Annotated in this window: 48 protein-coding genes, 1 tRNA gene and 2 pseudogenes (1 of these 51 running past the window's edge); 14 read left to right on the forward strand and 37 right to left on the reverse strand. The window is 64.0% G+C overall.

Annotated features, from left to right (window positions below):
• Both ACP7EY_RS19800 and ACP7EY_RS19805 read left to right on the forward strand, forming a co-directional pair.
• The coding region (locus ACP7EY_RS19800) for a hypothetical protein (protein ID WP_426196664.1) at positions 1-184 on the forward strand (184 nt) is incomplete at its 5' end.
• Positions 185-479: 295 nt separating this feature from the next.
• The gene (locus tag ACP7EY_RS19805; RefSeq protein WP_426196666.1) at positions 480-662 is read left to right on the forward strand and encodes a hypothetical protein; all 183 of its coding nucleotides are present in this window, start codon (positions 480-482) and stop codon (positions 660-662) included.
• 273 nt (positions 663-935) lie between these two features.
• On the opposite strand, the gene ACP7EY_RS19810 is transcribed toward ACP7EY_RS19805, so the two are convergent.
• Genes ACP7EY_RS19810 through gcl form a run of 5 tightly spaced genes read right to left on the reverse strand, consistent with a single transcriptional unit; the run spans position 936 to position 6,625 of the window.
• Positions 936-1,865, reverse strand: coding sequence for a histone deacetylase family protein (locus ACP7EY_RS19810; RefSeq protein ID WP_426196667.1), 930 nt, complete (start codon positions 1,863-1,865; stop codon positions 936-938).
• 25 nt (positions 1,866-1,890) lie between these two features.
• Positions 1,891-3,165 carry a glycerate kinase type-2 family protein gene (locus ACP7EY_RS19815; RefSeq protein WP_426196668.1) on the reverse strand — a complete coding sequence of 425 codons (1,275 nt, stop codon included), beginning with the start codon at positions 3,163-3,165 and terminating at the stop codon, positions 1,891-1,893.
• A gap of 1 nt (position 3,166) precedes the next feature.
• Positions 3,167-4,066 (reverse strand): 2-hydroxy-3-oxopropionate reductase, encoded by a 900-nt coding sequence (gene glxR / locus ACP7EY_RS19820; protein ID WP_426196669.1) that lies wholly within the window; start codon positions 4,064-4,066, stop codon positions 3,167-3,169.
• A gap of 15 nt (positions 4,067-4,081) precedes the next feature.
• Positions 4,082-4,867 (reverse strand): hydroxypyruvate isomerase, encoded by a 786-nt coding sequence (gene hyi, locus ACP7EY_RS19825; protein ID WP_426196671.1) that lies wholly within the window; start codon positions 4,865-4,867, stop codon positions 4,082-4,084.
• Between the two features lie 9 nt (positions 4,868-4,876).
• The gene (gene gcl / locus ACP7EY_RS19830) at positions 4,877-6,625 is read right to left on the reverse strand and encodes a glyoxylate carboligase (RefSeq protein WP_426196673.1); all 1,749 of its coding nucleotides are present in this window, start codon (positions 6,623-6,625) and stop codon (positions 4,877-4,879) included.
• Positions 6,626-6,758: 133 nt separating this feature from the next.
• Between gcl and ACP7EY_RS19835 the strand changes: the two genes are divergently transcribed.
• Positions 6,759-7,697: a LysR substrate-binding domain-containing protein gene (locus ACP7EY_RS19835; RefSeq protein ID WP_426196675.1), complete on the forward strand. Its 939-nt coding sequence runs from the start codon at positions 6,759-6,761 to the stop codon at positions 7,695-7,697.
• Positions 7,698-7,750: 53 nt separating this feature from the next.
• Here ACP7EY_RS19835 and ACP7EY_RS19840 read toward each other — a convergent pair whose 3' ends face one another.
• The 18 genes from ACP7EY_RS19840 to frc all read right to left on the reverse strand — a co-directional run bounded on the left by ACP7EY_RS19840 (position 7,751) and on the right by frc (position 29,172).
• Positions 7,751-8,452, reverse strand: a complete 702-nt coding sequence (locus tag ACP7EY_RS19840) for an ABC transporter ATP-binding protein (RefSeq protein ID WP_426196677.1) — start codon at positions 8,450-8,452, stop codon at positions 7,751-7,753.
• A gap of 24 nt (positions 8,453-8,476) precedes the next feature.
• Complete coding sequence (locus ACP7EY_RS19845) at positions 8,477-9,526, reverse strand: efflux RND transporter periplasmic adaptor subunit (protein ID WP_426196679.1); 1,050 nt, start codon at positions 9,524-9,526, stop codon at positions 8,477-8,479.
• Positions 9,519-10,736 carry a YcaO-like family protein gene (locus tag ACP7EY_RS19850; protein WP_426196681.1) on the reverse strand — a complete coding sequence of 406 codons (1,218 nt, stop codon included), beginning with the start codon at positions 10,734-10,736 and terminating at the stop codon, positions 9,519-9,521. The genes ACP7EY_RS19845 and ACP7EY_RS19850 overlap by 8 nt, the downstream gene beginning before the upstream one ends.
• A 14-nt stretch (positions 10,737-10,750) precedes the next feature.
• A complete protein-coding gene (locus ACP7EY_RS19855; RefSeq protein WP_426196683.1) occupies positions 10,751-11,941 on the reverse strand; it encodes an ABC transporter permease in 1,191 nt (396 codons plus the stop codon).
• On the reverse strand, positions 11,938-13,107 hold the full coding sequence (locus tag ACP7EY_RS19860) for an ABC transporter permease (protein WP_426196684.1): 1,170 nt from the start codon (positions 13,105-13,107) through the stop codon (positions 11,938-11,940). Before ACP7EY_RS19860 ends, ACP7EY_RS19855 begins: the two co-directional genes overlap by 4 nt.
• Positions 13,104-13,868, reverse strand: a complete 765-nt coding sequence (locus tag ACP7EY_RS19865; RefSeq protein ID WP_426196686.1) for an ABC transporter permease — start codon at positions 13,866-13,868, stop codon at positions 13,104-13,106. The genes ACP7EY_RS19860 and ACP7EY_RS19865 overlap by 4 nt, the downstream gene beginning before the upstream one ends.
• A complete protein-coding gene (locus ACP7EY_RS19870) occupies positions 13,865-14,764 on the reverse strand; it encodes an ABC transporter ATP-binding protein (protein ID WP_426196688.1) in 900 nt (299 codons plus the stop codon). Before ACP7EY_RS19870 ends, ACP7EY_RS19865 begins: the two co-directional genes overlap by 4 nt.
• Positions 14,765-14,774: 10 nt before the next feature.
• A complete protein-coding gene (locus ACP7EY_RS19875; RefSeq protein WP_426196690.1) occupies positions 14,775-15,365 on the reverse strand; it encodes a CIA30 family protein in 591 nt (196 codons plus the stop codon).
• Between the two features lie 10 nt (positions 15,366-15,375).
• Complete coding sequence (locus tag ACP7EY_RS19880; RefSeq protein ID WP_426196692.1) at positions 15,376-16,686, reverse strand: TfuA-like protein; 1,311 nt, start codon at positions 16,684-16,686, stop codon at positions 15,376-15,378.
• Positions 16,680-17,885, reverse strand: a complete 1,206-nt coding sequence (locus ACP7EY_RS19885) for a site-2 protease family protein (protein ID WP_426196694.1) — start codon at positions 17,883-17,885, stop codon at positions 16,680-16,682. Before ACP7EY_RS19885 ends, ACP7EY_RS19880 begins: the two co-directional genes overlap by 7 nt.
• A gap of 10 nt (positions 17,886-17,895) precedes the next feature.
• Positions 17,896-19,203 carry a YcaO-like family protein gene (locus ACP7EY_RS19890; RefSeq protein ID WP_426196696.1) on the reverse strand — a complete coding sequence of 436 codons (1,308 nt, stop codon included), beginning with the start codon at positions 19,201-19,203 and terminating at the stop codon, positions 17,896-17,898.
• A 7-nt stretch (positions 19,204-19,210) separates the two neighbouring features.
• On the reverse strand, positions 19,211-20,038 hold the full coding sequence (locus ACP7EY_RS19895; RefSeq protein ID WP_426196698.1) for a SagB/ThcOx family dehydrogenase: 828 nt from the start codon (positions 20,036-20,038) through the stop codon (positions 19,211-19,213).
• Between the two features lie 8 nt (positions 20,039-20,046).
• Positions 20,047-21,387 carry a YcaO-like family protein gene (locus tag ACP7EY_RS19900; protein ID WP_426196700.1) on the reverse strand — a complete coding sequence of 447 codons (1,341 nt, stop codon included), beginning with the start codon at positions 21,385-21,387 and terminating at the stop codon, positions 20,047-20,049.
• Positions 21,378-22,508 (reverse strand): TOMM precursor leader peptide-binding protein, encoded by a 1,131-nt coding sequence (locus ACP7EY_RS19905; protein ID WP_426196702.1) that lies wholly within the window; start codon positions 22,506-22,508, stop codon positions 21,378-21,380. The genes ACP7EY_RS19900 and ACP7EY_RS19905 overlap by 10 nt, the downstream gene beginning before the upstream one ends.
• A gap of 97 nt (positions 22,509-22,605) precedes the next feature.
• Positions 22,606-22,770 (reverse strand): hypothetical protein, encoded by a 165-nt coding sequence (locus ACP7EY_RS19910; protein WP_426196704.1) that lies wholly within the window; start codon positions 22,768-22,770, stop codon positions 22,606-22,608.
• A 380-nt stretch (positions 22,771-23,150) separates the two neighbouring features.
• A complete protein-coding gene (gene fdhF, locus ACP7EY_RS19915; RefSeq protein WP_426196706.1) occupies positions 23,151-25,991 on the reverse strand; it encodes a formate dehydrogenase subunit alpha in 2,841 nt (946 codons plus the stop codon).
• Complete coding sequence (locus tag ACP7EY_RS19920) at positions 25,988-27,706, reverse strand: NADH-ubiquinone oxidoreductase-F iron-sulfur binding region domain-containing protein (RefSeq protein ID WP_426196707.1); 1,719 nt, start codon at positions 27,704-27,706, stop codon at positions 25,988-25,990. The genes fdhF and ACP7EY_RS19920 overlap by 4 nt, the downstream gene beginning before the upstream one ends.
• 218 nt (positions 27,707-27,924) lie before the next feature.
• On the reverse strand, positions 27,925-29,172 hold the full coding sequence (gene frc / locus ACP7EY_RS19925; protein ID WP_426196709.1) for a formyl-CoA transferase: 1,248 nt from the start codon (positions 29,170-29,172) through the stop codon (positions 27,925-27,927).
• 294 nt (positions 29,173-29,466) lie between these two features.
• On the opposite strand from frc, the gene ACP7EY_RS19930 reads away from it, so the two are divergent.
• Entirely contained in the window at positions 29,467-30,456 is a 990-nt protein-coding gene (locus ACP7EY_RS19930; RefSeq protein ID WP_426196710.1) for an NAD(P)H-quinone oxidoreductase, read from the forward strand.
• A gap of 24 nt (positions 30,457-30,480) precedes the next feature.
• Here the strand turns inward: ACP7EY_RS19930 and prsT are convergent, their stop codons facing one another.
• On the reverse strand, positions 30,481-33,261 hold the full coding sequence (prsT, locus tag ACP7EY_RS19935; protein ID WP_426196712.1) for an XrtA/PEP-CTERM system TPR-repeat protein PrsT: 2,781 nt from the start codon (positions 33,259-33,261) through the stop codon (positions 30,481-30,483).
• Positions 33,262-33,516: 255 nt separating this feature from the next.
• Here prsT and ACP7EY_RS19940 point away from each other — a divergent pair, with 255 nt between their 5' ends.
• Together ACP7EY_RS19940 and ACP7EY_RS19945 are read left to right on the forward strand one after the other, a co-directional pair.
• On the forward strand, positions 33,517-34,326 hold the full coding sequence (locus ACP7EY_RS19940) for a PEP-CTERM sorting domain-containing protein (protein ID WP_426196713.1): 810 nt from the start codon (positions 33,517-33,519) through the stop codon (positions 34,324-34,326).
• 314 nt (positions 34,327-34,640) lie between these two features.
• Entirely contained in the window at positions 34,641-36,278 is a 1,638-nt protein-coding gene (locus ACP7EY_RS19945) for a methyl-accepting chemotaxis protein (protein ID WP_426196714.1), read from the forward strand.
• Between the two features lie 114 nt (positions 36,279-36,392).
• Here ACP7EY_RS19945 and ACP7EY_RS19950 read toward each other — a convergent pair whose 3' ends face one another.
• Positions 36,393-38,069 (reverse strand): methyl-accepting chemotaxis protein, encoded by a 1,677-nt coding sequence (locus ACP7EY_RS19950; protein ID WP_426196716.1) that lies wholly within the window; start codon positions 38,067-38,069, stop codon positions 36,393-36,395.
• Between the two features lie 844 nt (positions 38,070-38,913).
• Complete coding sequence (locus ACP7EY_RS19955) at positions 38,914-39,072, reverse strand: hypothetical protein (protein ID WP_426196717.1); 159 nt, start codon at positions 39,070-39,072, stop codon at positions 38,914-38,916.
• A 226-nt stretch (positions 39,073-39,298) separates the two neighbouring features.
• On the opposite strand from ACP7EY_RS19955, the gene ACP7EY_RS19960 reads away from it, so the two are divergent.
• The 4 genes from ACP7EY_RS19960 (at position 39,299) to ACP7EY_RS19975 (ending at position 40,999) form a co-directional block, all read left to right on the forward strand.
• Positions 39,299-39,466 (forward strand): hypothetical protein, encoded by a 168-nt coding sequence (locus ACP7EY_RS19960; protein ID WP_426196718.1) that lies wholly within the window; start codon positions 39,299-39,301, stop codon positions 39,464-39,466.
• 467 nt (positions 39,467-39,933) lie between these two features.
• Positions 39,934-40,059, forward strand: a complete 126-nt coding sequence (locus ACP7EY_RS19965) for a hypothetical protein (protein ID WP_426196719.1) — start codon at positions 39,934-39,936, stop codon at positions 40,057-40,059.
• A 137-nt stretch (positions 40,060-40,196) separates the two neighbouring features.
• A complete protein-coding gene (locus tag ACP7EY_RS19970; RefSeq protein WP_426196721.1) occupies positions 40,197-40,622 on the forward strand; it encodes a BPSL0067 family protein in 426 nt (141 codons plus the stop codon).
• Positions 40,619-40,999 (forward strand): STY0301 family protein, encoded by a 381-nt coding sequence (locus ACP7EY_RS19975; RefSeq protein WP_426196722.1) that lies wholly within the window; start codon positions 40,619-40,621, stop codon positions 40,997-40,999. The genes ACP7EY_RS19970 and ACP7EY_RS19975 overlap by 4 nt, the downstream gene beginning before the upstream one ends.
• A 541-nt stretch (positions 41,000-41,540) precedes the next feature.
• On the opposite strand, the gene ACP7EY_RS19980 is transcribed toward ACP7EY_RS19975, so the two are convergent.
• Both ACP7EY_RS19980 and ACP7EY_RS19985 read right to left on the reverse strand, forming a co-directional pair.
• A tRNA-Pro gene (locus ACP7EY_RS19980) sits at positions 41,541-41,617 on the reverse strand.
• 89 nt (positions 41,618-41,706) lie between these two features.
• Positions 41,707-42,204, reverse strand: a pseudogene (locus tag ACP7EY_RS19985) (1-acyl-sn-glycerol-3-phosphate acyltransferase); the annotation flags it as partial.
• A 747-nt stretch (positions 42,205-42,951) separates the two neighbouring features.
• Here ACP7EY_RS19985 and ACP7EY_RS19990 point away from each other — a divergent pair.
• Complete coding sequence (locus ACP7EY_RS19990) at positions 42,952-43,869, forward strand: hypothetical protein (protein ID WP_426196723.1); 918 nt, start codon at positions 42,952-42,954, stop codon at positions 43,867-43,869.
• A gap of 37 nt (positions 43,870-43,906) precedes the next feature.
• Positions 43,907-44,107 carry a hypothetical protein gene (locus ACP7EY_RS19995; protein ID WP_426196725.1) on the forward strand — a complete coding sequence of 67 codons (201 nt, stop codon included), beginning with the start codon at positions 43,907-43,909 and terminating at the stop codon, positions 44,105-44,107.
• Positions 44,108-44,349: 242 nt separating this feature from the next.
• Here ACP7EY_RS19995 and ACP7EY_RS20000 read toward each other — a convergent pair whose 3' ends face one another.
• The 7 genes and pseudogenes from ACP7EY_RS20000 to ACP7EY_RS20030 all read right to left on the reverse strand — a co-directional run.
• Entirely contained in the window at positions 44,350-46,590 is a 2,241-nt protein-coding gene (locus tag ACP7EY_RS20000) for an ATP-dependent DNA helicase (RefSeq protein ID WP_426196727.1), read from the reverse strand.
• Complete coding sequence (locus tag ACP7EY_RS20005) at positions 46,587-47,024, reverse strand: VPA1267 family protein (protein ID WP_426196729.1); 438 nt, start codon at positions 47,022-47,024, stop codon at positions 46,587-46,589. The genes ACP7EY_RS20000 and ACP7EY_RS20005 overlap by 4 nt, the downstream gene beginning before the upstream one ends.
• Complete coding sequence (locus ACP7EY_RS20010; protein WP_426196730.1) at positions 47,017-47,481, reverse strand: hypothetical protein; 465 nt, start codon at positions 47,479-47,481, stop codon at positions 47,017-47,019. Before ACP7EY_RS20010 ends, ACP7EY_RS20005 begins: the two co-directional genes overlap by 8 nt.
• Positions 47,478-49,589: an integrase gene (locus tag ACP7EY_RS20015; protein ID WP_426196732.1), complete on the reverse strand. Its 2,112-nt coding sequence runs from the start codon at positions 49,587-49,589 to the stop codon at positions 47,478-47,480. Before ACP7EY_RS20015 ends, ACP7EY_RS20010 begins: the two co-directional genes overlap by 4 nt.
• Complete coding sequence (locus ACP7EY_RS20020) at positions 49,582-51,135, reverse strand: site-specific integrase (protein ID WP_426196733.1); 1,554 nt, start codon at positions 51,133-51,135, stop codon at positions 49,582-49,584. Before ACP7EY_RS20020 ends, ACP7EY_RS20015 begins: the two co-directional genes overlap by 8 nt.
• A complete protein-coding gene (locus tag ACP7EY_RS20025) occupies positions 51,132-52,406 on the reverse strand; it encodes a tyrosine-type recombinase/integrase (protein ID WP_426196734.1) in 1,275 nt (424 codons plus the stop codon). Before ACP7EY_RS20025 ends, ACP7EY_RS20020 begins: the two co-directional genes overlap by 4 nt.
• 135 nt (positions 52,407-52,541) lie before the next feature.
• Positions 52,542-53,981, reverse strand: a pseudogene (locus tag ACP7EY_RS20030) (MFS transporter); the annotation flags it as partial.
• Positions 53,982-54,203: 222 nt separating this feature from the next.
• Between ACP7EY_RS20030 and ACP7EY_RS20035 the strand changes: the two are divergent.
• Positions 54,204-54,656, forward strand: coding sequence for a hypothetical protein (locus ACP7EY_RS20035; protein ID WP_426196736.1), 453 nt, complete (start codon positions 54,204-54,206; stop codon positions 54,654-54,656).
• Between the two features lie 8 nt (positions 54,657-54,664).
• On the forward strand, positions 54,665-55,477 hold the full coding sequence (locus ACP7EY_RS20040) for a DUF2145 domain-containing protein (protein WP_426196738.1): 813 nt from the start codon (positions 54,665-54,667) through the stop codon (positions 55,475-55,477).
• 9 nt (positions 55,478-55,486) lie between these two features.
• Here ACP7EY_RS20040 and ACP7EY_RS20045 read toward each other — a convergent pair whose 3' ends face one another.
• Positions 55,487-56,566, reverse strand: coding sequence for an AbrB family transcriptional regulator (locus ACP7EY_RS20045; RefSeq protein ID WP_426196740.1), 1,080 nt, complete (start codon positions 56,564-56,566; stop codon positions 55,487-55,489).
• 21 nt (positions 56,567-56,587) lie between these two features.
• A protein-coding gene (locus tag ACP7EY_RS20050) for an ABC transporter ATP-binding protein (RefSeq protein ID WP_426196741.1) crosses the window boundary here: on the reverse strand, positions 56,588-57,347 show its 3' portion. 317 nt of this gene lie beyond the right edge of the window; only the last 760 of its 1,077 coding nucleotides appear in the window; its start codon lies off the right edge, out of view — the gene reads right to left on this strand; it ends in the stop codon at positions 56,588-56,590.

Genomic DNA, 57,347 nt, shown 5'->3' on the forward strand with positions numbered 1-57,347 from the left:
TCAGGGACCGCAGCAGTTCCAGCTGCAAGAAAGTCCGGATGTACGGGTGCAATCTTACCTCCAGCTCATCAATGAATGTATGCTTGGCAAACCGGGGGCGTCCATGTACGGCCAAAAGCAGACGGTTGCATTTTTTATAGTTTACCCAGTTTTCACTCTAAACAACAGGAGAATGAAACGATGAGCAAGCCGTGGTTTGGTCCAAGAAAATTCGGTTTCGGTTTTACTCCATTAAGTTGGGAAGGCTGGGTTTGCACGATTCTCAGCGTCTTTGCCTTTACCGGATTAATCGTGTTTTTTTCATAAAAACATGATGGCTTTGAATGGCCGCAATGGGTCGAAACAGTGAACGGGCGCCACGGATCGAAACCAGCCGGCAGCGTTTTTTCGCGTTGGTAAAATACTATGCTTGTCGAAGAACGGATCTCGGCCAGAAGCGGACTCTGACGTTTTTCAGAAATAACGCATTCAAAAATACGATGAGCAAGCTCTCCGCGTTAATGGATGATGCAAAAGTAGATCTTTCGGTCCAGGAACGCATTCCAGAAACCAGCTGGAATGCGATAGCAGACCAAGGTGGCCCACTTGAAGTCCCAGAACGACATTCACTTGGCGATTTCGAGGTTCTCTTGCCTATTCGTGCTGACAGGCACAGCGCCTGATGTAGTTGGCCAAGCGTCCCGGTGAAGGTCCGCAATGGGTCGCCTGCTTCGCGTAGCGATGGCCGCGAGATTTTCATCTCGGCAACCGGTTTCCCACGCCTAAAAAGGCAATGAAAAATGCGCAGGACAGGCCCGGCTTTGGCGGCTCTGTAAGATGGAAATAAACCAAGGCATTCCCACCAGCGCGCCCGGCTGACCGGCATCGCCTGGCAATACCGGCCGCGTGAACCCGGCTGCGGCGGCGGCATGGCGTGCCGGCGTCGCCCCCGCCCGTTAGCGCATCAGCGCCTTGACGTGGGCCGCCATGCCGCCGGCCAGCCCTTCCCCGCTGTAGCCGCCCTCGAGCACCGAGACGATGCGACCCGCGCACAGTTCGTCGGCCACCGCCATCAGTTCCTGCGTCACCCAGCGGTAGTCGTCGTCTTCCAGGTTCATGCCCGCCAGCGGATCGAGCCGGTGGGCGTCGAAGCCGGCCGAAATAATCAGGAAATCGGGCCGGAAGGCGCGCAGCTTCGGCAGCAGTTCGGCGGCGATACGCTCGCGGAACATGGCAGAGGCGCAGCCCGGTGGCAGCGGCACGTTGACGATGTTGTCGGCCACCCCGTGCTCGGAGGCGGCGCCGGTGCCTGGGTACAGGGGTGACTGGTGGCTCGAGCCATAAAACAGCTCCGGACGGGCATAGAAGGCCGCCTGGGTGCCATTGCCATGGTGGACGTCGAAGTCGACCACGGCGACCCGCTCGAGGTCGTGGTGCTGCAGCGCGTGGACGGCGGCGATGGCGGCCTGGTTGAAGATGCAAAAGCCCATCGCCCGGTCCGGCTCGGCATGGTGGCCGCAGGGGCGCGTGGCACAAAACACATTGTCGTACTCGCCCGCCATGACGGCATCGACGCCGGCGCAGGCGGCGCCAATGCAGCGCATGACGGCATTCCAAGAGCCGGGCGACATCACCGTGTCGCCGCCGTCGAGGGCGACCCTGCCGCTGGCCGGGGCGAGGTCGGCGACGGCGTCGACGAAGGCCTCGTCGTGTACCAGCGCGGCCTGGCGGCGCGTGCCCAGCGGGGCGTCGCGCCATGCCAGCGCTTCAAAGGCGGGCCCTTGCAGCACCTCGAGCACCGCCTGCAGGCGGGCCGGCGACTCCGGGTGGCTGCTGCCGGGATCGTGCCGGAAGCAGTCCTGGTGGGTATAAACGAGTGTGCTCATGGCGCTCCTCTGGTCGGCGCCCCCGTCACAGGATCAGGATGGCGCGCAGGTCGTTGACATTGGTGAGCGTCGGTCCGCATACGACCAGGTCGCCCAGCGCTTGGAAAAAGCTGTAGCCGTCATTATTGTCCAGCATTGCACGGGCGCGCAAACCGCAGGCGTCGGCGCGTGCCAGGCTGTCCGGCGCCAGCACGGCGCCCGCATTGTCCTCGGAGCCGTCGATGCCGTCGGTGTCGCAGGCGAGCGCATACACGCCCGACTGGCCATCGAGCGCCAGCGCCAGGGCCAGCAGGAATTCCGTGTTGCGCCCGCCCCGCCCGCCCCCCTTGACCGTCACCGTGGTCTCGCCGCCCGACAGGATCACGCAGGGCCGCTGGAACGGCGCGCCGTGGCGCAGCACCGCGCGCGCCAGGCTGGCGTGCATGAGGGCGATATCGCGCGCCTCTCCCTCGATGTCGTCGGCGAGGATGTGGGCAGTCAAGCCGGCGGCGTGCGCGCGCGCAGCGGCAGCCTCAAGCGCGATGCGGGCCGAGGCGATCACGTGCACGCTGTTGCCCGCAAAACGGGGATCGTCCCCCTTCGGCGTTTCGCCGCGGCCGGAGGTGAGCACGGCGCGCACGTGCTCGGGCACGGCGATGGCATAGCGCGCCAGGATCGCCAGCGCCTCGGCGCAGCTGCCGTCATCGGGCAGGCTGGGGCCGCTGGCGACGACGGCGGGGTCGTCGCCCGGCACGTCCGAAATGAGCAGCGTCACCACGCGTGCGGGCGCGCAGGCCAGCGCCAGCCGGCCACCCTTGATGGCCGAGAGGTGCTTGCGCACGCAGTTCATCTCGCCGATGGTGGCGCCGCTGTGCAGCAAGGCGCTGTTGAGGGCCTGCTTGTCCTGCAGGGTGACGCCGTCGGCGGGCAGCGCCAGCAGCGCCGAGCCGCCGCCCGAGATCAGGCACAGCACCAGGTCGTGTTCGCTCAGGCCGGCCACGCTGTCGAGGATGCGGCGGGCGGCTGCCGCCCCCGCTGCATCGGGCACCGGGTGGGCCGCTTCAAGCACCTCGATGCGCTGGCACGGCACCGCGTGGCCGTAACGGGTGACGACGATGCCCGTCAGCGGCCCCGGATAGTGTCCCTCCACCACGCGCGCCATCTCGGCGGCGCCCTTGCCGGCGCCGATCACGATCAGGCGCCCGTTGGGCGGCGCCGGCGGCAGGAAAGCAGGCAGGCAGCCGGCGCTGGTGACGGCGCCCACCGCGGCGTCGAACAGCGCGCGCAGGAGTTGGCGCGGCTGGTCGGTCTGCGGCGCCACCTCAGGCCTTGGCGATCTGGTGGTTCGACATGCGCTCGATCGCCTGGCACAGGGCCGAGTGGTCGAGCGCGCTGCCGCCGTGGGCGGCGCAGGAATTCATCAGCTCCTGCACGGTGGCGGTGTTGGGCAGCGACACCCCCATCGCCTTGGCCCCTTGCAGCGCCAGGTTCAGGTCCTTCTGGTGCAGTTCGATGCGAAAGCCGGGCGCGAAGGTGCGCTTGACCATGCGCTCGCCGTGCACCTCGAGAATGCGCGACGCGGCAAAGCCGCCCATCAGCGCCTGCCGCACCTTGGCCGGATCGGCGCCCGCCTTGGAGGCGAACAGCAGCGCTTCCGACACCGCCTGGATGTTGAGCGCGACGATGATCTGGTTGGCCACCTTGGTGGTCTGGCCGTCGCCATTGGCGCCCACCAGGGTGATGTTCTTGCCCATCAGGTCGAACAGGGGCTTGACCCTGGCGAAGGCTTCCTCGCTGCCGCCCACCATGATGGTGAGGGAGGCGGCGCGCGCGCCCACTTCGCCGCCGGAGACGGGGGCGTCGAGATAGTCGCAACCGAGCTTGTTGATTTTTTTGGCGAAGGTCTTGGTCGCCATCGGCGAGATCGAACTCATGTCGACGACCACCTTGCCGCCCGAGAGGCCGGCGGCGACGCCGTCGGCGTCGAACAGCACCGCCTCCACGTGCGGCGTGTCGGGCACCATGATGATAATGATGTCGGCGCGCTTGGCCACTTCGGCGCTCGAGGTGCAGACGGTGGCGCCGCCATCGATCAGGGGCGCCGGCGGGTTTTTCTGGTCATGCAGGTACAGCTTGCAGCCGCCCGCCTGCAGGTTGGCCGCCATCGGCGCGCCCATGATGCCAAGGCCGATAAAGCCCACTTTCAATCCGTTGGTGCTCATTGCATGTCTCCTTGATTATTCGGTGATGCCATGTTCGGCGATCCAGCGCAGCCCCTTGGCGGTGCCGTCCTTCGGCTTGTATTCGCAGCCCACCCAGCCCGTGTAGCCGATCTCGTCGAGCATCGGCAGCAGGTAGCGGTAATTGATCTCGCCCGTGCCCGGCTCGAAGCGGCCCGGATTGTCGGCCAGCTGGATGTGACCGATCTGCGCCAGGTTGCGCCGGATGGTGGCGGCCAGCTCGCCCTCCATGCGCTGCATGTGATAAATGTCGTACTGGACCTTGATGTTGGCCGACCCCGTCTCGGCGATGATGCCCAGCGCCTGCGCGGTGCTGCTCAGGTAGAAGCCGGGAATATCGAAGGTGTTGATCGGCTCGATCAACAGGCCGATGCCGTGCGCCTGCAGCGACCTGGCGGCAAAGCGCAGGTTGTCGACCACGCTGGCGTAGGCCTTGTCCTCGTCGACGTGGGCCGGCTTGATGCCGACCAGGCAGTTCAGCTGCGTCACGCCCAGCGCGCGCGCGTAGTTGACGGCCTTGCCCACGCCGTCCTGGAATTCGCCGCTGCGGGCGGGGTCGCAGGCGATGCCCCGTTCGCCCGCGTCCCAGTTGCCGGCAGGGAGATTGTGCAGCACCAGTTGCAGGCGGTGTTGATCGAGCTGCTCGGCGATGCGGCCGGCCTCGAAGGCGTACGGGAACAGAAATTCGACGCCCTTGAAGCCGGCCCTGGCCGCTTCGCCGAAGCGGTCGAGGAAATCGACTTCATTGAACAGCATGGTGAGATTGGCGGCGAGCTTGGTCATGGCGCTTCCTTATTGGACGTTGAGGACGTCGTTAAATTCATTGATGGCGTCGATCTCCATCCCCATCGCGATATTGGTGACGCGCTCGAGGATGACCTCGACCACCACCGGCACGCTGTATTTGGCCATCAGCACGCGGGCCTGCTCGAAGGCGGGGATGATGTCGTCGGGCTTGAACACGCGGATCGCCTTGCAGCCAAGGCCCTCGACGACGGCGACGTGGTCAACCCCGCGCCCTTCCATTTCCGGCAGCGCGTTGTTGATGTTCTCGAACGACAGCTGGACGCAGTAATCCATCTCGAAGTTGCGTTGGGCCTGGCGGATCAGGCCCAGGTAGGAATTATTGACCAGCACGTGGATGTAAGGCAGCTTGAACTGCGCGCCCACGGCCAGCTCCTCGATCATGAACTGGAAATCGTAGTCGCCCGAGATGGCGACGATGTCGCCGGTCGGGTCGGCCGCGCGCACGCCCAGCGCGGCCGAGATGGTCCAGCCCAGCGGGCCGGCCTGGCCGCAGTTGATCCAGTGGCGCGGGTGGTTCACGTGCAGGAACTGGGCGGCGGCGATCTGCGACAGGCCGATGCTGGCGACGTAGCGCACGTCGCGCCCAAAATAGGCGTTCATCTCGTGGTACACGCGCAGCGGCTTGACCGGCACGTCGTCGAAATCGGACTTGCGCAGCATGGTGCGCTTTCTCTCCTGGCACTCGGCCAGCCAGTCGCTGCGGTCATTGAGCTTGCCGGCCGCGCGCCATTCTTTGGCCACTTCGATGAGCAGTTCGAGCGCCACCTTCGCGTCCGAGACGATGCCGAAATCGGGGCCGAACACGCGGCCGATCTGGGTCGGTTCGATATCGATGTGGACGAAGGTGCGGTCCTTGGTGAACACCTCGATGGAGCCGGTGTGGCGGTTGGCCCAGCGGTTGCCGATGCCGATCATGAAGTCCGACGCCAGCACCGTCGCATTGCCGTAGCGGTGGCTCGTCTGCAGGCCTGCCATGCCGGCCATTTGCGGATGGTCGTCCGGGATGCAGCCCCAGCCCATCAGGGTGGGAATGACCGGCACGCCGGTGATCTCGGCGAACTCCACCAGCAGCTTCGAGGCGTCGGCGTTGATGATGCCGCCGCCGGCGGTGATCAGGGGACGGCGCGCGTCGTTCAACATGCCGAGCGCCTTTTCCACCTGGGCGCGGGTCGCCTTCGGCTTGTACAGCTCCATCGGCTCGTAGGTGTCGGGATCGAATTCGATCACCGCCATCTGCACGTCGAACGGCAGGTCGATCAGCACCGGACCGGGGCGGCCCGAGCGCATCAGGTGAAACGCCTGCTGGAACACGCGCGGCACCAGCGCCGGCTCGCGCACGGTGACGGCCCACTTGGTGACGGGCTTGGCGATCGACTCGATGTCGACCGCCTGGAAGTCTTCCTTGTAGATGCGGGCGCGGGGCGCCTGGCCGGTAATGCAAAGAATAGGTATCGAATCGGCCTGGGCCGAATACAGGCCCGTGATCATGTCGGTGCCGGCCGGACCGGACGTGCCGATGCACACGCCCAGGTTGCCCGCCTTGGCGCGGGTGTAGCCCTCGGCCATGTGCGAGGCGCCCTCGACGTGGCGCGCCAGGATGTGGCGAATGCTGTCGCGCTTCCTCAGCGCCGAATACAAGGGGTTAATGGCGGCGCCGGGCACGCCGAAGGCGACGCTGACGCCCTCTTTTTCCATCACCCACACTGCCGCTTCCGCTGCCGTCATCTTTGCCATGTCAATCTCCGATATTAGAATGGTATTGTTCGATAGCGCTATGCTAGGGCTTACGGGCGCGCCTGATAAGATGACAAAATATCGGTGTATTCGATACTCCAGGTATGGAATGTGATCAACCCCACGAGAACCCATGGACAAGCTCAAACAGATGGAAGCCTTCGTCGACGCCGTCGAAAAGGGCAGTCTCGCGCGCGCCGCGCTCGAGCAGAACATCACGCCGGTGATGCTGGGCCGGCGCATCGACGCCCTCGAAAAACGGCTGGGCGTCAAGCTGCTGCACCGCACCACGCGGCACCTGACGCTGACTGAACAGGGCCAGGTCTTCCTCGACCATTGCCGCAAGCTGCTGCAGGACGTCGAACTGGCCGAGACCATCGTCTCCGAGGGGCGCTACAAGGCCAGCGGCCACCTGATCGTGTCGGCGCCGGCGGCGTTCGGGCGCCTGCACGTGGCGCCGCACGCGCCCGCCTTCGTCGCCGCCAACCCGAAAGTGCAGATCTCGTTCAACCTGACCGACCAGGTGGTCGACCTGGTGCGCGAGGGGTACGACGTGGGCATCCGTATCGGCGGCGTGATCGATCCGAATTTCGTCGCCGTCAAGCTGGCGACCAACCGCCGCGTGGTGTGCGCCACCCCCGAGTACTTCGAGCGCTACGGCATTCCCCGCAAGCTCGACGACCTGGCCCACCACAACTGCCTGGCGTTCAATCTGCAGGGCGGCCAGCAGCGGGGCTGGTATTTTCAGAAGGAGGGCAAGGCCGTCACCGTGCGGGTGCAGGGCAACCTCGACTGCAACGACGGCGAACTGCTGCACCGCTGGGCCAGCGAGTCACTGGGCCTGGCCTGGCGCTCGACCTGGGAGATCCAGGCGCAGCTGGCCGCCGGCCAACTCATCACGGTGCTCGACGAATACGCCCTGCCCGACTACGACATCGTCGCCGTCTATGTGCAGCAACGGCACCTGCCGGCCAAGGTGCGCTTTTTTATCGATGCCCTCAAGGCCACCTATGCGCAGGCCGGCTACTGGCAGCGGCCGATGCCGTCGAATCTGGACGGCATCGGCCGCTAGACCAGGCCGGTGCGGGATACCGGCAGCGGCGCGCATCTGGCGGCGATGGCCGCTCAGGCGATTTCCCCGTGCCGGCGCGGAGACGGCGCGGCGACCAGTTTGCCGCCGTCGAGCACCATGATGCGGTCGACGCTGTGCGCCACCTGCGGGTCGTGCGACACGATCAGCACGGTCTTGCGCAACTCGCGCTGCAAGGTGCGCAGCAGGACCAGGATCTGGTCGGCTGCCGCGCGGTCGAGGCTGCCCGTTGGCTCATCGCAAATGAGCAGGGGCGGGTCGCCCACCACGGCGCGGGCGATCGCCACCCGCTGCTCCTCGCCGCCGGACAGCTCCTGCGGACGGTGCTGGCCGCGGTCGGCCAGGCCGACCAGTTCGAGCGCGAGGGCGACCCGCCGGCGGCGCTGGTCGGCCCGCATGTCGGTCAGCAGCAAGGGCAGTTCGACATTGCGCCAGGCGCTCAGGGCGCCCAGCAGGAACGGCTGTTGGAACACAAACCCCACCGCGTGCGCGCGCCATTTGACGAGCGCGGCGTTGTTCATCGACGTCAGCTGCGCCGCCCCCACCCGCACGCTGCCGGCGTCGGGACGGTCCATGCCGCCGATCAAGTGGATCAAGCTGCTCTTGCCGGACCCGGACGGGCCCATGATCGCCACCAATTCGCCGGCGGCGCACGCAAAATCGAGTCCGCGCAGCACGGACACGCGGTGACGGCCCCGCTGATAGCATTTATCGACGCCTGCAAGGGTGATGTCCATGGTGGCCTTTCAATCAGATCAGTGTCACAGCGCGGTCCAGCTGACGGTGGCGCTCATGTCGGGCAGCAAACTGCGCTTGCCGGGCTCGATGGCGATCCGGACGGGAATCACGGCGGCGCCCCGGTTGACGGCCACGCCGATCGACGCAACTTTCCCCTTGAGCACCAGGTTCGGCAGTGCGTCGATGCTGACGCTGACGGCCTGCCCCACCTTGATTCGTTCCAGCATTTTCTCGGCAATGTCGAGCTGTACTTCGGGGGCGGACATGTCGGCGATCGTGCAGATGCCGGAACGGGTGTTCGAGCCGACCGCCGACAAGGGGCTGATGGTTTCGCCGGGCTGGGCGCTCATGGCGATCACCAGGCCGTCGAACGGCGCCACCACCCGGGTGTCGTCGTGGGCGATGCGGGCGACGCTGACGGCATCTTGCTGCGCAGCCACGGTCTCCGTTGCCGTGCGCAACTGGCGCTCGGCGCCGGCCACCTTCAGGTCGGCCTCGCGGCCGGCGGCGGCCGTCAACATACGCGCCTCGACCAGCATTGCGGTGCGTTTGCGCTCCACCTGCGCGCGCTCGACATCGACAGCGCGTTCGGCCAGCTGCGCCTGCGCCACCCGCAGGTGACTTTCCGCCATGGCCACCTGGGCGCGCGCGCCGCGGCCGTCTATGGTCGCCAGCAACTGCCCCTTGCGCACCAGCTCGCCCTCTCTCACGTCGACCGATTCGATGCGCCCCGCCACGTTCGATGACACCGTCGCCTGCCGCTGCGCCACCACGAAGCCTTGCAGGATGTAGGCCGCGGCCGGCGCGGACGGCGCGCCGGCGGGCAGGCCGTGCGCCGGCGCCGGCGCCGGCGCGGCCACGGGTGCGGGCGCACGCCGCGCCAGTGCCAGGCCCAACACCAGGCCCAGCACCAGGCCGCCCCCCGCCAGCGCGCCCAGCAGCATACGCTGGCGCCCTGGCCGGTGCCGCTCCGGCTCGCTGTCGTAACGCAGCGCATTGAGCTTGTCGAGCAAGATCGATTCGTGGCCCGCGGCGGCCTCGCGCGCGTGCCCGGCCAGTGTATTGTCAAACATGTTGTCGCTCCCGCTGTGCATGATCCTGTCGATCGGCGCCGCCGTGTTGCTGCCGCTGTGCCGTGTAGCTGTTGAAAACGCCGCAGCGCAACTGGGGCGCCACCAGTTTGATGACCGGCAAGCCCACTTCCGGCCGGCTCAGGTCGACCGCCGCGATCTGCTGGCAGCCATAGGCGTGCAAGGCATTGAGCAGGCTGCGCAGGGGCGCTGGTCCGCCCTCGAAATCGGCACGCAGCGCCTGCCGGTCGCCGGCCTCGCCGATCTCCCCCTGCAGCGCGGCCACCAGCGCCGGCGCCCGGCAGGCGGCATATTCGGCCTCATCGAGATCGTCGCGCGCGCCGGCGATCAGGGCGGCGCGCGCCTGTACCGCTTCGAGCACGGCGGCGATGGCGGCGCCCTGCGCATCGGGCCGGCAGGCGTAGCCGGCGCAGCAGCCAATGAGCGCAGCGTCCGGCACGCCCGGCAGGTCGACCAGCACGCAGGCATAGCAGGCAATCCCGTGCGAAGGGGTGATATCCCATAGCGCCAGCGCCGCATGCGGGGCGATCCGCGCGGCGATGCCAGCCAGTACCGGCCCGGCCGTCGCCGGCTCGACCCGCCGCGCGGGGCTGGCGCGATCATGCTGGCGCCAGTGCCAGACGGCGTCGCGCTCGACCAGTTCGCACAGGGCATGCAGCAGGGCGTGCTGGCGGCACATGGCGCCGGCCAGGCCATCGGTGGAGCGGATGAACGTGCTGCGCAAGACGCTCGCCGAGCGCAGGTCCATGCTCACCACTTCCCATGGCAGCCAGCACGGCGCACCGCTGGCCAGATCGTGCGCCGCCGTCAGCAGCATCGGTTGCTGCCAGTCGAGGGCGATGGCGCGGCGGCGCGCCAGCAGCTCGAGCGCCAGCACGGTACTGCCGCGGCGCACGGCGGCGGGCGCGTCGAACAGCAGCGGGCCGGCGAAGTGTTCGGCATGCCAGATCTCGATCGATTCCATCAAGGCGCCGGCGCGGGCGGCATCGTCGGATAAGCCCTTGCCCATCGCACTGGCCAGGGTCAGGGCGTCGGGGCGTACGGCCGACCAGACCGGCAAGCCGATCCGGTCCAGGCCCGTCAGATTGGCCAGGCGCGTCACGCCGAGGGCGCGCGCGGCCGGCAGCAGGCGCGCCACGGTGGCCGCCAGCGGCGCCGTGGGGGCGATGGCGTGATCGAGTTCGGGAAACATCGGCGGCGCCACGCTTAGCGACTCAATAATAGTTGACGCACAGTGGCGCCGGCCACCCGCGCCGCCGACACACTGCCGCCGATCAGCGCGGCCAGCAGCGCCATGCCGACGGCGATGCTGGCGTGGCGCAGGTTGACCGTGTAGGCGAACACCACCTGGGTCAACGCATCCTGGTTGATGGTGTTGGCGCTGCGCCCGTCGAACACCAGCCACGCGCACAGCCAGCCCAGCAAGGCGCCGGCGCCCGTCAGCGTCAGGCCTTCGATCAGCACGGCGCAGGTAATGGCGCCGGGGCTATAGCCGATCGCCCGCAGCACGCCGATCTGAAAGCGCCGCAAATCGGCCAGGAAGGCCATGAAGTTATACGTGTTCATGCAGGCGCCGGCCAGCATCACCAGGCCGATCAGCGAGGTAATGTGGCCGATGATCCTGGGGAACTGGCTGCCGTTGCGGGCGTAGTACTCGGGTTCCGGCAAGGCCGTCGCGTGCAGGCTGGCGTCGCGCGCGATGCGGGCCCGGTAGGCGGCGCGGGCGCCATCGCCGTCGATGCGCAGCAGGATCGACTGGTAACCGCCCAGCCGCAGGGTGTTTTGCACCACGGCCGCATCGGCCCAGATTTCCGACTCGTGGACGTCGCCACTGGCAAACACGCCGGCAATTTTCCAGGCCACGCCCTGGATCGCCAACTGGTCGCCGACGCCGCCGTGGGCCAGGCGGGGGGCAATCGCCTTGCCGACCACGATCTCGCGCGTGCCGGGGGCGAACATGGCGCCGGCGACCAGGCGAAACGCAGGGCGCAGCGGCGCGCCCATCGGACCGACCCCACGCACGCCGACCGAGATGGGCGGCGCGCCCGCGGCGGCGTCGAGGTTGTTGACGGAATAGAATTCCGCCGACGCCATGGCGCCGCCGGCACCACGCTGCACCAGCGGATCGTTCTGCAACGCGGCCGCCTCGAGCGGCGCGATGTAGCTGGTCGACTCGCTGCTGGCGCCGTGGCGCAGCACCACCAGCTGGTCGCCGTGGCCGGTCTGCGCCAGCGTCCTGGCAAAGCCGTCGCGCAAGGCCAGCAGCCAGCACAGCACGAACACCGACACCCCCACCCCTGCCATCAGCACCAGGTACAGGCGCAGATTGGCGCGCGCGCCGCTGGCAAAGGTGCGCAGCAGGGTCCACCATTGATACGGCTTCGTGCGCCCGCTCATACCGCCCCCCGTTCGCCATCGAGTTGTTCGACCCCGGGCAGGCGGGCCGCCGCCATCAGCGTGGCCGCCAGCGCCAGTGCCAGCGCCAGCGCGGCGCCGCGCGCAAAGGTCGACAGCGGCAAGGCCACCGCCGGCACCAGCGAGGCCAGTTGTTCACGAATCAAAGGCAGCAGCAGGGCCGCCAGGCCGATACCGGTCACGGCGGCGCCAACGCACAGAAGGCTGGCGCCGGCCGCCATGTACAGGCATAGCCGCCAGCGCTCGAAGCCGAGCGCTGACAGGATGGCAAAATCGGTCCGTTGGGCGTGCCGGTTCTGGATGAAATGGAGCAGCATGGCCAGCCCGAAGGTGCCCATGACAAGCAGCGAGACGGCCGCGCCGAAGCGGCCGATGTCGCCCAACTGGTGCGTCATGCGGTTGCTGAACGTGCGTTCGCTGACACTGCGGGTGGGATCGGCCTTGACGGCGAAGCCGGCGTCGATGGCGGCGGCCACCTGCTCGGCGTCGGCGCTGGCGGCGATCTTGACGAGGTACCAGCCGACCAGGTTGCGCGCGTAGGGCAGTTCGGCGCCAAAATAGCGACGGTCGATCAGCATCGCTTCGGCATCGGCGCCACCGCCACCGGAGAGGTCGACGTCGAACACGCCGGCGATGCGAAATTCCCAGCGTTCGTCGCCGCCCCGGTGCGGCCACAGGGGGCTGTTGACGACCACCACGTCGCCCGTGCGCCAGCCGAAGCGCTGCGCCAGCCGGCGCCCGACCAGCACGCCATTGCCGCCGTCGAGAAACGCCGCCCGCTCGCTGGCCGGTAGCGCGAAGCCGGGATGTGCCGCAAGCTCGCTGCGGGGGTCGACGATGTACTGGGTAAAGCTGAACTGGGGTTCGCGGTACCAGCCGCCGAACCACTGGCGCGGCGCCACCGCGTCCACCTGCGGCAGCCTGGCCAGCTCGCCCTGGTACGACAGCGGCAAGGACTTCGACAGCGAATGGCGATGGGTGACCACCAGGCGCGCGTCGTCGCCGCTGTGGATGCCGCCGCGCATGCCGGTGTCGATGGCGCTGGCCACGCCCAGCAGCAGGAACGCCAGGCACACCGTCATGCCGAAGGCCAGCGCCCTGGCGCCGGCGCCGTTGGCCAGCCGCCAGGCCAGGGCCAGCCGCGTCATGCCGCCTCCGCGCGCGGGTGGCCAGGCAGCCAGCCGCAAAAGATGCGCCAGAGGGCGACGCCGGCCAGCAGCAACCAGGCCCACAGCGCCAGCGCGTTGAACATCCAGTCGCCCGTTTGAATCAGGCCGGCGCCCATCAGCCCCAGGTTGCCGAGGCGATAAGTGGGCGTGAAGGCGCCGATGTCCTGCAACAGCGGATGCAAGGCGCCCAGCGGAAACCACAGGCCGCCGAAAAACGCCAGCGGCAGGAACAGCACGTTGGCCATCACCGCCGCAGCGGTCTGCTCGAGCAGCAGGCCGATCGCCAGGCCGATGCTGGAAAAGAGCAAGGACGCGAGCAGGTTGACGGCCACCAGCAACGCCCAGTTCAGGGGCGCCAGGACGACCCCGGCGCAGGAGGCGGCGAACATGATGGGCAAGGTCGACGCCAGCGTCAGCAGCGCAGCATAGCCGAGCTTACCGGCGATGAACACGGTGGCCGGCAGCGGCGAAGCGCGGCGCAGGTCGATCCACGCCATCGTGCGGTCGGCGGCGAGGGCCGTGCCCAGGCCGAACAGGGCGGGGGCCATGGCGCCGAAAATGGCATAGTTCACCATCAGCCGGGCGGCGCCGGCAACCCCGCCCGCGCCGTGCACGCCGTACACGAACAGGCAATAAAAGCCCAGCGGCGTGAGCACGGTGGGCACCAGGAAGCCTGGCGTGCGCGCGGCGATGCGCAAATCGGAGACGATCTCGTGATAGCACAGCAGCCAGGGCTTCATCGCGCCACGCCCCAGCAGGCCGCGTTGCTTTCGGCGAGCATCGAACGGATCGCCTCGTCCAGCGGCGCCGTATTGATCTGCAATTCGCACAAGGTGGTATCGAGCCGTTTCAGGGCGTCGACGAAGGCGTCGGCGTCGCCCGTGAGCACCTCGATCTTGCGACCGATCGCGCGCGCCGAACGCACCTGCGCCAGCCGGGCGACGTCGTCGAGCAGCAGGCTGCTGGAGAAGGAAATCTTGTGGATGTTGAACCGGCGCCGCAACTGCACCGTCGAACTGTCGAGCACCGCCCTGCCCTGCTCGAGGATGAGCACGCGGTCGGCCAGCGCATCGATTTCATCCCATTTGTGCGACACCAGGATGATCGACTTGCCGCTGCGCGCGCAATGGAGCAAGGCGCGCCAGAAGCGCTCGCTCGATTGCTCATCCATGTGATTGGTCGGCTCGTCGAGGATCAGCAGGTCGCCATCGCCGCACAGGGCCAGCGCGCACTGCACGCGGCGCTTCTGGCCGCCCGACAGCTCGCCGTAACGGCGGCGCAGCACCGCCTCCAGGCCAAGCAGCTCGGCCACGGCGCCAAGCGGCAGCGGATGCGGGTACAGGCGGCGCGTCATCTCGATCAATTCGCGCACCTGCAACACGGCCGGCAATTCGGCGTCCTGCAGCATCGCGCCGATGCGCCGCCGCACCGGCAGCGCGCCCGGCGCCTGGCCGAACAGCGACACCGTCCCCGGCGGCGCCGCCCGCAGGCCCAGAATGGCGGCCACGAGGGTACTCTTGCCAGCGCCGTTGGCGCCCAGCACGCCAACGATCTCGCCGGCGGCCATGGCGAAATCGAGCCGGTCGAGGGCGGTCCTGGTGCCGTAGGAGATCGACAGATCGCAGATAGTGAGCATGATGGCGCCGTTAGCGATACATGCTCAGTTCGCGCATCTCGATCTGCAAGGCGGGCGCGCCCGGCATGCCGTCGAAATGCAGATTGACGCCGCGCAGTGCCGACGCATCCCACGCCACGGCCCGGCCCCAATAGGGACTTTGCGCAAACGACGGAAATGGCAGCGAGATCGTCTTCCACTCTTTTTCGCTCACCACTTCACTGGCAAACTCGTTGTTGTCGGTCACGTTCGCCGACAGCAGCTGGACCTTGAACACCGCCTCGCCGCGCACCTGCAGGCGCACTCCTTTGTACTGCCGCATGTCGACCGGTGTGCCGCCCGCCTGAAACGGCATCGACACGCCGGCAAACGGATAGGCGAAGCGCTTGCCCAGGCGCGCGCTGATCTGCATCACGCCACCGCCCGCGGGCGCGAGCGTGATGCTTGAGTCGCCCTTGGCCCAGCGGTCGTCGTAGGTCTGCAGCGCGGCGATGTCGGCGGCTGCGAAACGGTACAGCCGATACGCCGGCGCACCGCCATCCTGGGCCTGGGCCTGGGCGAGCGACAATGTGAGCGCCACGCAAAGCAGTATTGTGGCGACGGGTCGATTGCGATAGGACATGGGATCTCCTTCAATGAGCGCTGTGGGTGTGGAGGTTGGCGGCGGCGTGCGCTTCGCGCGCCAGCGCTTCGAACAAGCTGCGTTCGTCGGCGAAGCCGAGACGCAGGGCATGGTGGCGGAGACCGCCGGGAACGCCCTCGAAATGGCTGGCATAGACCGCGGTCAACGCCGCCAGGGCGGCGTGCTCGCCCGCCGACGGCAGCGGGCAGGCGCGCCGCGCATCGATGGCCGCGGCCAGTTCGGCGGCCTGGCCACGCCGCCGGAACAGGATGGCGAGGCGCCGGTGCAGTTCGTCGGCCATGGTCGATTGCAGCACCTTGCGCCGCGACAGCGCCAGCGCCCAGCCATCGAACTGGCCGCGCGTGAGACCGCGCTGATCGAGCCAGGCGCGCGTCGCTTGCGGCTGCAACAGGCCATGCGAGCGGCGCAACAGTTCGATGCCGGCCTGGCGCTGGGCCTGCGTCACGGACAAACCCAGCAGGCGGGCCAGCGCGGCCTCGAGCACTTCGGTCCAGGCTTCGTGCAGCAAGGGCTGGTCGCCACCGTGGCGCAGCCGGCAATAGCCGTTGAGCAGCGCGTCGTCGGCCATCCCGCCATCGGGGCGGCGGCGGGCGACGAAGCGCCCCCACACGCCGGTGGCGGCAAAGGTGGCCGGCGCCGAGGGCGTGCGCGCGCGCCCCCCCGCGCGGGCGACCCAGCGCAGCGCCGCGAGGGCATCGCGGCGTTTCAGGTCGAAGCCGCTCTGCTGCAGGAATGCCATGGTTGGCGCCACGTCGGCACCGTGGCGTCCCAGGAAAGCGGCGACGGCGTTCCAGTCGCGCTCGCCGAAATACAGTGACTTGAGGTGCGCCGTGGCGGCCAGCGCCAGGGGCGCCGGCAGCCGGCGGGCCGCCACCGCGCACGCCAGCGCATGACGCGCGCTGACCATGGCGACTGAACAGGGGGCGAAGTCGAGCTCGGCGGGGGCGTGGAAGACCGCCACTTCATCGTCATCGCTGAGTTTGCCATCGCGGAACAGGCGAAATATTTTGCCGACCCCGTGCATGCCGTGCCCGTGCAGCTCGGCGGCGCGCAGCGCGCCCATGCTGGCGGCGCCCACCACGCGCACGCCGCGTCCCAGCGCGTACAGCACTTCCTTGTGCCAGACCGCCGGCCCGGCCTGGAAACGGCCGTCGATCAGGCAAATGCAGGCGACCTGGCCGGATGCGGCGGCGTCGTAGATATCGCCCTGCCGCGCCGGCGCGCAGATCTGCGCGTCCGGCAGCAACGCGCGCGCCTGGCGCTGCGGCAGCGATGGTCCCAGAAAAACCCGCGTCAGCATGGCGCCCTCCCGGTGTAGGTCTGGCGCGCGTCGCTGGCCGTCTGCAGCACCAGCGAGAGGGCAACCAGGCCGGCGGCGCCGAACGCGGCCACCCTGCCCCAGCCGGCGCCTGCCGCACCCATCAGCTGCATGAAAAACTGGTGGGTCCAGAGCACCATCGACAATGATGCCAGCAGGTGCAGCGCGGCGTAGCCGATCAGCGCGGCGCGCGGCACGCCGTGCCGGCGGCCCGGCGGCAGCCAGCGCGCGCCGGGCAGCAACGCAAGCAGGGCCTGCACGGCGCGCACGCGCAACTTGCGCACGCCGCACAGTTCTTCAAGCGCGCGGTAGCCATCCATCCGCCAGAACGGAAACAGGTTGGCGCCAATGCGCACGGCCGCGCCCAGCGAAACGACCAGGCAAACCTGGTTGATCACGCTGAAATTCTGGCTGGCGCACCACAGTAAAAAAGCCAGCGCGAAGACGATGGCGTCGAAATATACCCCCGCCAGCGCCACGGCGACGCGCTGGCGGCGCTGGGCGATCAGGTGCACGTCGTCGATGCGCACAAACGCCGCCGGCACCAGCAAATACAGCACCACCCCGGCACGTGCCTGGCGCGCGCCATACAGGCAGGCGGCGCTCAGGTGACCGAGTTCATGCCACAGGTAACTGGCCAGCAGCAGCGGCACGGTCTGGCCCCACCAGGGATAGCCGGGCAGGATCTTGAGCATGTCGACGTAGCGTGCCCCGTGCCACGCCAGCATCGCCAGCGCGGCCAGCAGCAGGCACGCCACGGGAATGCGCAGCACGCCGAACAGGGGCGCCAGCAGCGGCGTACAGCGCCTGGCCAGGCGCTCGACGGGCCACTCGCCGATCACCCAGAACAAGCGCAGCAGGTGGCGCCGCCGGCCGGCGCCGTTGGCGACCGCGACGTGCGCGACGTCGTCGAACAGCCCGGCGGCGGCGGCCTTGGCGACCAGCGCCGCCACTTTTGGCGGCGCCGCCGCCGGCACCGCCGCGCTCAAGTCGGCCAGCGTCATGCCGGCCCGGGTCAGACGCAAAATGTCGAAAGCCTTGCGGGGAAAGCAGTACACATTGCCGTTGCGGGGGTCCCTGACCACGCACTCGTGCCTGCCCGCGCGATCGACCTGAAAACTGATTTCCAGGTCCTCGCGCAGGGCGCTCAAGGCATGCGGAACGGGCGTGGGCAGGTTCATGGGCATCGTCCTAGGCCAACGGGTGCGGACAGTTGTGCGGCAGCCGTGGCGGCTGCACCGACGCGCCGAGCGCCGCGGCGGCGCTCCAGATGCGCGCGGCGCCCAGGTGGGGATAGCGGTGGTCGGCATACAGCGAGGCCAGCCCCGGCACGACCGCCTTGACCACGTGTATGCCCAGCGCTGCTATCTCGGGGCTGGCCAGCGGCACGGCGACGATGTCGCCGGCGTGCGGACGCAAGCGCCCCAGCAGCGCGGCGAGCACGCCGCGCTGCCCGCTGGCCAGGGCCGGCACGGCGGCGGGCGCCACCAGATGCGCCGACGCGGTCATGAAGTCGAACCAGTGCGCCATCTCGGGCAGGTTGTAGAGCAGGCTGCGACAGGGAAACTCGGTGACGTTGGAAAAGTCCGCCGCCGGCCGCCAGGCCGGCGGCACCAGGTCGATCATCCCCGCCAGCTGGCCGGCGCCCTCGAGCAGCGCCTTGCGACAGGCAAATTCGATATTGGCGGCGGCTGCCACGCCGAGCGCGCGGATGCGGCGCCCTGCGCGCCAGGCTTCGAGGACGCACATGGCCACGGGCACCTGCAAATTGTTGGTCAGATTGACGAAGGTCAGCGTGGCGGGACAGGCCGCGATCTGGCGTGCGAAGCGGGCGCTGGTGAGCGCGGCGACATCGATCGCCAGGCGCGGCAGCGCCAGCCGGTGGTGCCACATCACCATGAAGGCATCGCGTTCGCACACTTCGAACAGGGCCCGTTCGAGCGCGCCGCGGGCGCTGCGGCCGGCGGCGGTGCCGCTCGAATTGGAACAGTACAGCCGTTCGCCCCCGTGCAGCGGCTCGAACGGCACCGCCACCCAGGCCAGCGGAATATGACGGGCGCCGCCATCGACCAGCGACCTGCCGCGAATCCAGCGTAGCGACTGGCCGCGGTCCTGTGCGACAAACGGAAAGCGTGGATCGCCGTACTGCCAGTCGGCGAACACGCCCAGCTGCTGCCCATACAAATACGTGGCATCGCGCGCCGGCCCCTGGCACGCGCGCCGCAAGGCGCCGTGGCGCAGGCAGTAGCGCTCGACCGCCTCCATCAGGGCGGCGATGCTGGCGCCATCTTCGTCGAACGCAACGCCGCCGCAGAGATCGGGGGTGGCGCCGCTGGCGGTGCGCGCGTGGCGGGCCGGCAGTGCGGTGGCGATGTGCACACCAAACGGCGTGACGGCGCCGTGACGCACGGCGAGCTCGTGGACCAGGCCAACGCGGGGCGAAACCAGCGCCGCGCGCAAGCGCTGCGCCAGTTGGCGGGGGTCCTGGTGGCGCTGCATGTCGATGTCAGCCTCCCGCCGCGAAACAGATGACGACACACTCGTTGAGGTTGTCGGCGCCGACGAAGTCGCCCACCATGTCGTCGCAAAAGCCGCCCCAGGCGCAGCCGCGCAAGCCGGTGGCGGTGGTACTGAGGTACAGGCTTTGCAAAAGCGCGCCCGCGTCGTTCATGATGAAGCGGTAGCCGCGCTGCAAATACTTGCTCAAGGCACGTTCGAACACGGCGGTGACGACAAACATCACGTCGGCGTCTTCGCACATCTGTTGCGACGTGGTGTGACGCAGCAGGTCGGCCGGCACGATGTCGGGCCGCAGCAAGCTCAAACTGTGATCCTCGACCGCGTAGTGGTACAGGCCCGCGCGCAAGCCCTCGGCATGAAACACCAGCGGGTAGATTTCCAGCGGGTACAAGCCGCCGGCCGAGCAGCTCGCGCGCAGCGGCTGCGCCGGCTGATCCGGCTGCGCCATGCTGACCGATCCCGTGATGCCATAGGAAAAATACAGAATCGCGCTGAGCGCCTCGATGGTCATGCGAGGGCCGCCGAAAGTGGCGCTGGTGTTCGACAGCGAGCGGCGCGTGCGCAGGGCATGCTCCAGCGTCATCGGCCCCAGGCTGGCCTTGGGCAGCGCGACCGATTCATAGCCCGGATAGGTTTTCCACGCCCGCACCACCATGCGGCGAATGGCGGGCGAGCGCAGAAACAGGGTGACGCGCTGCTTGAACAGGGCGTCGAGGGCCGGTGACAGCTTGGTGTGCTCGTGAAATTCCTCGACGATGGCGTGGTCGTCGTGGTCGAACATGTAGGCGTTGCTGAGCGTATCGAAGGACTTCATGGTGGCCCTCAGGGAAACGGGTGCGGCACGCGATTGAAGGCGGCGTCGCCGGCCAGGCCAAGGCGCGCCGGCACGTCCTGGTAGCGTGGACTGGCCAGCGCTGGCATGCTGTGAATCGAGGTCAGCGGCGCCAGTCCCGGCACCAGTATTTTTACGACCTGCAAACCCGCTTCGGCGATATCGCGCGGCGTCAGATCGACTTCGACGGCGTCAAGGCCGCACGCGGCCAGTGCCGCCTGCACCTGGCGCACATCGTCCTCGGGGCTGCGCGCCGGCGGCTGCGCGGGAATCGGCTTGAGCACGGCGCCATGGACCAGGAAGTCGAGCTCGCGCACCATCTCCGGTTCGCAGTACAGACGTACGTGATCCTCGAACTCGACGATGTTGGCGTAGTCGGGGGCCGGGCGCCAGTCGGCCCGCTCGACCATCAGGTGACTGGCCCAGGCGTGGCACTGCGCGGCTTCGAGCAAGGCCTTGGCGCACGCCGCCACCAGGCTGGTACGGGTGGCGCAGCCGACCACCGCGAACGGCCCCCGCTTGCCCTGCGCGATCCCGATGCACAGCACGGTGGGCACGGCGATGTCCAGGGTGATGTCGACCAGGTGAAACTCGATGCGGCAGCCAGCGTAGTGCTTGTCGTACAGGGCGGCGAGCTGGTCGTTGCTGCGAATATCGAGGCGCGGCATCCGCAGCCGGCGCATCCAGACGATCATGAAGGCGTCGCGCTCGATACATTCGAGCAAGCCGCCCAGCCGCGCCCGGGTCCGGTCAGGCCCGGCGCTGGCGCCGGTCGACACGCCGATCGCCACGAAGTCGCTGCGCAAGATGGTGTCGCGGTACAGATACGGGATGTACACGAGCGGCGCCGGCACGAAGCGCGCTGCGCCGCTGGCGAGGCAGTGAGCGCGCGCCCAATACATTGCCGTCGCCGGCGTCCACGGGCGCACGGGAAACTGCGGATCGTCGAACTGCGCCGGCAGGTAGTGGGGAAACGCATCCATGCCAAGCGCCGCCGGCCCCAGGCGGGCGGCACTGGCATGGGTCAAGCGCTCCCAAGGGATCACTGCGCACGCGTAGCGTTCGGCCGCCTCGCCCAGCGCCGCCAGGCCTGCCGCCTCGGCCGTCAGCCCGGCCGCGCCGGTGGCGCCGGGAATATCGGCGCCCAGGAACGCCGCCGTCGACGACAGCGCGCAGGCGCAGTTGTGGATGCGCGGCGCGCCCGGCTGTGCGCGCAGATGGACCAGGTGGCGCACCAGCGTGGTGGCCCCCACCAGGGTCGCCTGCAAGCGTGCGAACTGCGCGCCGGCAGCGTCGCCGCGACCATCGCGCAGTGGCGTGCTCAGGCCCATGCGGCCACCCGCTGCTGGCCGGCGCGGCCGCAAACGGGGCAGCGCGGCAGCTTCAATACATGGTGCAGGGTCAGCGAATAATCATCGAGCTCCACCGACAACATCTTGCCAGTGGTCTTGGCGATGCGCGACGGCAGCAAGGTATCACACACTTCGATACAGGCCAGGTTGGCGGCTATATCGGCGCGCGGCGCGAAATGGCCGAAGTCGACCCGCGGCCCCCCTTGCCGCACATATTCTTCGAGCCGCTCGCTGACCGCCACGTTGTGCAGGTTGCTTTTCAGGCGCGTTTCAAAGCAGCTGAAGCAGGCTGTCGAAGGGGGCACGATGGTGGGGCCGACGGTGACGCCACAGTGCTGGACGGCGCCCAGCAAAGTCCACGGCAGCCGCGCCAGCTGGGCGGCCCGGTTCAATCCATGCAGGCTGTCGTAAAAAAAGGTCGGCCCATCGATCACCGCCACCGCCATCGAGACCCCCTGCAGCAGTGCCGTCCAGTCCTGGTCCGACTGGGGGACGGCCGCCACGCAACGCACCGTGTCGGCGCCGCCCACGCGCTCCTGCCACACCGCCTGCCAGCTGCGGCCGGCATCGGCCGGCAGCAGTTGGGCGCTGTGGTGGACGTCGCGCGCCGAAATGGTGTCGCAGCCGACCACGGTGATACGGCCGACGCCCACCTGCAGCAAGTTCGCCACCAGGCTGCTGGTCATCGGCGCGGCGTTCACGATCAGCACGTGCGCCTGCTGCAGCACCGCCAGCGCGGCGCCGCCATCGTCCTGCTTATCAGAAAAAAACAGTTTGACCGCTTCGAACGGACCCGTATCGACCGCGCTGCCGGCCGCGGCCGGCGCCGTCAGCGTCAGGAAGCCATGGTCGTGCAAGGTGTGCAGCAAGGCGCGCGCGCGTTTCACCGGCAGTTGCTGGTGCAGCCGGCGTTGCACTTCACTGGCATCGTGCTCGCCATTGAGCAAGGGCGCGAGCAGACCGACGATGTCGCCGGCGGTGCGCGTGGAGGTGCGCAGGGTCGCCTGGTTGGCGTGCAGGATCACCTCACCGCCATCGCCGGGCAATACATAAAAGGGTTGAAGACGCAGGCGCTGTGCGCCGAAAATCATGTCGGACATGGGCTTTCCCGGATGATGGCGGCGGCCCGGCTCAAGCGGGCGCCAGCCGTTTCGCGCCAATGCCGGATCGACATCGACGCGAACATTACGGCGTGAACTACTCGGCGAACACGCAGGAACTCGAGGTCGAAGAGCAGGTCGAGCTGGTGCTGCTGGTGGTGGCGCAAAACATTCTGCCCATAAATTCATTGCCGAACATGCTTTGGTCTTGCAGGACTTCAAAATCGAGTTCATCGTCGCTGTCGATATCGTCGTGGTCCATGCTATTCTCTCCAAGTGGATGCGTGGTGGGATGGCCGGTCCGGAAAATGCCTATCCCCGACCTGGCGCGCTTGCAATGCATGTACGGAAATTGAAGAATTAATATAGCGTCCGTACAATGGACCCAATGATAGAGCCCGCTTTAAAGACGCCTTTGTCAATGCACAAGAACGCTTTTAGAGGCAGCAAGTGCGTATTTTTGATAGATTTGGCGCCGCGATATTGGCCGGGCCAGCGCGATGAGCGATGGCGCGCGCGGGCAAGGCGCGAGCAGGCCGCATGGCGAGGCGTGCCATGAGAAACCAGCGATCGACGCTCAGCGCAGGCAAAAAAACGCCGCCCTGGCTTTCGCAAGGACGGCGTTGGCTGACACGTTACGGCTTATGCGCCGGCGCGCGCCTTCTCGGTCGCAATCAATACCTGGCCACCACCGTAGCTGCCCTGCACGGGCGCGTCGCCGCCCAGGGTGATACGGATGGCGCAGTATTTGAACTCGGGGATCTTGGCGAACGGATCGAGGGCCGCATTGGTGAGCCGGTTGATGGCCGCCTCGTAATAGCAGAACGGCACGAACACGGCGCCCCGCGGCGAGCTTTCGTCGGCGCGCGCATACAGCCCCACCTTGCCGCGGCGCGACTCGATGGTGATGATGTCGCCCGGCTGCCCGCCCATCGCCGCCAGGTCGAGCGGGTGCACCAGCGCCACCGGGTCCGGCTCGAGCGCGTCGAGCACCAGCGCCCGGCGCGTCATGCTGCCCGTGTGCCAGTGTTCGAGCTGGCGCCCGGTGATGAGCACGAACGGGTAGTCGGTATCGGGCCGTTCGGCCGCCGGGATGATATCGGCGGGCACGAACTTGGCCCGTCCCGATTCACGCGGGAAGGTCTCGGTGAACACGACGGAGGTGCCCGGGTCGCCTTCCTTGACGCACGGGTACGTCACCGCGTGCTCCGCTTCAAGCCGGTCCCAGGTGATGCCACCGATGCTCGGCATGGTGCGGCGCATTTCGTCGAACACTTCCGAGACGTGGCCGTACTGCCAGTCCAGGCCCATGCGCTTGGCGATCTGCGCAATGATCCACAGGTCCGGTTTCGCATCGCCCGGCGCCTGCAAGGCCTTGCGTCCCATCTGCACCAGCCGGTCGGTGTTGGTGAACGTGCCATCCTTCTCGGGGAAGGCGGTGGCCGGCAAAATGACGTCGGCCAGGTAGGCCGTCTCGGTGAGGAAAATATCCTGCACCACCAGGTGCTCGAGCGAGGCAAGTGCATCGCGCGCGTGGTTGGCGTCCGGGTCCGACATGGCCGGGTTCTCGCCCATCACGTACATGCCGCGAATATCGCCATGCTTGATCGCGTGCATCACTTCGACCACCGTCAGGCCCGGCTTCTTGTCGAGCGTGTCCGGCGCCAGGCCCCAGGCTTTCTCGAAACTGGCCTGCACCTTGGGATCGGTGACGTGCTGGTAATCGGGATACATCATGGGAATGAGGCCCGCGTCGGAGGCGCCCTGCACATTGTTCTGCCCCCGCAGCGGATGCAGGCCCGTGCCGTCGCGGCCGATCTGGCCCGTCATCAGGGCCAGCGCGATCAGGCAGCGGGCGTTGTCGGTGCCGTGCACGTGCTGCGACACGCCCATGCCCCACAGGATCATCGATCCCTTCGAGGTGGCGTACAGGCGCGCCGTGTAGCGCAGGGTGTCGGCGTCGATGCCGCAGATGGGCGCCATCAGCTCGGGGCTGTAGCCCTCGACGTTCTTTTTCAGCTCCTCGTAACCGATGGTGCGGCTGTCGATGAAGGCCTGGTCAACCAGGTTCTCATGGACGATCACGTGCATCATCGCGTTGAGCATGGCGACGTCGGTGTCGGGCTTGAACTGCAGGAAGCGGTGCGAAATACGCGCCAGTTCCGAGCGGCGCGGGTCCATCACGATCAGCTTGCTGCCGTTGGCCACCGCATTCTTGATCCAGGTGGCCGCCACCGGGTGGTTGACGGTGGGGTTGGCGCCGATGATGACGATCACCTCGGCCTTGACCACGTCCATCACCGGGTTCGACACGGCGCCCGAGCCAATTCCCTCGAGCAGCGCCACCACCGACGAGGCGTGGCACAGGCGCGTGCAATGGTCGACATTGTTCGAGCCGAAGCCGGTGCGCACCAGCTTCTGGAACAGGTAGGCTTCTTCGTTCGAGCCCTTGGCCGAACCGAAGCCGGCCAGCGAGCGCTTGCCGTGGGTGTCGCGGATCTGGGCCAGCTTGCCGCCGGCCAGTTCCAGCGCCTCTTCCCAGCTCGCTTCGCGGAAGAACTCCATGACGCGGCTCGGGTCCATCTCGACGTCGCCCCGCTTGGGCGCGTCGCTGCGGCGAATCAGCGGCACCGTCAGGCGGTGCGGGTGGTGCGCGTAATCAAAGCCATAGCGGCCCTTGACGCACAGGCGGCCCTGGTTGGCGGGACCGTCGCGGCCCTCGACATACAGGATTTTATTGTCCTTGACGTTGTAGGTCAGCTGGCAACCCACGCCGCAGAACGGGCACAGCGACTCGATCTGCTTGTCGGGCACGCTCAAGGCGACCTCGCGCGCCGGCATCAGCGCGCCGGTCGGGCACGCCTGCACGCACTCGCCGCAGGCAACGCAGGTCGAGTTGCCCATCGGGTCGTCCATGTCGAACACGATTTTCGTGTCTTCGCCGCGCAGCGACAGGCCGATGACGTCGTTCATCTGCTCGTCGCGGCAGGCGCGCACGCAGCGCGTGCACTGGATGCAGGCGTCGAGATTGACCGACATGGCCGCGTGCGACAGGTCGGGGGCGATGCGCGCGCGCGCTTCGAAGCGGGGCCGGCCCACCTCGAGCTTGGCGGCCCACTGGTCGACTTCATTGTCGCGCGTGTAGGCCGTCTCCGGCATGTCCGACAGCAGCAGCTCGAGCACCATTTTTTGCGCGGCGACGGCGCGCTCGCTCTGGCTGTCGACCTTCATGCCTTCGGTGGGGAAGCGGCAGCACGAGGGCGCCAGCACCCGTTCGCCGTTGATCTCGACCATGCACGAGCGGCAGTTGCCGACCGCGTCCAGGCCCGGCTTGTAACACAGGCGGGGGATCTCGACGCCTTCGCGGTCGGCGATCTCGATCAGGGTGTCGCTGGCGCGCGCGGTGACGCTGCGGCCATTCAATTCGAACGTCACGGTGGGGACGTCGATCCGGCTCAATTCATTGCGGGTGATGGCGTTCATGGCGTGGTGCTCCCTGCTGTTCCCAACTCGTGCGGAAAATATTTGATGACGCAGTCGACCGGATTGGGCGCAGCCTGGCCCAGGCCGCAGATCGAGGCGTCGCGCATGACCTGCGACAGGTCGGCCAGCATCGGCAGGTCCCAGACGGGCTTTTCGATCAGGCCCAGCGTCTTGGCGGTGCCGACCCGGCACGGCGTGCACTGGCCGCACGACTCGTGCTTGAAAAACGCCATCATGTTGCGCGCCGCCGCGGTGGCGCTGTCGAGGTTCGACAGCACGATGACGGAGGCCGAACCGATGAAGCAGCCGTACGGTTGCAAGGTGTCGAAGTCGAGCGGAATATCGCCCAGCGAGGCGGGCAAAATGCCGCCCGAGGCGCCGCCCGGCAGGTAGGCGTACAGGCTCTGGCCATCGGCCATGCCGCCGCAGTATTCCTCGATCAGTTCACGGATGGTGATGCCGGCCGGCGCCAGCTTCACGCCCGGCGCCTTGACCCGGCCCGACACCGAGAACGAGCGCAGGCCCTTGCGGCCATTGCGGCCATGGCCGGCGAACCAGGCGCCGCCCTGGACGAGGATGTCGCGCACCCAGTGCAGGGTTTCGAAATTGTGCTCGAGCGTGGGGCGGCCGAACAGACCCACCTGCGCCACGTAGGGCGGACGCAGGCGCGGCATGCCGCGCTTGCCTTCGATCGATTCGATCATGGCCGACTCTTCGCCGCAGATGTAGGCGCCGGCGCCGCGGCGCAGGATCAGCTCGGGCATATTGCCGATCGGCGGATCGAGCCGCAGCTTGTCGAGCTCGTTTTCCAGCAGGGCGCGGCAGCCGTGGTACTCGTCGCGCAAATAGATATAAATCGTTTCGATGCCAACCGCCCAGGCGGCGATCAGCGCGCCTTCGATGAAGCGGTGCGGATCGCGCTCGAGATAGGTGCGGTCCTTGAAGGTGCCCGGCTCGCCTTCGTCGATATTGATGGCCATCAGGCGCGGGCCCGCTTCCTTGCCGACGATGCGCCACTTGCGCCCGGCCGGAAAGCCGGCTCCGCCCAGGCCGCGCAGGCCCGAGTCTTCCATGATCTTGATGACCGATTCGACATCGCGCGTGCCGCTGATGCATTCGTTCAGCAGCGCGTAGCCGCCGTCGGCGCGGTAGGCGGCGTAATCGATGTACGGCGCCGGCGCGTGGCGCGTCTGCTTGTTGTCGACGGCGGCGACGATCGCTTCAACGCTCGCGTGCGGCACGGGATGTTGTCCCACCACCGCCGCCGGCGCCTGCTCGCAGCGGCCGATGCAGGGCGCGGCGATGACGCGCACGTCCTGGCCCAGGATGGCCGGCAACCGGGCCAGCAAATCCTTCGCGCCCGCCATCTCGCACGACAGGCCGTCGCACACCCGCACCGTCAGCGCGGCCGGGGCGTCGCCGCCTTCCTTGACGATGTCGAAGTGGTGATAAAACGAGGCCACTTCGTAGACCTCGGTCTGGGCCAGCTTCATCTCGGCCGCCAGCGCCGCCAGGTGGCGCGCCGACAGGCTGTTGTAGGCATCCTGGATCTTGTGCAAGTGCTCGATGAGCATGTCGGCCGCGCGCGAACTGGACCCCAGCAGCGCCTGGACTTCCGCGAGCGCGGCCGGATCGACCCGGCGACCCTTGGGGGCTTCGCGCTTGCGCAGGCGCGATGCTCCCTCCACTTTGATGGGGGTAATAATTTGGCTCATACTGTTTCCTGTGTCAGGGCCTGTGTCAGGCCTCAATGGGCTTGGCTCATTGGCGTCGCCTCAATTTACGACACCGGGCCACCTTGTCGGCGTGCCCGGCATCACTAGTCTACCTACTACGTTTTCACCACCAAGTACTTGTTTACCTTACTCTTTTTCACTTACGGGGACGGCATTTTCTTACTGTACGTCGAGCAACAAACCGGGTCAGTGCTTCTTCAAATCACGCGTTCGCTGCGCAGGTGGGCGATTTCCTCGCTGCTGTAACCGAGTTGCGACAGCACCTGTTCCGTGTGCTCGCCCAGCAGCGGCGAGCGCTCGACGTCGGTGGGGCTGTCCGACAGCTTGATCGGGTTGCCCACCGTGAGGTATTTGCCCCGTTCCGGGTGGTCCACCTCGACGATGGTGCCGGTCTTGCGCAGCGACGGCTCTTCGGCGATTTCCTTCATCGACAGGATGGGACCGCACGGAATGTCGAACTGGTTCATGGCGTCCATCGCCTCGAACTTGGTCATGGTCTTGGTCCACTCTTCGACCGTGGCGAAAATTTCCATCAGGCGGGGCAGGCGCGCGCGCGGGGTGGCGTAGTCGGGATGGGAAATCCATTCCTCCTTGCCGATCACGCGGCAGATCGCGGCCCAGGCCGGCGCCTGCGCGACAAAGTAGATGTAGGCGTTGGGGTCGAGTTCCCAGCCCTTGCACTTTAAAATCCAGCCGGGCTGGCCGCCGCCCGAGGCATTGCCGGCGCGCGGCACGGAGTCGCCGAACTGCCCGTTCGGATACTGGGGATACTCTTCCATCACGCCGGTGCGCTCGAGCCGCTGCTGGTCGCGCAATTTGACCCGGCACAGGTTGAGCACCGCGTCCTGCATCGAGGTCAGCACTTTTTGGCCGCGCCCCGTGTGGGTGCGCTGGTACAGGGCGGTGACGATGCCCAGCGCCAGGTGCAGGCCGCTGCCGCTGTCGCCGATCTGGGCGCCGGTCACCATCGGCGGGCCGTCGTCGAAGCCGGTGGTGGCGGCCGAGCCGCCGGCGCACTGGGCGACGTTTTCATAGACCTTGCAGTGCTCGTAGGGACCGGGGCCGAAACCCTTGACGGACGCCACGATCATTTTCGGATTGAGTTCCTGGATGCGTTCCCAGCTAAAGCCCATGCGGTCGAGCGCGCCGGGGGCGAAATTTTCCACCAGCACATCGCAATCCTTGATCAGGGTCTCCAGCACTTCCTTGCCCAGCGGCTTCTTGGTGTCGAGTGTGATCGAGCGCTTGTTGTGATTCAACATCGTGAAATACAGGCTGTCGACGCCGGGAATGTCGCGCAACTGGCCGCGCGTGGCATCGCCCTCGCCGGCCCGCTCCACCTTGATCACGTCGGCGCCGAACCACGCCAGCAGCTGCGTGCAGGTCGGGCCCGACTGCACATGGGTAAAATCGAGAATACGTACGCCGTCCAATGCTTTGCTCATGGCACCACTCCGATAAATGTCTCTGTTTTCGATTATGCCCGACAAAGCCGCCAGATTGTGGTCAGCTCAGTTGTCCCCGTCTGTCTGTTTTTATCGATGATTCGGCGGCGTAGGGGCATCATATCGACGCCCCCCTCGCGGGCTCATTGACCACGGTCAAGAATAGCCAGAAGCCCAAGTTGCTGGCATGCCTGACAAGGAAAATGCCCCCTTTTGCCGCAATTTCAGCATCTGCCAGCCCACGTTTTGCCGGGGGCTTGTATGCTTGTCACCTATCGAACCCTGGAGCTGACCATGCGCGCAATTGAAATCACCCATCCTGGCCCACCCGACGTGCTGCAACTGTGCGAGCGCCCCACGCCCGTGCCCGGCCCCGGCCAGGTGCTCATCAAGGTGCACGCGGCCGGCATCAACCGCCCCGATGTGCTCCAGCGCACCGGCAACTATCCCGTGCCCAAGGGCGCGTCCGACCTGCCGGGACTGGAAATTGCGGGAGAAATCGTCAGCGGCGACCTCGCCGGCAGCCCGTTCGCCGCGGGCGAGATGGTGTGCGCGCTGGTGCAGGGAGGCGGGTATGCCGAGTATTGCATCGCCGACCTGCCCCTGTGCCTGCCCGTGCCCGCGGGCATGAGCATGCTGCAAGCGGCCTCGCTGCCGGAAACGTTTTTTACCGTCTGGAGCAATGTGTACGACCGCGCCGCCCTGCAGAGCGGCGAAACCTTCCTGGTCCAGGGCGGCTCGTCGGGCATCGGCGTCACCGCCATCCAGCTCGCCAAGGCGCTGGGCCACACCGTGTTCGCCACCGCCGGCTCGGACGAAAAATGTCGCGCCTGCGAAGCGCTGGGCGCCGACCGGGCCATCAACTACAAGACGGAAGATTTTGTCGAAGTTGTCAAGGCGGCCACCGACGGCAAGGGCGTCGACGTGATTCTCGACATGGTCGGCGGCGACTACGTGCCCCGTGAAATCGCCTGCCTGGCCGACGACGGCCGACTGGTGTTCATCGCCCTGCTGGGCGGCGCCAAGGCCACCGTGCCGCTGGGCCAGATCCTGATGCGCCGCCTGACCCTGACGGGCTCGACCCTGCGCCCGCGCCCGCTGGCGTTCAAGGCGGCCATTGCCGCCAAGCTGCGCCAACACGTCTGGCCCCTGCTCGAGGCCGGCACCATCAAGCCGGTGATTTTCCAGAGCTTCCCGCTGGCCCAGGCGGCCCAGGCGCATGCGCTGATGGAATCGAGCTCGCACGTGGGCAAGATCGTGCTGGAAGTGATCCCGGCCGCCTGAGCCGGGGACGTACCGGGGCGACGCTTACTGGCGCAATTGCGCCAGCAAGGCGCGCGCTTCGTCCACCTGGGCGAAGCGGATGTCGGGGCCGGTGATGGCTTCGAGTTCCTTGCGCGCGGCCGGCCGGTCGCCCGACTTGATCAGTCCCTGGGCCACGTGCAGGCGGATGTCGTGCGCCTGCGGCGCCAGCACGCTGGCGCGCAGCAACAGCGGCAGTCCGCGCGCCACGTTGCCCTGCTGGACCAGGATCCAGCCCAGCGTATCCATCACCATCGGCTGCTCGCCCGCCATCGTGTAGGCCTGGTCGGCGGTGGCCACGGCGCGCTTGTCGCCGCCCAGGTGATAGCTCATCGCCAGGTTATTGAGCACCACCAGGTTTTTCGGATAATGCGCCACGATCGATTCGTACTGCGCCGCCGCCGCCGCATACTGCTTGTCGTTCAGGGCGCACTCGGCACGGTACATTTCCACCCGCATGTCCTTCGGATGCTGCTGCAGCCAGGCGCTCACGCGGCGCGCCGCCTCCTCGTTCTTGCCGCCGGCGCGCAAGGCACTGGCCAGCTTGACCAGCGCTTCGCTGTGCCTGGCGATGGCCAGCGCTTTTTCGAACATGGGCATTGCCTCGGCCAGCTTGCCATCGGCCTGCAGCACATCGGCGCTGAGCTGGTAGCCGGCAGCCGACTCGGGGTGGGCGCGGATGATGCGCGTGGCCTGTTGCAGCGCCAGGCCATGCCAGCCCTTGCGCACGTACAGCTCGATCAGGGCCAGTTGGGCGGCCGGGAAGTCCGGCTGGATCGACAGCGCCGACTTGAACACCTCTTCGGCAGCGCTGTCCTTCTTCGTCACCATCAGCAAGGCGCCCAGCTGCATTTGCGCCTGCGCCGAGCGCGGCAGCGCCACCGTCAGCTTGCGGTAGGAATCGGTCGCGCCATCGAGGTCGCCATTGGCCAATTGCGCCTTGCCCATCAGGTCGAGCAGGTCCGGATCGTCCGCATGCGACACTTTTAATTGCAGGGCGACGTCGAGCGCCTTCTGGGTCTGCTTGAGCTTGAGGTACTGGGAAATCAGGTTGACCGACGGCGTCGTCGCCGTCGGGTCCACCGCCACCGCCTTGAGCAGCCAGTCGGTCGCCTCCTGCTGGCGGTCGGCCTCGACGGCCATATTGGCCAGCGCCGTCATGGCGTCGACGTTGTTCGGATTGGCGGCCAGGAACGCTTTCAGGCGCGCGCTGGCCGCCTCGGTCTTGCCGGCGCGGATATCGAGTTGCACCAGGTTGGCCACGGCCGGGAAGAAATTGGCCTGCGCCTTGAGGGCGCTTTCAAAGGCGGCGCGCGCCTGCACCAGGTCGTTCAGGCCGATATACGTCAGGCCCTTCAGGTCGAGCACCGTCGGATTGGCGCTCTGCTGCTGTTCCAGCGCCACGGCCGCCTTCAGCGCGGCTGGATAATTACCCAAATTCATTTCTGTGCGGATCAGCGCGATGCCCGCTTTCGGCGACTTGCTGTCGAGTTGGGTTGCCATCTGCAAGTCGTCGATGGCCTGGGTGGCATTGCCCTTGCCCAGCCGGCTCATCGCCAGTGACATGCGCAGCGAGGCGGCCTTCGGATCGAGTGCGCTGGCCCGTTCAAAATACTGGCCCGCCTGGTCGTAATTGGCCGCCTGCATATACGATTCGCCCGCCAGCGCCAGCAACTGCACATCCTTGGGACCGTTTTGCAGGGCCGGCTCGAGCACGGCCAGCGCCGCGGGCGAATCGCCCCGCTTGAGCAGCGACTGCGCCAGCATCTTGCGGGCGTAGACGTTGTCCGGGTGCTTTTCCAGGTAGTGGCGCAGGTGGTGCTCGGCCTGGTGCAAGGACCCCAGGTTGAGCGCCGCGGCGCCTGCCAGCAGCAAGCTGGGCATGTGTTCCGGCGCCACCCGCAATACGGTGCGAATCTGGTCCTGCGCTTCGACGTTCTTGCCCATCGAAAAATCGAGCAGGGCCTGGCTGTAGGCCACCAGCAAACTGCCCGGTGCAATCTTGCGCGCAGCCACCAGCTCCCTGGTGGCCGCCGGGTAATCGCCCACGCCGATGTCGAGGTAGGCTTTTTCCACGTTGGCGGTGCGGTGAAACGGATTGATCGCCAGCGCCTTGTCGTAGGCGGCCAGCGCTTCGGCGGTTTTATTCTCCGCACGCAACAGGTCGCCGCGGAACATCTGCGCGTCCGTGCTGTTCGCCTGCGAGGCGATGGCATCGATCGAATACCGGTTGGCCGCCACCAGATCGCGGTTCAGGAAGGCCAGCCGGCCCAGCCCGATGAGCGCGTTTACATAGTTGGGTTTGGTTTCGAGGGCAAACTGGTACAACTGGCGGGCATCTTCCGGCCGGCTCAGCGCCAGGTAAGCATCGCCCCGCAGGCACAATAATTCCGGATCCTTCGAACCGACGTCGCGCTGGGTTTCATCGAGCGCCTTCTGAAACTGTCCCTGCAGATTCAGGGCCCGGCCCAGCACGGGCGAGGTCTGGCCGATGGCCACGTTGGCCGCCATCGCCAGGCGGATCTCTTTCTCGGCGCTCACGGGATCGCCCTGGTCCAGGTAGACGCGGGCGAGCAACAGGCGAAACTCGCCATCTTTCGGCGCGCTCTCGAGCGAGGTTTTCAGGACGATCACGGCCGCATTCAAATCACCCTTTTTCTGGTAGGCCAGCGCCTTGGCGCGCACCTCATCGTGGGAAGCGGGCGCGCAACCGCCCAGCAGAAAGGCGCCGGCGAGCGCGGCGCCCAGCAGCGCGGGGCGAAAATCACTGTGACTCAAATACAACATGACCATCCTTTTGCGAGTAGACCTCAAACAACGAATTTGTCAGCATGGTGGCACATTAAAAGTTGCTCTGCAATAAGTATCTGGGCGACGCCGCCATAGTTAGAACACCAACTATGTGGTGTCTTGTCGAGATTTTTTACAGTCGAGCGATTCGCCGTTGGCAGTTTTGACGTAAGATCCTGATTACAAAGATTTGTTTATCCATGGCATGATTCATGCTATAAAGACCATAACAATCAATAACGGGATTCCGAAATGACTAAATTAGAAAGTTTGGCCATTGCAGCGTTTGCTACCCTGGCAATCAACACTGCGCACGCTGGCACCATACAAGACAATTACTACGGCGCCACCGGCACTGGCGACTACATCGGCACCAGCAAATACGACATCACGGGCGCCAGCATCACCCGGGTCGGCAATTCGCTGGTCATTGCGATCAACACCGTGTTCACCACGGAGACCATCTCCTATGGCACCAACCTGAGCCAGAAGATCACCATCGGTTACGGCGACCTGTTCCTGTCGGACGTGTGGAATCCCGTCGGCGGCGCGTCCACCAAGTACGCCACTGACAGCCTGGCCACCACCGGCACGGTGTGGAAATACGCGCTCGGCATCGATACGGCACGCTTCACGGCGGGCGCGATCTCCAATGCCGTCGTGTCGCTGTACAAGCTCAACACCCCCACCTCGATCGCCGCCGGCGTCAACGGCGCCAACATCAACAGTTCGAACACGGTGATGGCCGGCCAGAATCAGAACCTGTCGGGTCTGATTTATCGTACCGGCCAGGCCGACACCGTCAATACCAGCTCGGGCACGGTCGCCGACACGAACAAAGATGGCAAACTGAACGTGGCCAATGGCCTGGTGACGTTCTCGATGGACATCACCGGCACCGAGATGATGAACTGGACTTCCTTCGCCATGCACTGGGGTGAAACCTGCCAGAACGACGTGATCGAAGGCATCACCAGCGTCGTCCCCGAGCCAGGCAGCATGGCCTTGCTGGGCCTGGGCCTGCTGGGCATGCTGGCGGCGCGCCGCCGCAAGCTGGTCTGACCATCGTCGATGGGCGGCGCTGACGGCGCCGCAGCACCTCCCCCACGCCCGGTTCGCCGGGCGTTGTCATTTGTGACAGGCATTTGCAAGATGCGCTCCTGAAAAATGTTACACGACCTGGCGTGGATTTTGATGTACATCAAAGTTGCCCCACGCCAATATCTCTTACACTCTCCGCTCGGACACAATTCCCCCGCATCAACGCCCGGGCCCCAGCACGCCCGGCGCCTTGCCCGACCACGACGGGATGGCCGCGCTGACCGCGCATGCGCAGTGCGCCAGCTTCGGCAGATTTTATAGAGCGAGCATAGAACATGAGAAGCAATCTCCCCGTCACTGACATTGAATACGCGCTGGGCGAGACGGAAACGATCGTCTCCACGACCGACCTGGACGGCAATATCACCTATGCCAATCCCTATTTCGTCCAGGCCAGTGGCTACACGGCGGCCGAGTTGCTCGGTGCGCCACAAAACATCCTGCGCCATCCCGACATGCCGGCCGAAGCGTTTGCCGATCTGTGGCACACCGTGCGGCAAGGCAAGGCATGGACGGGGCTGGTGAAAAATCGGCGCAAGAACGGCGATTTCTACTGGGTCAGCGCGAACGTGATTCCGGTGATGGAGGGTGGCAAGATTGCCGGCTACATGTCCGTGCGCACGCGGCCCGAGCGCAGCGCCGTGGAGGCGGCCGACGCCCTGTATCGGCGGCTACGGGCCGGCAATCCGGACAAGCTGGCGATCCGGCAGGGCCACATTGTGCGCACGCGGGGCTGGGGGCGGTTCGCGGACCGGCCGAATCTGTCGCTGGCAAGACGCACCGCGCTGAGCCTGGGCAGCGCCATGCTGCTGGTGGTGGCGGCGGCGCTGTTGCCGCACGTGGGCGCGGGCCAGGCTGGGGCGCCGTGGTGGCAGGCCGGCCTGGCCGCGGCCGCGCTGCTGTGCCTGACACACTACTGGCTGTCGATCCAGCAGTCGGTGCTGGCGCCCTTGCAGCAGGCCCGGCTGGCCTGCCAGACCATGGCGGGCGGCGACATGACGTTTCCCATCAAAACCGATCGCACCGATGAAATTGGCCAACTGCTGCGCTCGCTGCGCCAGCTCAATGTCAATTTACGCTCGATCGTGGGCGATGTGCGCAGCAATTTCGAGGAAATCGGCAGCGCCACGGGAGAAATCGCCGCCGGCAACATGGACCTGTCCGGGCGCACGGAGGCGCAGGCGGCGGCGCTCGAGGAGACTGCGTCGAGCATGGAGCAGTTGGCCGCCACGGTGCAGCAAAACAGCCAGAGCGCGGTGCATGCCAGCAAAATGGCCAGCGAGGCCATGCAGATTGCCGGTGATGGCGGCCAGGTGGTGACGGACGTCGTGCAGACCATGGCGGAAATTGGCAGCGCATCAAAAAAGGTCACCGACATCATCGACATCATCGAGGCGATTGCCTTCCAGACCAATATTTTGGCGCTCAACGCGGCGGTGGAAGCGGCCCGCGCCGGCGAGCAAGGGCGCGGTTTCGCCGTGGTGGCGACCGAAGTGCGCCACCTTGCCCAGCGCAGCGCGGCGGCGGCCAGGGAAACCCGGGTGGTGCTGGCGGTATCGTCCGACAAGGTCAGTGCGGGCGTGGCGATGGCCGAGCGGGCCGGCAGCACGATGGAAGAGATCATTGCCTCGGTCGGCCGGGTCACGGGCATCATGGGCGAAATCGCCTCCGCCTCCGCCCAGCAAAGCGCCGGCATCGCCCAGGTCAACACGGCGGTACTGCAAATGGACGAAGTGACCCAGCAAAACGCCGCCCTGGTCGAGCAGGCCGCCGCCGCCGCGGTCAGCCTCGAGAAGCAGACCGCCAACGTGGTGCAGGCGCTGGAAGTGTTCAAGCTGACCGCCAACAAGCGCTTGCGGGCGCCGCGCCATCCGGCGGGCCGGCGCACGGCGCCGCTGGCGCTACGCGCCTGAGCAGGGCCGGGCGGGCGCCCGAGGGCGCACCGCGGGCACTGACACCGATACCGGCCCTTTCACCGGGACACTGAACCGCGTCCCTGTCGCTACGGCGCTGCCGTCAGGGGCCGCTTAAAATGCTTCCCATTCATCGGCGCTGGCATGTGATTTTGCCATCGGGCCGCGCGCTGGCGTCGCTGGCGCCAGTGCCACGCGTGTCGGCGCGGGCGCCGTCACGGGCCGGCGGGCCGGGGTGCCCGCCTCGATAGCGTCGAGGCGGAACACGCCCACCACCTGCAGCAGTGTGCCCGCCTGGTCCTGCAAGCTTTCGGCGGCCGCGGCCGCCTCTTCCACGAGGGCGGCGTTTTGCTGCGTCACGGCATCCATTTGCGAGATGGCCTCGTTGACCTGGGCGATGCCGATGCTCTGTTCGTGGCTGGCGCTGCTGATTTCGCCCATGATGTCGGTGACGCGGCGCACGCTGGCGACCACCTCATCCATGGTGCTGCCGGCGGCGAGCACGAGCTTGTTGCCGTTTTCAACCTTGTCGACGGAGTCGCCGATCAGGGTCTTGATTTCGCGCGCCGCGGCGGCGCTGCGCTGTGCCAGGTTGCGCACTTCCGAGGCCACCACGGCGAAGCCACGGCCCTGCTCGCCGGCACGCGCCGCTTCGACCGCCGCGTTCAGGGCCAGGATATTGGTTTGAAAAGCGATGCCGTCAATCACGCTGATGATGTCGACGATCTTTCGCGACGACACGTCGATCGAGGCCATCGTCTCGACCACTTGCGCCACCACGGCGCCGCCCTTGACGGCGACCTCGGAGGCGCAGGCAGCGAGCGTATTGGCCTGGCGCGCGCTGTCGGCGTTCTGCTTGACGGTACTGGCCAGCTCCTCCATCGAGGCGGCGGTCTGTTCGAGCGTGCTGGCCTGTTCCTCGGTGCGGGCCGACAGGTCCAGGTTACCGGCGGCGATCTGGCTCGAGGCGGTGGCGATGGTATCGGTACCCGAGCGCACGTTGCCGACGATCTGCACCAGCGAGGCGTTCATCTCTTTCAGGGCCAGCAGCAGTTGGCCCGTCTCGTCCATGGCGCCAATCTCGATCCGGCTCGTCAGGTCGCCCGCGGCGATGGTTTGTGCAACCCGCATGGCCTGGTTCAGGGGACGCGTGATGCTGCGCGTAATCCAGAAGGCGAAGCCACATGCGACCAGGGTGGCCAGTGCCGCCAGCACCCCCATCATGGTACGGCTGGCGCTGAAGGTACTTTCCGCTTCCACACTGCCCTTTTCCACCAGCAGGCCGCCAAGCTTGACCAGGCCGCGCACACTGTCGAAATACGCCTGCTGTTCGTTGGCCAGGGTCGTCAGCAGCAGGCGGATCGCCTCCGGCTTGTTGCCATCGGCGACCAATTTCAGGAATGTATCCTGCCCGCTGCGGTATTTGGCGCGCGTGTCGACGATGCCGCTGAAAATCTGCCGCCCCTTCTCCGTATTGAGCAATTTGTCGAGCGCGTCGAGATCGTTGCTCACTTCCTGCCGCTTGGCGGCGATTTCCTCGAGCGCCTTCTTGACCTGTTCCGGGTCTTCCACGATCAACAGGTTGCGCATCTGGACCGCAGTGATGCTGATCCCATCGAGCACCGCGCTGGCAAGCATGACTTTCGGATAGCGGTCATTGACAATCAGCCTGGTCGCATCGTTGAGGGCGCCCAGGCGCACGATCCCCAGCGATGTGATGCCGATTAACAACAGAACGACGAGACCAAATCCCGCAATAAGGCGGGTGCCAACCTTCATATTCATGTTCATGGTGATTTCCAGGTGCAGCGAAATAGTCGCTCAAGGTGGCAACAATGTCCATGCGCGGCAAGATGCCGGCAGCGGTCGGAATGAAATCGCCTGAGCGGGGTGGGGGCAAGGGCGGGAGTTAAATCAGGAAGAATCTTCGCTAACCGATAAAGATTTCTGCGTAGAAATAATAGAAGTTAAATCAAATGGCGTCAATCGTTTTAATCGGTTCAAGTAAATCAGGTGAACCGCTCACGCCCATTGGAAGGCGACTCTGCGATTAGCGTCGTTGCTGCCGACGGCAGGGTCTTCCACGCTATTGGCAGCGTCGGCCACGCAGCGCAATCGAGCAAGAATTTATTGGCGCGACGCGCCGTCAATTGTGACGAAAAATCGCCTCGTCATTGGGAGATTTTTACTTTAGAAGCGTAACAATGGGTTCATCTGCAATGCCGGTCTGATGGTGTAATAACCGGGATATTCGAGTATCAGCTTCAGGCGGAGACGCATAATTTATGCCAAACCATTTTTTAATAATACACATTATATTGTTAAATCGCCGTAATACATTTATATAGCGCACGGTAGTATGTCAATACAATCCAAGCGACGCGCAATAAGGCTTTCGGCATATAAACAAGAAGGCGGGCATTCGTCGCGGATCCTGTGATTGATTGCTGGTACGTGCGGCGGCGGCCGCGACGGGGGCCTGTAACGGCGCAGTGCGGGCGCGGCGTGAACACCTGGGGCGCCGCCCCATGTCGATGGGATAGAGCACGACAGACGCTTGCCGCAACCGTGCGTGCTGGCTTCTATCCGTGCGCACCGGGTCGGTCTGGCCGTCTATCTGGATGACCCGGAGGTATCAATCGACACGAACGCCCGAGCAGCGCGGCAAGGCGGGATCGATGTCGTCGGCAAGCGCCGCAACGTCGCCATGTTCGCTCAGGCCGACGAGGGGATCGCCCAGCGTCGAGCGTCCTTTGCCAGCTTCCTGTTCCGTAAACAGGCTGGGCTCGGGCATCATCCTCGGTGTGGCTCGTCGTTCAGCTTGGTATCAGAATGGCGTCATACGCCAGTTCATGGCGTCCACCATGACCGGCCGCTGCTGGAGCAGGGCTACGGTCACCAGGATGCGGCCGCGAGCATCGCGCTGCCGGCCAACGCCTTGCTGCTCGCGGTCAGTATCGTCAAACCGGTAACGGCCGCTGCCATTGAGCGCCTAAAGGGTCTCGGTGGGGTTTGCGCTGATGACCGCCAAAGCCATGGCGCAGTGTGGCGCGCACTACCAGACCTGGGGCAGCGATGCCGCCGAACTGCCCTCCGCCAGCACCGGCACCGTCTTGCGCGCGCCGCTCGACCAGTTCGCCTTCGATAAATTATGCGGTAGCCAGACGATCCTGCGCCAGCGCCGGTAAGGCGCCAGCTACGCGGTGCTGCTGAATAAATCAAATGGTTTCGAGGCCGCCACGCTGATGGTGGCGCTCGACCGATCCGGAAATGCGCTCCAGCGCCGGATAGCGCAGCGATGGCGCGCGCCTGCCTGTCGACTGCCTTCGCGATGGCCAGGATCGGGTTCGCGTTTGGCGCGCCAGTCAAAACTAGCGGCTCCAAAAAAAGAAAAAGCCGGATTTCTCCGGCTTTCGCTAAGTCTTTGATTCTATTGGTCGGGACGGAGTGATTCGAACACTCGACCCCTTGCACCCCATGGGCATAAATGGCAATCCTGGCAAGTCCGGCACCGTCCAGCGATTCCTTTGAAATCAATCGCTTATAAAAATCGACGTCAGGCAGCGTCCGCTGAAATCCGCCGGCATCGGAAAATATTTTGTGCCCGGCTTGTGCACGGATTGTGCACGGATCAGCAGGACTATACAGTACCAGCATGGCCAAGATGACCGCCCTGCAGGTGGCAGCGCTGCGCCCGGCGGACAAACCGCAGCGGGTGGCTGTCGATACGGGCCTGCAACTGCGCATTGCCACGAGCGGCGTGAAAATCTGGGTGGTCTAAAGTGGAGCCCCTCGGCTCGCTTTTCATGAAGCATGACATCTTGCCGAACTTGGCCCGACACAGACAACACGTTGATCGTGTGCAAAACGCGACGCAAGTTCCCCCCAGAAAATAGCTTTCATTTTTGGAGGAAGAACATGGAATCGACAATTTACGACGGTGATTTGATGGCCTTGAAAGAACATGCGCCGTTCGGCAATGGCGAGTGTGTCGCCCTGCCTCAGGCGCTGACAGACATCGGCCATACGAGCAACTGGCGTCCAGGTATGCGTGTGATGGACCTGGAATTTCTGCCATCAGGAACCGTCATCGCAAACTTCAAGATCAAGGAGGGTTTTTTGCAACGCTTTCCGAATCAGCACGGTTATCACGTGTCGTTTTTCATGGGGTTCTCGCCGCTGCGCGCTTCGACCGGCGAGCCGTTGGGAATCATCGTGATGGATCAGTGGCGTGGAAGAAGGGTTCTGCCACGAACGATCAAGTCCTACGCTGACGCAGAGGCGAAAAGAATGCGCATCTCCCCCTGCGACAACGCCAACGAATTTTATGTGGTCATGAAATGAAAGCGCTGCTGGCCAGCCTCCTGCTGTGCGCCGGTGCGCAGGCCAAGGAGTTCCACTGCCCCTCGCAATACCCAAGCGAAACGCACGCTCTGGTTGGCGATACCCATACCTTTGTCTCTCCGTCCCGTCTGGTAAGGGCCGGCGTGTATTGGGGCGAACTGGGTGGTCAGGGAGAGATGCACGGCGATCGCAAGACCAGCAAGGACGCGGTCCTGGTCAGATTTGGGCTTCCCGAGAAGGAAAAGAAGTGGTTCGTTTGCGAATACGGCAATTCCAGCATCACCATGTGGACGGCCATCGAAGACAGGGCCACTGAATGCTTGCTGCAGCAGAGTAGCCGTGGCGGCGTCGTTACTGTGAGGGCCCAGTGCAAGTAGGCGATCTTGTCGCGCCATGACGGTCTCCGGCAGGCCGGTAACCTCGCAGCCGCCCGGCACGTCGCGATCCAGCGCACGCTACGCGGCAGCTATCGAGATGTCGGCGAACCGCATGCGCCGCGGGACTGTGGTCAGCCTGGTGTCGAATGGGGGACGTCACCGCTGTGACACGGGAACACGATGCCACCATCGCGCGGCATCTGCCGCTGCAGCGACAGCTGGACTAAGGAGGCGGCGAATTTTTATGATTGGGTGGTGCAGGAGCAAGTGCTGCTGCGCAGCCTGACAAGAATGAAGGTGCCCAGCCTGTTCTGGCACAGACCCAGTCTGCGTGGCGGCTGACAACTCCCTGGCGTCAGTAGCGCACTGTCGGGATACCGGAAAAACCGCCGCCTAAGGTGCCGCCATGAGCGTGCACAAGCGCCCCGCATGAGCCCGCACAAACCCCGTCCACACCAAATTTTTTGTGTATACCTTGTGCACGGACCCATAAATAGAAAAAGCCGGATTTCTCCGGCTTTCGCTAAGTCTTTGATTCTATTGGTCGGGACGGAGTGATTCGAACACTCGACCCCTTGCACCCCATGCAAGTACGCTACCAGGCTGCGCTACGCCCCGACTGAGGCAAAATTATAGCAGACGGTTTGCCAAATTTGCACGGGAAAGCTGCAAGTAGGCCAAGAAAATCGCAGGCGCCTCGCGCCGCCCTACTTCCAGTCGCCGCGCAGGTCGCGCACCTGCGCCTGCAAGTACTCGGGTGTCGCCTCGAGCGGGCGCACCGGGGCGCCCACCGCCAACGCCAGTTGCGAACGGGGACCGCGGGTAAATACGCGGCCAAACAGGTTCTCCTTGTCGCGCGTGAACACGCTGCCCCACAGGCCGCGCAGCGCCATCGGGATCACCGGCACCTTGCTGCGCTCGACGATCTTGGCGATGCCGCCGCGGAACTCGTTGAGCTCGCCGTCGCGCGTCAGTTTGCCTTCGGGGAAAATGCACACGAGGTCACCCTCGTGCAGGGCACGGGCGATGTCGATGTACGCTTTCTCCATCAGCCACGGGTCTTCCTTGGCGGGGGCGATGGGGATGGCCTTGGCGGTGCGGAAAATCCAGCCGGCGAACGGGATCTTGAAGATATTGTGGTCCATCACGAAGCGGATCGGCCGCGGACTGGCCGCGACGATCACCAGCGCGTCGACGTAGCTGACTTATCGGTCTAAAAAACAGTAAACAATCTAGCATGTGAGTGAGTGAAAACGGCCGCGCGCCGTAGCTTCTTTGAGATTTAGTAAACAAGTCTCCGAGTTTGCCCCGGTTGTTTACACTTCTTTGCGCAACTATGGAAGCAATCTCCGGTGCGCAGCTCCGGTCGCCGAGGGAACTAGCAGCGAAACTACCTGTGCACCGTATGAATACGCAACCAGTGACGGCCTATTCGCCTCCCTATCAAACGCTACTTCTGCCCAATGCGCTGTAATGAGACGACGACGCACATGCCGCTAAATTGAAGTGTCCCCAGCCACGCTGAGAGATTCGTCCTCCGGACGACTCGACGAACCGGCTCGCCGCCCGCCCCAGTGAGTAGGACAAGGTGTTTTGTGTTAGCCATTGATTGGGCTTTGGGAATCCACCAGGAAAATTAGTACCTATCCTGCAGTTCAGCGCACATGGAAACATCAGCAGAGAGTGAACATTACTTGGAAATGCAGCCTTGCGCGAACCCCAAAGGTAATTTGGCGAAATCCTAACCTACGCGCACAGACTGTTGCCGCAACCACACACTACCGACAGACCTGTCATTTTTTTAAGTTTGGCATTCTTGCCTCTTCATCATTACGAGTACAATAGAAAATTCCATCGGCCCATCGGAATGCACATTCGAACGCCATCGAAATTTTCAACCATGACTTAAGTTAAGTCGTCGGTTACCAAACTATATCTTTAGGACGACTACAGTGATTTCAGGAAAACGAATTCGTACTTTTATACAATTATTATTATCACTTTCCATATCTGTATCACTAGGTACCGAAGCCGCCACGAAAAAAGAAAAGAAGCTCGCTTCCGATTCTCAAACCGTCCAGATTAACGGACAGATATTTATAGTCACTAAGGGCCAAGAGGCGGTGAAACTGGCCCTAGTGCCCGTGTCCATTATTACCGAAAAAGAAGTTCAAGCATTACTTTCGTCGAGGGCGGCCGCATTAAATCAAACTCGTCGCGAACTGGTGCCTATAATTTTAAGCAAACAACAGGAACTGGACCAACTCACAGGTGGAAACACTAAATCGTTTATCCAGGACCTAACGGAGTTTGACACTTTATCTAATGAGCAAGTTAACCAAGCTTTGAAATGCGGGAAGGTTCCGCCCTCTATTTGGAGAGATTGCCTCAGGGAACTGCGACCCGAAAGAATTGAACGGGCTCGGGTATTAAGCGCGCAGCTAGAGCCAATGAGGAAAAATACAGGATTAGTTAGAGCTGAACTGGTAACAGCGAGCCGAAAATACAAGGCTGGTACTGACCCGTCTGACTTTTACACCTATATGGATGGAGCGCTAGCAAGTGGGGGGCAGTTGACAAAATCGGATGCTGATGGAAAATTCAGCTTCAAGTTCAAGAAGTCATCGCGTCTCGCTCTCATGGCAAAGGCGTCCAGATTAGTGGGCGACAAAGAAGAGACCTATAGGTGGATTGTCTGGCTTCCTTCTGGAAAAGCGGACGATGGTAAAATAAATATTACGCTTGCAAATGATAATCTACTGGAAACAAATTGTGCTGATTGCGTAAGCTATCGTAGTAATATTGAGGAACATAAGGAGCTGTCTAGCGTAGTGACATTTTCTTCAGAAAACTTGCCAGGCGCTTTTTAATGAGTTCATCGCATCTTACAAGAGATAAGAGAATATTATGAAAATCGAGATTGAATTACCCGAACAACTACCCCATGGACACGCCGGCTCCTTTAAGAAAGGTGTTGCAGACGCCCTGCTTAAGGGAGTGAGCACTAGACTTGAACATACACCGACGGGGCATGAGCTCAGCCGTGAAAAGGGTAAAGAGATAGGGACGCACTTGACGCGCCGGATTGCTGAAATAACAAAAGAATAGATTATACCTATCCGACATGGCAGCGAGCGGCAGGCTTGACGGAGCAAACTAGGAGGTGGATATGCACCGCATGATACCGGTCCATTTAAAACTTGTTTAAAATAGTCGAATCCGAAAACGTCAAAATCGTCTTGCAGGCGCGTACACGTTCGGAACGAATTTTAAGTCAGTGAACGCGAGTGAAGGTAACAGAGAGCATGCTCAGTGGCTTACATGGGCCCTGCGGCCCATACCCCGCTATGTTAAGTCGTCTCGTCACCATCCGTTGCCAGCTCCAACATGCGCTGCGTTAGCAAAGCCCCAAGCCCAGCATTACGGGTTTGCGCCCGCGGAGGGCCTTCCACGGCCTTGCGGGCGGCCGCTGGGTCCCCAACGATGATAACCTGGCCTTGAGCACGAGTCATCGCCGTATAGATGAGTGTTCTGTCCAGCATTTTGCTGCCCGTAATTGCGACGATAACCCGAGGCCACTGCGAGCCTTGCGCCTTATGCACCGTAACCGCGTAGCCAAGTTCCAGGTCGTCCAGCATGGCTTCAAGGATTGGACGCTTTTCACCATCATCCCAAAGCACCCATCCTATCGCATACCCAATCTCAGACCCATCCGCATTCGTCAGAAGTCGAGGAACATCTTCGATTTCCACCAGCCGCCCAAGTGAACCGTTCTGCACGCCCCAATCCCACATATTGCGGGTGCAAAGCAACTGGTCCCCCAAGTAGAAACCGGTGCCCGCAAATGACTCGAGCTCGTCGAGGTAGACCAGAAGCGGACGGCTCATTTTGGTGAACCTACTTTGACATAGGGCGTTCACGGCTTTGGTGCCGTCGGTGTTGTTTCGCCGTGGCGTCAATATCTGTGTATTCGCCACGTCTGACTCATACAGCGCGACAATGACTTCGGTGATGGCCGCCGGCGCGCAGGGAATGAACGAAATTGGGTCACTGGCATCATTTCCCAGCACGGGCCAGAGGCCATTGCGCACCGCTTGGGCGGCCAAGGCGATGGAACCGCCATAACGCTTCACAACTTTCAGCTCAACTTGCGGAATACCGACTACACCAGCTATGGCGTGCAGCACTAGCCCCGGCCCAACGGGCATGAGTTGGCCGGGGTCGCCTGCCAACACCAATCTGACATGCGTCGGCAGCATCTCGCAAAGACGACTCATCGTCATTATGTCAACCATCGACGCTTCGTCAACGACGAGTACACATCGACCAGCCAAGTTCTCTTCGGTGACGTTCCGGATGAAGCTAGCTATCGTCGACGCCGGACGACCGGTCGCTTCGAGCATCCTTTTCGCAGCGCGGCCAGCCAGAGCTACTTGGAAGACCCGCGTGCCCGCTTCGTCGAAGATTTTGTAGAGCGCTTTCAACACTGTAGTCTTGCCTACGCCGGCGCCGCCCACAATGAGTGACAGCGCGTTGGCCGAAGCCATATGTATCGCGAGGCGCTGCTCATCGTTTAGCGCGATGCCTTCGGAGGCTTCATACTCGGCAACGATGGAATCCACGTGCTGACGGTGCAAAAGGGGGACGTTATTGGAGGGGAGAAGTCGTTCGGCCAGTGTGCGCGACACGTTCGCCTCCATTAGCCAGGCTCCGATTGGATGCACGAATCCATCCGTGCCGAGAACGAAACTACCGTTCGATAATCCGTGTGCGAGCGCCTCGCCCGCCTTTTCGCGACAGGGACCGTCCAGGATGCTCGCCAGGCGCGAAATGAGCGAGTGGATGGGGGTGCATGTATGACCGTCGCCAAAAACGCGGTAAAGGGCCTCCTCTGCGGCTCCCTGCAGCCGCCGCGGGTCATCCGCCTCTATCTTGAAATGATTGAGGGCTAGAGCGTCGACTTGCCTCCAGTTCGCACAGAACGACAGGAGACGGTATGGGTCCGCTTCGAGCTGGGTAGGTGTTTCTGCGCCGAAGAATGCAAGCACTTTACGTCCAAGCGCTACGCTGAAACCTTGAGACTGGAGCCATTGCAGCGTTCTCGCGTCACCGTGGCTTGCCCAAGCGGTGATAGCAGTACGGGCGCTCTCAGGCGTGAGAATGGTCGTGAGCGCCGCCAAGTCACCCTGCTCCAGTACATCGTAGAGCTGTTCGCCGAACTTCTCCCACAGCTTGCGTGCCTTTACTGTACCGATGCCCTCGAAGGCGGCGCCTTCGGCCATGAATGCCACAATGTGTTCCCCCGAAGGCCGCATCATAGTAGCTGTCTCAGCCTGCAGTTGCTGCTCCGTTATCCGGTAGCCGTTTTGCTCTAGCACGCGCGAATCTACTTTTCCGGCGAGCCGCCACCACTGACCAGGCTCAACGGTTGCCCCACCGAGGACTGCTGCGCTTGCACGGACAACGAGGTAGCTTTGCGCATCAACAGCATTGCCTGCAGTGTCGATGGCCCTGCCTGTGAAAATAGCACCACCAAACCCACGAGGGTTCTGGCTGCGAACAGTTAAGACCCGCACAGTTTGCTGATTCAACGCGGCAGTCTCCCTGTCATGCGCAATGCATCCTGCAACATCGTGTAGCGGTTCAATTGCTGTTTCAATTCGGCGTTCTCAACGCGCAGGCTAGCGTTTTCCTGCTCCAGCCGACGAAGTCGGTCAGCATCAAGTGTGGCCTTAAGTCGGCCCTTTTCCCGTAACTCAGGTGCGTCGGAGGCATCTTCCTCCCGTCGCACGGCCGCTGGTAGAACCCCCCGTTCGCGCAAGGTAGTTTCAAGCTCGCGAAGCGCAGACTTGATACTCGGATTCTGGCTTAAGGCCGAAAGGGCGAACCCACATTCCTTGACTATCTCCTTCCTGGACAGGACGCCGCGATGCACCATTTCACGAAAATCACTATCGGACTTGGCTGCCATCCAGGCCTGAAATGCCTTCACATTTTCTGCTGCCAGCTGCTGACCGTTAGCCATTCTTTCCCTTTGTTTTTTGTTTGGCGGCTCTGAGAGATTTCAGTTCGTCAGTCCGGTCTCTATCCACGTCGGGTAGCGGCCTCGAAAGTTCAGCCTCGCTTAGCCCCTTAGCATAGGCGTTGTAAGCCCATACGACGAACTTGTCGCGCATCGCGTCGAGCTGTACCTGTAGTCCAGCATTTTCGGAAAGCAACAGAGCAAGCTTCGTGTCGTCGGCCCCATTCGTTTCCGATGCTCCATCACGACGTAATGCGGCGCCGGCCTCCTTCCGTCGTGCAAAGGCTTGGCGAATTGGCTCGTGGGCGTGAAGGGCTTGACGCGTGTAATTCTGACGCAGGCGGCGTGCGATTGACGTGCAAAGAGCCGGCCAAGTCAACTTTCCAATCCATCCATCCAGCAATTCGACAACGGTACTCACGTCTTGGTCCGTAAGATTTTTCGCGCGCTGGTGCTTCATGCGGCACCCTCCTCTTTGTCTGGCGAAGTAGACGGCTTTGGAAGGGCGTTAGGCGTACGACTCACTATTTTCAGCACTTTATCGGTCTCCTTGAGCGCGAATATTCGCCTCTGCGTAGCCTGCTCGATTCGCGACGCGCCGGGCATGCCTCGCGAGCGAATAACAGCGCCATCTGGTACTTTGGGATTATCGAGAATGGCGATAAGTTCTTCCAGACGTTCCATCGTCTTTGCTTGGTGCTCAACCCAGCGGTCAGCGCCATAATTTTCTTCGGCCTGAGCAAGCTGTGCTTCCTTAAGCAGTTCACGTGTCTCGTCTAAGTGGCGCCGGAGCGCCGCTTCCTTCACCGCGTCACCTTTTACGCAAACATGTTCGTCACAATTGAGACAGTCGCGGAAGAGCGTGCACGGAAGCATAGTGAAGTCGTGGACGCAGTGCCCAAACTCGGTCGTGTGGCCGGCGACACCGCTCGGCTGCTTGAAGCGGCTGCGAGTCACCAAGAAATGGGGAGTCTGCAAAATTGCTGGGACTTGTGCCGAGGTTGCGCCACCGACAATCTCTTCTGCCCGCAGGGCTAAGTCTCGTCCAGAAACATGGTCGTATTGCCGGTTCTGCGCAACCAAGCGCCTACCGGACCACAACGCGATATCGAGTTGGCTCATGTGATTGATTTGAGCGGCCATATTTAGGTAGTGACGGGGCTGGTGCGTTTTCAGCTGAATCGAGGAGCCATCATCTTCCCTGAAGCCGTGTCGCTCGAAGATGGAACTGCTCGGTGTCGCGCCAAATCTCGAAATCACTGCGGCCCGGTTCACTGAGGCAATCATACAAACGTATTTGCAGTAGTCCGACTGCACCCCACCGCGCTCCGTTACAAATAAAGCATCGCTAAATTTGATACCACGTTTCTTGTCGATAAAAGGGAATGTGGCCGGAAGCATCGCAAGGACCTTCCGCTCTACCGTGGCATAGGGATAAGCAACGATTTTTCCAATTTCTGCGCCCGACGAAGGTATTGGGGTTTCTTCGCTTCCTCCATCAAACCACTGGTTTGCGCCATTCCGTCGAGTGGCATCATTCACATCTACGTCCTCACCATAGAGAACTTGCGTAAGCTCCGAACGAGAAAGTAATGGCCGCAAACGTAGATGCTCCAAAGATTTTGGGAGGTACATGCGACCCGGATTGTGTTCATACCACAATGCGAGTTCGCGCCCTCGATGCGTTAGTGAGCGAATTCGGCGCAACGCCTCTCTGGCCACTTCATGCATCGGCTCGGGAATCCACTTAACTTGGGATGCTCCGCCCTTGGCGGGGCGCCAACGCAGCCCGAACTTCATAGAGCCGTCCGAGGCCTGCTCTTCATGCTCGGGGTTAGTCTCCAGCGCCATGACCTCGCTAATACGTGCGGGACCGCAGCAAAGCAACGCTCCAATGCTTGAGAACATAATGTCCTCCGGCTCACTTGCATCGCAAAAGATTTGCGCGAGCGAAGCCAAGGCCGTTGGGGAGGGAAGTTTTTTGTCGCGGTGCTTATAGAAGTCTTCCCCAACTCGTGTGCCGTTATTCTCGTTCTTAAACGGCGCTTTCCAGGCGAAGGGGGTGAACGCGAGGAGATTTTTCTGCACGAAGTCAGCAATTTGCTTCAGCGCGTGGCCGTAGCTCGCCAACGAACTCAACGCGTATGTTTGCTTCAGACGCACGGAAGTAGCGTCAAGCACAATGGGCGTCAGAGCGGTTATATCCGCAGTCCCGACACATTCGATTAGGGCATCGTGGAGAACCCGTAGCACAAGTAGCCTGTGCGTTTCGGGAGTCTCAACGGGCGCCATTCCTTGTTGGTACCGGATATACGCTTTGGAAAATCCTAGAAAGGGTTCCGTTAGCGGAACCATTTGGTGGTCCTTCATACCTTTCTTAGTGCTTGCAGTCGTCCCGAAGCGAATCTTGTGGTTGCGGTTGGTTCCCTGGTATGACCAAATGTTTTCCTCGAAATTCAGGTCTACCTGGATTGTCTTGAGCTGCGTACTAGCAACCCTGATAAATGCTTCAAGGTTACGCTTCGCGTCGAGCTCAGGCTTTGGAGTAAAAAGTACGATATCAGCCATGCAGCATTCCTCGCCGTTTACTCTCTTCGCCGCAGACCCGGGCCACATAGAGCACGGATAGGATGGTCTGGTCGTTTATCGAGGCAATGCGAGCTCCGCCCTCCAGAAATCGCTCCCGTTCAGCCATGAGACGTTCGGCCAGCTGCCGGTGAGGGCCGTCCAACCAGGGCTCGAAACTCGAGCAGCTGTAGCAGGCCAGCGGCTTCAAGAGACCGCAGCCGCTTTCCGTTCCGCATGAGCCCACCGGCTTCCGGCGGTCAGTGCGCATGTCAATAATTCTGCTTGATAGGTCCTCACGCCGAGTAGCCTCTGTCCCATCTTTAATGATTCTTTTGAATAAAAATGCATGAGCCAATGGCGCGACTGTCGATGCCAATTTTTCGTCGAGCCGAATCGCAATTTCGGGGGTGGATGCGATGTAGACCGCGGCGCTGTTGACGTTAGTGTGGTCAAGCCCCGCGGCTATCTGCTCCAGGGTGCAGTTCTCTTGAGCCATTCGTGTACCGAACGTGTAACGGAATCGGTGCGCATGGACCCTTAAAGCGTCCCCGGTTCTCTCTGATATCACCTTAACTTTCTTCCAGGTAACTTTTAACCAATAGTGGAACTGGGGAGGGCTAGCATGAAAACGGAACGTGCCCGTCTTGTTATCGGCCATGCCGGCGGTTGCCGGAAACAGTGGCGCCTGCGACGGGTCAGCCAAGCGGCCCACGTGAGAATTTCGAACGCCGTGAGCATATGCTAACAACGGGATTCCAAGTTCACGAATGACCTCGCGCACGGTGAATGCGTCCCTGGCCAACGAATCGGGCTGCTTTGCCCTCGGAACGTCTATCTGATAAGCCACCTCACCGTCCTCATCCTTTTTCGCGCGGAGGTCGCAGACTTTCATCGCAGCAAGCTGCTTTGGGCGGACCCCAAGCGCATTGATAAGCCAAGTTGCCATGTACATCGACTCCGACACTTCACCGGCAGCAAACAAATTGTCCATCGCATAAATGACATTTTGCTGTTCAATATCGGTAAACGGACCATGTATCGGACAGCGGATACGGACGCGCTCACCGGTTTCGTTGCTTTTCAGCGTAACGGAATCTAGGAACATGCCCGCTTCTTCGGTGAATCCCGGAAGTCCCATCTCCCGCCACCAGTGAAAAACACCACCTAACTGTCCGAGCAACACTTCACCCGAAACGCGCAGCCCTTCGCGCTTCGTCCCCTTAAAATTGATAAGGTCAATTTCGGTGATAGTGCTCACCGGTCCGCCATTCCATTGATGGAGACAGGCCAGGAACTGGTTGACCTTGCCGAAAGTGGTGTGCAGCGTCGAGGGCGCCCGTTCCTCAGCAAATCGAATCAACACAAGCTTTACCGAAAGCAAGAACGATTGAGATAGCGGAGGCAGTAGGTCAAACCTGATGCGTACATCATTGTTCTCATCGGTGTATGACCATTCAGCATGCCTGGGGTCGAAACTCGCACCACTTCTGGTGGCTACCTTCGAAGGCAAGCTCCAAGTGCTTTGCACGCTGTGAATAGTTTTCATGTCGCATTCCGTATCAAGTCGCCCTGCATCTTCAGCGACACCTTCTTTGACTGTTCGCGCGTGTGCCGGCGCAGATAGACCTGGCTGGTCAGTGAATCCGGCGCCCACCCCATCGCATAGTTACGCAACTGTGCCTCCTCTTCGTTCGATATGTTCTCCCGGTCGCAATGCTCCGAGAAGTCGTCATTCCAAGTATGCCGAAGAACGTGCGGACTTAGCTCCGAAGGCAAGTCAGGGCATTCATTTCTCAGTGCGGCAAACACCTTGGCCAACCCGCTAAGCGACAGAGGGGCGCCGGAGCCGTTTGCAACGAAGATGAAGCCATGCTTACGTGCTCCCTTGAGACTGCGGCGGTCCACTTGCACGTAGGATTTCAGAAGCGACGTCAACTCATTTCCGAGCATGACCTCACGGTCGCTGGTTTTGGTATTTGGCTCATAAGGCCTTGGGTCGTTCTTGTCGTCAGCCTTACGGACGATTCGAATGACTCCGGTAGCAAAGTTAACATCCGCTGTTCGCAACCCGAGCAACTCCCCTCGCCTGCAGCCCAGCTTGAGAAGAAGTTCAACAACCAATCGGTTACGAGCACGCCCATGATGACTCGTCCAAGGATTGTCAGGAGATTCTGGCCGAACCACCTCTAAGAGGCGAACTTTGTCTTTCGTGGACAACCCCTCACGTTGCTTCAGTGTGGTCCGACTTCGGCTGCGAGGAATACGGGTGCCGAGTTGCGCACTTACCCGCTTTTGGGCTGCCTCCAGTTGTCGCCCTAGCTCTGGGCTCCCCGCTCGTCGCATCCGACCTATCCATAGCTCCGCAATCCAGTTGAGATAACTGCGGATATAGACCAGTCGCACGGAAAGAGAACGACGGTGCAAGGAATTACCGAGAGGCTTTGCCCCTTCACCAGGGCCTGGGAGGTAGATGACGTATGTTGCGTTGAGGTCGACGGGCGATATAGCGACTGCTGCAAGTTCTCGAAGTGGCGATGACGCTTGGCGCATTGCCTCTTCGACTTCCCATTGTTCAAGTATCCGCCCCTCATTCAGGCGGCTAAAAAGGTCGATTCTGCTGCGGTCTAGTATCAGCTGCAACGCCATGACCGAACGCAGCGCCTGCTCAAGCGTGGCGCTTGCTTGTCCAGAATTTCGCAGATGGGACAGCGCAAAGCAAGTCGGGTAGAACAGCGGCATCCCACTTTCGCGTGTACACAGCACCGGGAGGCGCTCACCGCTTTCGCGGACCAACATTCTGATGAAATAGCGGTTCAACTGTTTACCTTTTTCGAATGTCTCCGGTAACAGTTATTTTAGCTCAACCATTAAAAAAATGTAAAGAAGAAAATTTTCTTGCAAAATCAATTAGTTACCGGCTTTTCGTTTACGACAAAAGATTCGTCTCCATAAGCTGACGTGGTTGCACACGAGGACCGCGGCGCCCTCCGCCGGGATGCGCTCGGCGCCCACCACCTCGACCCGGTGGATGGTGTGGATGAGCAGCCAGGCCAGGAAGCGCATCAGGAATTCCGGCACCAGCGAGAAAATGTACAGCGCCACCAGCGCATTGAGCAGGGCCGTGACGAGGAACATCTGCGGTATCGTCGCGCCCAGCGTGAGCAGCACCATCGCCAGCAGCGCCGACGCCACCATGAACAGCGCATTCATGATGTTCATGCCGGCGATGGTGCGCGAGACGTGGGCCGGATCGCAGCGGGTCTGGATCAGGGCGAACAGGGGCACGATGAACAGGCCGCCGAACACGCCGATCAGGACGATGTCGGCCAGGATGCGATACACGCCGCCCTGCTGCAGCAAGCCGTGCACATCGACGGCGAGCGTGTTGTGGTAGCCCAGGCTGGCAAAATACAGGTCGATGCCGAATACCGACAGGCCGATGGCGCCAAACGGCACCAGGCCGATCTCCACCTTGCGCCCCGACAGGCGCTCGCACAGCAGCGAACCGGTGCCGATCCCCAGCGAAAACACCGTCAGCAGCAGCACGAACACGCCATGGTCGCCATGCAGGTAATCCTTGGCGTAGACGGGAAATTGCGACAGCATCAGCGCGCCGTAAAACCAGAACCACGAATTGCCCAGGATCGACAGGAACACCGTGCGGTTGGCGCGCGAAAACGCCAGGTTGCGCAGCGACTCGGCCAGGGGATTTTTGCTGATCACCAGGTCCGGCGCCGGCGCCGGCGACAGGGGAATGCGATAGCTGGCCAGCAGGCCGATGACGGCCACGCCGAGCGTCGCGCCGGCCACCAGTTCGATGCCGAACGGCTTGTGCGACACCAGCATGGCGCCGCCGATCTCGCCCAGCAGGATGCCGACGAAGGTGCCCATCTCGATGACGCCGTTGCCGCCGACGAGTTCATCGGGCTTGAGGTTTTGCGGCAGGTAGGCATATTTGACGGGGCCGAACAGCGTCGAATGGACGCCCATGCCGACCACCGCCAGCACCAGCAGCCACAGGGTGTGACTCATCCAGCCCACCCCGGCGACGAGCATGATGGCGATTTCAAGCCACTTGACGAAGCGCGCCAGGCGCGACTTTTCATACTTGTCCGCGATCTGGCCGGCGGTGGCGGAAAACACCACGTAGGGCAGGATGAACAGCGCGGGGATGACGATGTTGAGCGTGGCGGCGGGGATCGACGTCCAGCTCAGGGCGTCGAAGGTGAGCATCACCAGCAGCGCTGTCTTGAACAGATTGTCGTTGAAGGCGCCGAAAAACTGGGTCCAGAAAAACGGCGCGAAGCGCTTCTGGGCCAGCAGGGCAAACTGGCTGGCGTGTGCCGGCCCGGATGACTGGCTGGCGGAACTGGCGGGGCTGGGCTGGCTCATGGCGGACGGCTTGGGGGTGAACAGACTCGTAAAATACAGCACATTGCCCGGGGCGACAAACGATGTTTCCGTAAATCACTGCGTGGCATCAAACAGGCCGCCCGGCATCGTCCCGTGCTACTCGACACGCGGCGCTTGCCGCGCCCGCCCCAAGCGCCAATCATGCTGTGTATTCGGTGCCGCCTCCACGGCGCGGCCGCCCTTCCCTCACGAAAGTTGACGATGATGAAGCTGAACCTGACACTGGTGCCGGCGGCGCTGCTGGCCGCGGCCTTGCTGGCCAGTAGCGCCTGCGCAAGCGGGGCGCCGGCGGGCCCGCAGGGCAGCACCCACCTGTCGAACGCCTCCGCCTGGGTCGCCAACGGTTCGGCCACCGTCGTCACCGGCAGCTTGATGACCCTGGCCGGCGTCGGTGGGCTGGTGCTGGCCAGCGTCGAAGTGGCCGGCGACGCCAGCGTCGTCGTGCTCACTGGCGCCGCCGACGGCATCGGCGCCAGCGTGCGCCTGTCCGGCCAGGGCGCGCGCAACGCCGCGCTGGTGGCCGGCGCCTCGGTCGAAGTGGTGGCCCGTGCCAGCGGCTACCTGCTCATCGCCAGCGGCCAGGTGATCGCCTTCATCCCCAATGCGCTGGGACGCGCCCTGCTGCACGACGCCCCCCTGGCGGGGCCGGCTTGAGCCTGACCATGCGCACCCTCCCTCCCCTGCCGCCATGGCTGGCACGCCTGGGCGCGGCGCTGCTGCTCACGCTGCTGCTGGCCCCCGCCGCCCGCGCCGGCAGCGCCTGCACCGCCCGCGCGCCCGACGCCGCCGCCTTCGGCAAGGCCATGACGCTGGCCGAGCGCACCGTCGCCGCGCTCGACCAGTCGGGCGCCGAAGTGGTGCTGATCGCCCGGGCCGGCGCCGACCTGTCGAAATACCACCTGCGCTACTCGCACATGGGCTACGCCTGGCGCGACCATCCGCACGGGCGCTGGCTGGTCGTGCATGAACTGAACCAGTGCGCCACCGCCGCCTCGGCGCTGTTCGAGCAAGGCCTGGGCACCTTTTTTCTCGACGACATGCACGCCTACGACACGCGCATCGTCGTGCCCTCGCCGGCCATGCAGGCGCGCCTGGCCGCCATGCTCGCCTCGGCCACCCCGCGCACGCTGCACGAGAGAAGCTACAACATGCTGTCGTATGCATTTTCCACCCGCTATCAGAATTCCAACCAGTGGCTGCTCGAGACCTGGGCCGTGGCCGCCGCCGATGCCTCGCCCGGCACGCGCGCGCAGGCCCAGGCCTGGCTGCGCCACGCCGGCTACCAGCCCATCACGGTGGAGATCGACGCCATGACGCGACTGGGCGCGCGCGTGGCCCGCGCCAACGTCAGCTTCGACGACCACCCGTTCGAGCGCCGCATGGCCGGCCACATCGACACCGTCACCGTCGACTCGGTGCTGCGCTTCGTGCAGGCGCACGATGCGGGCGCGCGCGTGATCGACCTGTCGCTCTAGGACGACGCCTCAAGGCGGGGCGCGCCGGGCCGCGCTGCGGCGGTACAGGGGCCCGATCAGCAGCACCACGGCGACCATGCGGGTGACGTGAAAGGCCGTCACGATCGGCACGCCCAGGTGCAGCACGCGCGCCGTCAGCGACATTTCGGCGATCCCGCCGGGCGAAGTCGCCAGCACCGCCACGCCGGGATTGATGCCGGCCAGCGCCGCCAGCAGCGCGCCAAAGGCGGCGCCAAGGCCGATCATCAGCAGCGCGCAAACCGCCGCGCCGGCCATGAACCGGGGCGCCGTGTGCACGAAGGCGGGGGTAAAACGGGTGCCCAGCGAGACGCCGATGAACAGTTGGCCCAGGTGGATCATCCATTCCGGTATGCGGCTCAGGTGCAGGCCCGAGGCCGTCAGGACCATCGCCACCAGCAGCGGGCCGATCACCCAGGCGTTGGGCGAATCGAGCCGCATCAAGGCCAGCGCGCCCAGCGCGGTGAGCGCGATGAGCAGCAGCAGCCCCGCCACGCGCACCTCGGTGGCGCCCGGCACATACAGGTCGATCACGGCCGGCAGGCCGTGGCCGCTCCACCAGCGGATGGCGAACGGGATCGTCGCCACCACCAGCATCATGCGCACGCTGTGGGCGGCGGCCACGCGCTCGACGGCGGCGCCGTGGCGCTCGCCCTGCGCCGCCATCTCCGAGGCGCCGCCGACGGCCATGGCGAAAAAACAGGTGACGAAATCGGCGCCCGACAAGGCCTGCAACAGGCGCCCGGCGGCCATCCCCAGCGCCAGCGCGAACAGCACGGCCAGCACGATCCACCCCGCCCAGGACGCCAGCGTGCCCACCACCTGCGCCGTAAAATACAGGCCCAGCGTGGTGCCGATGGCCCACTGGCCCGCGTAACGCACCTGCACCGGCGCTTTCAAGGGCACGCCCAGCATGCACGCGCCGGCGCTGGCGAACAGGGGGCCGATCATCCACGGCAGCGGGGTGTCGAGCCGTACGCACAGCAGGGCCGCGGCCAGGGCCAGCAGCAGCGCCGCCGCCAGGGTGGCGGCGCGGTACCAGCGCGGGCGCGCCAGCGGTGTTCCGGTCATGGCGGAGTTAGGCCTGCCCGGTCAGAACACCCACAGTTTATCGGCCGGCATGTGCAGATAATAATTGCCGGCCTCGAGCCGGTGCTTCGAGTACGCACTCAAGCTCGTCTCGCCCCGCGTAAACAGGCACTCCCAGCGGTCGCCCAGGTACATGCAGGTCAGCAGCGGCAATGCCAGGGCATTCTCCAGCGGGGTCGCGCTGACGCGGATTTCTTCCACCCGGATCAGCGGCTGCACGGCGCTGCCGGCGGCCACGGCGGCGCCGGCGCCGCGGACGATGCCGCGCATCGGCGTGCCGTCGATGTTCAAGGTCAGATGGTCGCCGTCGCGCGCGCTGACGGTGCCGTTGAGGCGGTTGTTCGAACCCATGAATTCGGCGGTAAACAGGGTGTCGGGCGTCTCGTACATCGACTGCGGGCTGCCCTGCTGTTCGATCTTGCCGTTGTTGAGCAGCAGGATGCGGTCGGAGATGGCCATCGCCTCGGCCTGGTCATGGGTCACCATCAGCGCCGACAGGCCCAGCCGCACGATCAGTTCGCGCAGGAAGGCGCGCGCTTCCTCGCGCAGCTTGGCGTCGAGGTTCGACAGCGGCTCGTCGAGCAGGATCACGGGCGGGTTGTAGACCAGCGCGCGGGCGATCGCCACGCGCTGCTGCTGGCCGCCGGAGAGCTGGTGCGGAAAGCGCTCGCCCAGGTGGCCCAGGCCCAGCTGCTTGAGCACGTCGTTGACCTTGGTGGCGATCTCGCTCTTGCCCATCTTGCGCAATTTGAGGCCGTAAGCG

The sequence above is a fragment of the Massilia sp. DWR3-1-1 genome, assembly GCF_049898325.1.
Classification (GTDB): domain Bacteria; phylum Pseudomonadota; class Gammaproteobacteria; order Burkholderiales; family Burkholderiaceae_D; genus JAFCUW01.

Excerpts from the sequence above, each read along its gene's own strand:
- ACP7EY_RS19970 (WP_426196721.1), top strand. The coding sequence starts at position 40,197 with ATGGAATCGACAATTTACGACGGTGATTTGATGGCCTTGAAAGAACAT.
- ACP7EY_RS19840 (WP_426196677.1), bottom strand. The coding sequence starts at position 8,452 with ATGGACATCACCCTTGCAGGCGTCGATAAATGCTATCAGCGGGGCCGT.
- ACP7EY_RS19945 (WP_426196714.1), top strand. The coding sequence starts at position 34,641 with ATGAGAAGCAATCTCCCCGTCACTGACATTGAATACGCGCTGGGCGAG.
- frc (WP_426196709.1), bottom strand. The coding sequence starts at position 29,172 with ATGAGCAAAGCATTGGACGGCGTACGTATTCTCGATTTTACCCATGTG.
- ACP7EY_RS19965 (WP_426196719.1), top strand. The coding sequence starts at position 39,934 with ATGGCCAAGATGACCGCCCTGCAGGTGGCAGCGCTGCGCCCGGCGGAC.
- prsT (WP_426196712.1), bottom strand. The coding sequence starts at position 33,261 with ATGTTGTATTTGAGTCACAGTGATTTTCGCCCCGCGCTGCTGGGCGCC.
- ACP7EY_RS20005 (WP_426196729.1), bottom strand. The coding sequence starts at position 47,024 with ATGGCTAACGGTCAGCAGCTGGCAGCAGAAAATGTGAAGGCATTTCAG.
- ACP7EY_RS19875 (WP_426196690.1), bottom strand. The coding sequence starts at position 15,365 with ATGTCCTATCGCAATCGACCCGTCGCCACAATACTGCTTTGCGTGGCG.
- ACP7EY_RS19880 (WP_426196692.1), bottom strand. The coding sequence starts at position 16,686 with ATGCTGACGCGGGTTTTTCTGGGACCATCGCTGCCGCAGCGCCAGGCG.
- ACP7EY_RS20045 (WP_426196740.1), bottom strand. The coding sequence starts at position 56,566 with ATGACCGGAACACCGCTGGCGCGCCCGCGCTGGTACCGCGCCGCCACC.
- glxR (WP_426196669.1), bottom strand. The coding sequence starts at position 4,066 with ATGAGCACCAACGGATTGAAAGTGGGCTTTATCGGCCTTGGCATCATG.
- ACP7EY_RS19870 (WP_426196688.1), bottom strand. The coding sequence starts at position 14,764 with ATGCTCACTATCTGCGATCTGTCGATCTCCTACGGCACCAGGACCGCC.
- ACP7EY_RS19885 (WP_426196694.1), bottom strand. The coding sequence starts at position 17,885 with ATGAACCTGCCCACGCCCGTTCCGCATGCCTTGAGCGCCCTGCGCGAG.
- ACP7EY_RS19805 (WP_426196666.1), top strand. The coding sequence starts at position 480 with ATGAGCAAGCTCTCCGCGTTAATGGATGATGCAAAAGTAGATCTTTCG.
- ACP7EY_RS19930 (WP_426196710.1), top strand. The coding sequence starts at position 29,467 with ATGCGCGCAATTGAAATCACCCATCCTGGCCCACCCGACGTGCTGCAA.
- ACP7EY_RS19995 (WP_426196725.1), top strand. The coding sequence starts at position 43,907 with ATGAAAATCGAGATTGAATTACCCGAACAACTACCCCATGGACACGCC.
- ACP7EY_RS19865 (WP_426196686.1), bottom strand. The coding sequence starts at position 13,868 with ATGAAGCCCTGGCTGCTGTGCTATCACGAGATCGTCTCCGATTTGCGC.
- ACP7EY_RS19835 (WP_426196675.1), top strand. The coding sequence starts at position 6,759 with ATGGACAAGCTCAAACAGATGGAAGCCTTCGTCGACGCCGTCGAAAAG.
- ACP7EY_RS19845 (WP_426196679.1), bottom strand. The coding sequence starts at position 9,526 with ATGTTTGACAATACACTGGCCGGGCACGCGCGCGAGGCCGCCGCGGGC.
- ACP7EY_RS19955 (WP_426196717.1), bottom strand. The coding sequence starts at position 39,072 with ATGCCCGAGCCCAGCCTGTTTACGGAACAGGAAGCTGGCAAAGGACGC.
- ACP7EY_RS20015 (WP_426196732.1), bottom strand. The coding sequence starts at position 49,589 with ATGGCTGATATCGTACTTTTTACTCCAAAGCCTGAGCTCGACGCGAAG.
- hyi (WP_426196671.1), bottom strand. The coding sequence starts at position 4,867 with ATGACCAAGCTCGCCGCCAATCTCACCATGCTGTTCAATGAAGTCGAT.
- ACP7EY_RS19850 (WP_426196681.1), bottom strand. The coding sequence starts at position 10,736 with ATGTTTCCCGAACTCGATCACGCCATCGCCCCCACGGCGCCGCTGGCG.
- ACP7EY_RS19950 (WP_426196716.1), bottom strand. The coding sequence starts at position 38,069 with ATGAACATGAATATGAAGGTTGGCACCCGCCTTATTGCGGGATTTGGT.
- fdhF (WP_426196706.1), bottom strand. The coding sequence starts at position 25,991 with ATGAACGCCATCACCCGCAATGAATTGAGCCGGATCGACGTCCCCACC.
- ACP7EY_RS19960 (WP_426196718.1), top strand. The coding sequence starts at position 39,299 with ATGACCGCCAAAGCCATGGCGCAGTGTGGCGCGCACTACCAGACCTGG.
- ACP7EY_RS20040 (WP_426196738.1), top strand. The coding sequence starts at position 54,665 with ATGCGCACCCTCCCTCCCCTGCCGCCATGGCTGGCACGCCTGGGCGCG.
- ACP7EY_RS19900 (WP_426196700.1), bottom strand. The coding sequence starts at position 21,387 with ATGGGCCTGAGCACGCCACTGCGCGATGGTCGCGGCGACGCTGCCGGC.
- ACP7EY_RS19975 (WP_426196722.1), top strand. The coding sequence starts at position 40,619 with ATGAAAGCGCTGCTGGCCAGCCTCCTGCTGTGCGCCGGTGCGCAGGCC.
- ACP7EY_RS19855 (WP_426196683.1), bottom strand. The coding sequence starts at position 11,941 with ATGAGCGGGCGCACGAAGCCGTATCAATGGTGGACCCTGCTGCGCACC.
- ACP7EY_RS19895 (WP_426196698.1), bottom strand. The coding sequence starts at position 20,038 with ATGAAGTCCTTCGATACGCTCAGCAACGCCTACATGTTCGACCACGAC.
- ACP7EY_RS19905 (WP_426196702.1), bottom strand. The coding sequence starts at position 22,508 with ATGTCCGACATGATTTTCGGCGCACAGCGCCTGCGTCTTCAACCCTTT.
- ACP7EY_RS20020 (WP_426196733.1), bottom strand. The coding sequence starts at position 51,135 with ATGAAAACTATTCACAGCGTGCAAAGCACTTGGAGCTTGCCTTCGAAG.
- ACP7EY_RS20035 (WP_426196736.1), top strand. The coding sequence starts at position 54,204 with ATGATGAAGCTGAACCTGACACTGGTGCCGGCGGCGCTGCTGGCCGCG.
- ACP7EY_RS19910 (WP_426196704.1), bottom strand. The coding sequence starts at position 22,770 with ATGGACCACGACGATATCGACAGCGACGATGAACTCGATTTTGAAGTC.
- ACP7EY_RS20010 (WP_426196730.1), bottom strand. The coding sequence starts at position 47,481 with ATGAAGCACCAGCGCGCGAAAAATCTTACGGACCAAGACGTGAGTACC.
- ACP7EY_RS19810 (WP_426196667.1), bottom strand. The coding sequence starts at position 1,865 with ATGAGCACACTCGTTTATACCCACCAGGACTGCTTCCGGCACGATCCC.
- ACP7EY_RS19860 (WP_426196684.1), bottom strand. The coding sequence starts at position 13,107 with ATGACGCGGCTGGCCCTGGCCTGGCGGCTGGCCAACGGCGCCGGCGCC.
- ACP7EY_RS19920 (WP_426196707.1), bottom strand. The coding sequence starts at position 27,706 with ATGAGCCAAATTATTACCCCCATCAAAGTGGAGGGAGCATCGCGCCTG.
- gcl (WP_426196673.1), bottom strand. The coding sequence starts at position 6,625 with ATGGCAAAGATGACGGCAGCGGAAGCGGCAGTGTGGGTGATGGAAAAA.
- ACP7EY_RS19940 (WP_426196713.1), top strand. The coding sequence starts at position 33,517 with ATGACTAAATTAGAAAGTTTGGCCATTGCAGCGTTTGCTACCCTGGCA.
- ACP7EY_RS19890 (WP_426196696.1), bottom strand. The coding sequence starts at position 19,203 with ATGCAGCGCCACCAGGACCCCCGCCAACTGGCGCAGCGCTTGCGCGCG.